49 protein-coding genes and 5 tRNA genes (1 of these 54 running past the window's edge) are annotated in these 57,671 nt (G+C 32.4%); 23 read left to right on the top strand and 31 right to left on the bottom strand.

The window, feature by feature from the left end; translation table 11 throughout:
- Nucleotides 1-682, top strand: partial view of a type II toxin-antitoxin system HipA family toxin gene (locus B4E59_RS09225; protein WP_291052604.1) — the 3' portion only. It extends 545 nt beyond the left edge of the window; the window shows 682 of its 1,227 coding nt (coding positions 546-1,227); its start codon lies beyond the left edge, outside the window; the stop codon is at nt 680-682.
- A 194-nt stretch (nt 683-876) separates the two neighbouring features.
- On the opposite strand, the gene B4E59_RS09220 is transcribed toward B4E59_RS09225, so the two are convergent.
- The 3 genes from B4E59_RS09220 to B4E59_RS09210 form a co-directional block, all read right to left on the bottom strand.
- Nucleotides 877-1,176 carry a hypothetical protein gene (locus B4E59_RS09220; protein ID WP_280051716.1) on the bottom strand — a complete coding sequence of 100 codons (300 nt, stop codon included), beginning with the start codon at nt 1,174-1,176 and terminating at the stop codon, nt 877-879.
- A 161-nt stretch (nt 1,177-1,337) separates the two neighbouring features.
- Nucleotides 1,338-1,418: transfer RNA gene (locus B4E59_RS09215), tRNA-Leu, on the bottom strand.
- Nucleotides 1,419-1,478: 60 nt separating this feature from the next.
- Nucleotides 1,479-2,261 (bottom strand): MBL fold metallo-hydrolase, encoded by a 783-nt coding sequence (locus tag B4E59_RS09210; protein WP_291046347.1) that lies wholly within the window; start codon nt 2,259-2,261, stop codon nt 1,479-1,481.
- Nucleotides 2,262-2,303: 42 nt separating this feature from the next.
- Here B4E59_RS09210 and B4E59_RS09205 point away from each other — a divergent pair, with 42 nt between their 5' ends.
- Nucleotides 2,304-3,746: a TonB-dependent receptor gene (locus B4E59_RS09205; RefSeq protein WP_219034246.1), complete on the top strand. Its 1,443-nt coding sequence runs from the start codon at nt 2,304-2,306 to the stop codon at nt 3,744-3,746.
- Between the two features lie 243 nt (nt 3,747-3,989).
- Here B4E59_RS09205 and B4E59_RS09200 read toward each other — a convergent pair whose 3' ends face one another.
- The 3 genes from B4E59_RS09200 to scpA form a co-directional block, all read right to left on the bottom strand.
- A complete protein-coding gene (locus B4E59_RS09200) occupies nt 3,990-6,725 on the bottom strand; it encodes an outer membrane beta-barrel protein (protein WP_291052598.1) in 2,736 nt (911 codons plus the stop codon).
- A gap of 59 nt (nt 6,726-6,784) precedes the next feature.
- A complete protein-coding gene (locus tag B4E59_RS09195) occupies nt 6,785-7,294 on the bottom strand; it encodes a hypothetical protein (RefSeq protein WP_038334805.1) in 510 nt (169 codons plus the stop codon).
- 76 nt (nt 7,295-7,370) lie between these two features.
- Nucleotides 7,371-9,503, bottom strand: a complete 2,133-nt coding sequence (scpA, locus tag B4E59_RS09190; RefSeq protein WP_125350662.1) for a methylmalonyl-CoA mutase — start codon at nt 9,501-9,503, stop codon at nt 7,371-7,373.
- 173 nt (nt 9,504-9,676) lie between these two features.
- On the opposite strand from scpA, the gene B4E59_RS09185 reads away from it, so the two are divergent.
- Entirely contained in the window at nt 9,677-10,720 is a 1,044-nt protein-coding gene (locus tag B4E59_RS09185; RefSeq protein WP_291052595.1) for a hypothetical protein, read from the top strand.
- Between the two features lie 58 nt (nt 10,721-10,778).
- On the opposite strand, the gene B4E59_RS09180 is transcribed toward B4E59_RS09185, so the two are convergent.
- Nucleotides 10,779-11,048, bottom strand: coding sequence for a hypothetical protein (locus B4E59_RS09180; protein WP_038334819.1), 270 nt, complete (start codon nt 11,046-11,048; stop codon nt 10,779-10,781).
- A gap of 222 nt (nt 11,049-11,270) precedes the next feature.
- On the opposite strand from B4E59_RS09180, the gene era reads away from it, so the two are divergent.
- The 3 genes from era to B4E59_RS09165 all read left to right on the top strand — a co-directional run bounded on the left by era (nt 11,271) and on the right by B4E59_RS09165 (nt 14,383).
- Nucleotides 11,271-12,158, top strand: coding sequence for a GTPase Era (era, locus tag B4E59_RS09175; RefSeq protein ID WP_038334822.1), 888 nt, complete (start codon nt 11,271-11,273; stop codon nt 12,156-12,158).
- A 108-nt stretch (nt 12,159-12,266) separates the two neighbouring features.
- Entirely contained in the window at nt 12,267-13,055 is a 789-nt protein-coding gene (locus B4E59_RS09170; protein ID WP_125350660.1) for a universal stress protein, read from the top strand.
- 83 nt (nt 13,056-13,138) lie between these two features.
- Nucleotides 13,139-14,383, top strand: a complete 1,245-nt coding sequence (locus B4E59_RS09165; protein ID WP_286496155.1) for a DUF445 domain-containing protein — start codon at nt 13,139-13,141, stop codon at nt 14,381-14,383.
- A 52-nt stretch (nt 14,384-14,435) separates the two neighbouring features.
- Here B4E59_RS09165 and B4E59_RS09160 read toward each other — a convergent pair whose 3' ends face one another.
- The 5 genes from B4E59_RS09160 to B4E59_RS09140 form a co-directional block, all read right to left on the bottom strand.
- Nucleotides 14,436-14,906 carry an ecotin family protein gene (locus tag B4E59_RS09160; protein WP_280045405.1) on the bottom strand — a complete coding sequence of 157 codons (471 nt, stop codon included), beginning with the start codon at nt 14,904-14,906 and terminating at the stop codon, nt 14,436-14,438.
- A 121-nt stretch (nt 14,907-15,027) separates the two neighbouring features.
- Nucleotides 15,028-15,101 (bottom strand) — tRNA-Asn (locus tag B4E59_RS09155).
- A gap of 137 nt (nt 15,102-15,238) precedes the next feature.
- Nucleotides 15,239-15,913 (bottom strand): TIGR02117 family protein, encoded by a 675-nt coding sequence (locus B4E59_RS09150; RefSeq protein ID WP_286496157.1) that lies wholly within the window; start codon nt 15,911-15,913, stop codon nt 15,239-15,241.
- Between the two features lie 57 nt (nt 15,914-15,970).
- Nucleotides 15,971-17,542 carry an Rne/Rng family ribonuclease gene (locus tag B4E59_RS09145; RefSeq protein ID WP_221854427.1) on the bottom strand — a complete coding sequence of 524 codons (1,572 nt, stop codon included), beginning with the start codon at nt 17,540-17,542 and terminating at the stop codon, nt 15,971-15,973.
- A gap of 213 nt (nt 17,543-17,755) precedes the next feature.
- Nucleotides 17,756-18,052, bottom strand: a complete 297-nt coding sequence (locus B4E59_RS09140) for an HU family DNA-binding protein (protein WP_019975652.1) — start codon at nt 18,050-18,052, stop codon at nt 17,756-17,758.
- 104 nt (nt 18,053-18,156) lie between these two features.
- Between B4E59_RS09140 and mutY the strand changes: the two genes are divergently transcribed.
- The 7 genes from mutY to B4E59_RS09105 all read left to right on the top strand — a co-directional run bounded on the left by mutY (nt 18,157) and on the right by B4E59_RS09105 (nt 22,607).
- Entirely contained in the window at nt 18,157-19,176 is a 1,020-nt protein-coding gene (mutY, locus tag B4E59_RS09135) for an A/G-specific adenine glycosylase (protein WP_291046325.1), read from the top strand.
- A gap of 38 nt (nt 19,177-19,214) precedes the next feature.
- Nucleotides 19,215-19,667, top strand: coding sequence for a single-stranded DNA-binding protein (locus tag B4E59_RS09130; RefSeq protein WP_038334855.1), 453 nt, complete (start codon nt 19,215-19,217; stop codon nt 19,665-19,667).
- 15 nt (nt 19,668-19,682) lie between these two features.
- On the top strand, nt 19,683-20,291 hold the full coding sequence (gene gldD / locus B4E59_RS09125) for a gliding motility lipoprotein GldD (protein WP_260391997.1): 609 nt from the start codon (nt 19,683-19,685) through the stop codon (nt 20,289-20,291).
- Between the two features lie 75 nt (nt 20,292-20,366).
- Complete coding sequence (rseP, locus tag B4E59_RS09120) at nt 20,367-21,677, top strand: RIP metalloprotease RseP (RefSeq protein WP_221854425.1); 1,311 nt, start codon at nt 20,367-20,369, stop codon at nt 21,675-21,677.
- A gap of 65 nt (nt 21,678-21,742) precedes the next feature.
- Nucleotides 21,743-21,816, top strand: a tRNA-Asn gene (locus B4E59_RS09115).
- A 58-nt stretch (nt 21,817-21,874) separates the two neighbouring features.
- Nucleotides 21,875-21,948 (top strand) — tRNA-Asn (locus B4E59_RS09110).
- A gap of 233 nt (nt 21,949-22,181) precedes the next feature.
- The gene (locus B4E59_RS09105; protein WP_286496160.1) at nt 22,182-22,607 is read left to right on the top strand and encodes a lipocalin-like domain-containing protein; all 426 of its coding nucleotides are present in this window, start codon (nt 22,182-22,184) and stop codon (nt 22,605-22,607) included.
- Nucleotides 22,608-22,663: 56 nt separating this feature from the next.
- Here B4E59_RS09105 and recA read toward each other — a convergent pair whose 3' ends face one another.
- Complete coding sequence (gene recA, locus B4E59_RS09100; protein WP_038333157.1) at nt 22,664-23,725, bottom strand: recombinase RecA; 1,062 nt, start codon at nt 23,723-23,725, stop codon at nt 22,664-22,666.
- 11 nt (nt 23,726-23,736) lie between these two features.
- Nucleotides 23,737-24,192, bottom strand: coding sequence for a thioredoxin-dependent thiol peroxidase (bcp, locus tag B4E59_RS09095; RefSeq protein ID WP_291052633.1), 456 nt, complete (start codon nt 24,190-24,192; stop codon nt 23,737-23,739).
- A gap of 221 nt (nt 24,193-24,413) precedes the next feature.
- On the opposite strand from bcp, the gene nth reads away from it, so the two are divergent.
- Nucleotides 24,414-25,034, top strand: coding sequence for an endonuclease III (nth, locus tag B4E59_RS09090; RefSeq protein ID WP_038333161.1), 621 nt, complete (start codon nt 24,414-24,416; stop codon nt 25,032-25,034).
- A gap of 35 nt (nt 25,035-25,069) precedes the next feature.
- Here the strand turns inward: nth and B4E59_RS09085 are convergent, their stop codons facing one another.
- Entirely contained in the window at nt 25,070-25,522 is a 453-nt protein-coding gene (locus tag B4E59_RS09085) for a lipocalin family protein (RefSeq protein ID WP_291046313.1), read from the bottom strand.
- Between the two features lie 88 nt (nt 25,523-25,610).
- On the bottom strand, nt 25,611-26,057 hold the full coding sequence (locus B4E59_RS09080; RefSeq protein WP_291046310.1) for a lipocalin-like domain-containing protein: 447 nt from the start codon (nt 26,055-26,057) through the stop codon (nt 25,611-25,613).
- A gap of 52 nt (nt 26,058-26,109) precedes the next feature.
- Between B4E59_RS09080 and B4E59_RS09075 the strand changes: the two genes are divergently transcribed.
- Nucleotides 26,110-26,955 carry an alpha/beta hydrolase family protein gene (locus B4E59_RS09075; protein WP_291052592.1) on the top strand — a complete coding sequence of 282 codons (846 nt, stop codon included), beginning with the start codon at nt 26,110-26,112 and terminating at the stop codon, nt 26,953-26,955.
- 34 nt (nt 26,956-26,989) lie between these two features.
- Here B4E59_RS09075 and B4E59_RS09070 read toward each other — a convergent pair whose 3' ends face one another.
- Nucleotides 26,990-29,137: a TonB-dependent receptor gene (locus tag B4E59_RS09070; RefSeq protein WP_291046304.1), complete on the bottom strand. Its 2,148-nt coding sequence runs from the start codon at nt 29,135-29,137 to the stop codon at nt 26,990-26,992.
- Between the two features lie 208 nt (nt 29,138-29,345).
- On the bottom strand, nt 29,346-30,287 hold the full coding sequence (locus B4E59_RS09065) for an endonuclease/exonuclease/phosphatase family protein (protein ID WP_291046302.1): 942 nt from the start codon (nt 30,285-30,287) through the stop codon (nt 29,346-29,348).
- Nucleotides 30,288-30,349: 62 nt separating this feature from the next.
- Between B4E59_RS09065 and B4E59_RS09060 the strand changes: the two genes are divergently transcribed.
- On the top strand, nt 30,350-31,480 hold the full coding sequence (locus B4E59_RS09060; RefSeq protein WP_291046300.1) for a 5-(carboxyamino)imidazole ribonucleotide synthase: 1,131 nt from the start codon (nt 30,350-30,352) through the stop codon (nt 31,478-31,480).
- Between the two features lie 5 nt (nt 31,481-31,485).
- Nucleotides 31,486-31,989, top strand: coding sequence for a 5-(carboxyamino)imidazole ribonucleotide mutase (gene purE / locus B4E59_RS09055; protein WP_038333183.1), 504 nt, complete (start codon nt 31,486-31,488; stop codon nt 31,987-31,989).
- A 57-nt stretch (nt 31,990-32,046) separates the two neighbouring features.
- Here the strand turns inward: purE and B4E59_RS09050 are convergent, their stop codons facing one another.
- The 4 genes from B4E59_RS09050 to bamG all read right to left on the bottom strand — a co-directional run bounded on the left by B4E59_RS09050 (nt 32,047) and on the right by bamG (nt 36,941).
- Nucleotides 32,047-32,691, bottom strand: a complete 645-nt coding sequence (locus B4E59_RS09050; RefSeq protein WP_291046296.1) for a DUF4145 domain-containing protein — start codon at nt 32,689-32,691, stop codon at nt 32,047-32,049.
- A gap of 90 nt (nt 32,692-32,781) precedes the next feature.
- Nucleotides 32,782-34,941: a peptidylprolyl isomerase gene (locus B4E59_RS09045; protein ID WP_280050902.1), complete on the bottom strand. Its 2,160-nt coding sequence runs from the start codon at nt 34,939-34,941 to the stop codon at nt 32,782-32,784.
- A 114-nt stretch (nt 34,942-35,055) separates the two neighbouring features.
- Entirely contained in the window at nt 35,056-35,640 is a 585-nt protein-coding gene (gene lptC / locus B4E59_RS09040) for an LPS export ABC transporter periplasmic protein LptC (protein WP_291052589.1), read from the bottom strand.
- Between the two features lie 17 nt (nt 35,641-35,657).
- Nucleotides 35,658-36,941, bottom strand: a complete 1,284-nt coding sequence (gene bamG, locus B4E59_RS09035; RefSeq protein WP_291046288.1) for a beta-barrel assembly machine protein BamG — start codon at nt 36,939-36,941, stop codon at nt 35,658-35,660.
- A gap of 247 nt (nt 36,942-37,188) precedes the next feature.
- Here bamG and B4E59_RS09030 point away from each other — a divergent pair.
- A tRNA-Phe gene (locus tag B4E59_RS09030) sits at nt 37,189-37,261 on the top strand.
- Between the two features lie 143 nt (nt 37,262-37,404).
- Here the strand turns inward: B4E59_RS09030 and B4E59_RS09025 are convergent.
- Both B4E59_RS09025 and B4E59_RS09020 read right to left on the bottom strand, forming a co-directional pair.
- A complete protein-coding gene (locus tag B4E59_RS09025; protein WP_125349916.1) occupies nt 37,405-39,669 on the bottom strand; it encodes an aconitate hydratase in 2,265 nt (754 codons plus the stop codon).
- 204 nt (nt 39,670-39,873) lie between these two features.
- Complete coding sequence (locus B4E59_RS09020; protein WP_286495447.1) at nt 39,874-42,636, bottom strand: bifunctional aconitate hydratase 2/2-methylisocitrate dehydratase; 2,763 nt, start codon at nt 42,634-42,636, stop codon at nt 39,874-39,876.
- A gap of 718 nt (nt 42,637-43,354) precedes the next feature.
- Between B4E59_RS09020 and argH the strand changes: the two genes are divergently transcribed.
- Nucleotides 43,355-44,656, top strand: a complete 1,302-nt coding sequence (gene argH / locus B4E59_RS09015) for an argininosuccinate lyase (protein WP_219034266.1) — start codon at nt 43,355-43,357, stop codon at nt 44,654-44,656.
- 225 nt (nt 44,657-44,881) lie between these two features.
- A complete protein-coding gene (locus B4E59_RS09010; RefSeq protein ID WP_291052585.1) occupies nt 44,882-45,085 on the top strand; it encodes a hypothetical protein in 204 nt (67 codons plus the stop codon).
- A 76-nt stretch (nt 45,086-45,161) separates the two neighbouring features.
- Here B4E59_RS09010 and B4E59_RS09005 read toward each other — a convergent pair whose 3' ends face one another.
- On the bottom strand, nt 45,162-47,027 hold the full coding sequence (locus B4E59_RS09005) for a lysophospholipid acyltransferase family protein (RefSeq protein ID WP_219034268.1): 1,866 nt from the start codon (nt 47,025-47,027) through the stop codon (nt 45,162-45,164).
- Entirely contained in the window at nt 47,028-48,269 is a 1,242-nt protein-coding gene (locus B4E59_RS09000; protein WP_219034269.1) for an aspartate kinase, read from the bottom strand.
- A gap of 193 nt (nt 48,270-48,462) precedes the next feature.
- On the opposite strand from B4E59_RS09000, the gene fbp reads away from it, so the two are divergent.
- The gene (gene fbp / locus B4E59_RS08995; RefSeq protein ID WP_114998305.1) at nt 48,463-49,479 is read left to right on the top strand and encodes a class 1 fructose-bisphosphatase; all 1,017 of its coding nucleotides are present in this window, start codon (nt 48,463-48,465) and stop codon (nt 49,477-49,479) included.
- Nucleotides 49,480-49,549: 70 nt separating this feature from the next.
- Here fbp and B4E59_RS08990 read toward each other — a convergent pair whose 3' ends face one another.
- The 5 genes from B4E59_RS08990 to B4E59_RS08970 all read right to left on the bottom strand — a co-directional run bounded on the left by B4E59_RS08990 (nt 49,550) and on the right by B4E59_RS08970 (nt 55,552).
- On the bottom strand, nt 49,550-51,121 hold the full coding sequence (locus B4E59_RS08990; protein WP_286495448.1) for an SGNH/GDSL hydrolase family protein: 1,572 nt from the start codon (nt 51,119-51,121) through the stop codon (nt 49,550-49,552).
- A 7-nt stretch (nt 51,122-51,128) separates the two neighbouring features.
- Nucleotides 51,129-52,361 (bottom strand): OmpP1/FadL family transporter, encoded by a 1,233-nt coding sequence (locus tag B4E59_RS08985; protein WP_221854422.1) that lies wholly within the window; start codon nt 52,359-52,361, stop codon nt 51,129-51,131.
- A 138-nt stretch (nt 52,362-52,499) separates the two neighbouring features.
- Nucleotides 52,500-53,711 (bottom strand): BaiN/RdsA family NAD(P)/FAD-dependent oxidoreductase, encoded by a 1,212-nt coding sequence (locus B4E59_RS08980; RefSeq protein ID WP_286495449.1) that lies wholly within the window; start codon nt 53,709-53,711, stop codon nt 52,500-52,502.
- 69 nt (nt 53,712-53,780) lie between these two features.
- Entirely contained in the window at nt 53,781-54,617 is an 837-nt protein-coding gene (locus B4E59_RS08975) for a universal stress protein (protein WP_291046264.1), read from the bottom strand.
- Between the two features lie 107 nt (nt 54,618-54,724).
- Entirely contained in the window at nt 54,725-55,552 is an 828-nt protein-coding gene (locus B4E59_RS08970; RefSeq protein ID WP_114998314.1) for a universal stress protein, read from the bottom strand.
- Between the two features lie 165 nt (nt 55,553-55,717).
- Here B4E59_RS08970 and B4E59_RS08965 point away from each other — a divergent pair, with 165 nt between their 5' ends.
- The gene (locus B4E59_RS08965; RefSeq protein ID WP_114998316.1) at nt 55,718-56,224 is read left to right on the top strand and encodes an acyl-CoA thioesterase; all 507 of its coding nucleotides are present in this window, start codon (nt 55,718-55,720) and stop codon (nt 56,222-56,224) included.
- Between the two features lie 4 nt (nt 56,225-56,228).
- The gene (gene thiL / locus B4E59_RS08960) at nt 56,229-57,284 is read left to right on the top strand and encodes a thiamine-phosphate kinase (protein ID WP_125349928.1); all 1,056 of its coding nucleotides are present in this window, start codon (nt 56,229-56,231) and stop codon (nt 57,282-57,284) included.
- The last annotated feature ends 387 nt before the right edge of the window (nt 57,285-57,671 follow it).

Below are 57,671 nucleotides of genomic sequence, written 5' to 3'. Positions count from 1 at the left end.
TGGTGCAAATAATCTAAGTGATGATTATGAACATTGGATTGTTAAGTTCCCTAACTCACAAGACGGAAAAGATTCTGGTGCGATAGAATACGTTTACGCATTAATGGCTAAAGATGCAGGAATAGAGATACCTGAAGTTCATTTGTTTTCATCACAAAAGGGAAATGGTTATTTTGCGATAAAAAGATTTGATAGAGATAAAAATAAACGACTTCACATGCATACTGTTAGTGGATTGGTTCATAGTAATTTTAGATTACCATCTCATGATTATGAAGACTTACTATCATTAACAAGTGTTTTAACTAAAGATATCCGAGAGGTTGAAAAGATGTTTCGTTTAGCAGTTTTCAACGTGCTAGCACATAACAGGGACGATCACGCTAAGAATTTCACTTACCTGATGAATTCTCTTGGAGAATGGAAATTATCTCCAGCTTATGATCTTACTTTTTCTAACGGTCCTGGTGGTGAACAAAGCACAATGGTTATGGGAGAAGGGCGAAACATTACTGTTAACCATCTTATAAACTTAGGGTTGGGTACTAAACTACCAATACCTTTCATAGAAGAAGTTATTCAACAAACAAAATCTGCACTTAACCAATGGACAGATTTATCAAAAATGTATGGAATATCTACAACGAATATTGAATTAATCAATAGTGTTATTAAAAGCTAACAGAGGATATATATACCAGCTAATTTTAAATAATCAGAATACAACACATAAACAAAAAGCAGGTTCAAAAAACCTGCTTAATTTTTTATAAATCTTTTATAGAGTGACAAGAGAAAAACTTGGAGGATGTAAAGATATATGCTGTGAGAAATCTTAGAACTTCGATAACAGATTTCTGTTCGGATCATAATTTATTATTTATTGTCTAATAATTTATAAGCCTCTTCCTTGGAACAATATAAACGACCACCAACCATATTAAAAATCAACTTCTTTTTTTTATTCCAATTATACATCGTTCTCTCTGTATGTTTGAAAAAAATAGAAGCTTCTTTTACACTAAAATGATTGTCTGAAACATCTATAATTTTTTTTCCAATATCATCAACAACTCCATCGAAACCATTGTTAACAACACCCAAAACTCTCTTGATGGCTTCTTCTGCCACCAAATTTGCAAATTTCTCAAGCTCGCTAGCTTGAATTAAATACATATTCTTCACTATTATAAAGATTTAAATTATATCTTTACATTAGTTTCATATTATTTCATGACACATGAAAAACACATGACAATGGTAATAAATATGGTAATTTATTATTTTACCATATAACAAAAAAGGTTGAAAATCAAATAATTAACAACCTTTTATAGTACTCGGAGTGGGAATCGAACCCACACTCCAAAGGAACACGAGTTTGAGTCGTGCGCGTCTACCAATTCCGCCATCCGAGCCTTTATGGACTGCAAATATAATGTTAGTTTATTTATTTTTCCAACTATTTTTTAAACTTTTTACAGAATTATTTCTAACGTATCGTAAGCCAAATGTTTACCTTCTGGTAATTTTTCCTCTACTTCATCATGAAATCCCAAATGATGCGAAATATGTGTAAAATATGTCTGCTTTGCACCTATCAAATCCGAGTATCGTATGGCTTCATCTAATAATATATGCGAAAAATGTTCTTGTTCTACTCGTAGCGCACTAATGATTAAAACTTCTACTCCACGTAATTTCTCAAGCGATTCTGTCGGAATTGTTTTTACATCTGTCAAATAAGCAATTTTATCATCAATCAAATAACCCAAAATAGGCAAAGGTCCATGCAAAACTTTTATTGGTTCAATCGTAAATCCAACAACCAAAAATTTTTCATCTTCCACAACATTCTCTATCACCGTTGGCACTCCAGGATATTTATGTTCAGCAAACATATATGGAAATCGATTATGTAATTCATCCAACACTCGTTTCAAACCATAGACATTCATATCTTCTCCAGATTTGAAAACCAACGGGCGAATATCATCCAATCCTAAAACATGGTCATTATGCTCGTGTGTATACAGGATTCCGTCCAATCTATGCGCATTATAACGTAACATTTGTTGTCTAAAATCTGGTCCACTATCTATCGTAATAATCTTTCCATCCTTTTCTAACAACAAAGAAGAACGCAAACGTTTATCTTTTTGATTTGTTGACAAACATACCGGATGATCGCTACCAATAATCGGAATTCCTTGTGAAGTCCCTGTTCCTAAAAAATGTATTTTTATATTTGATTTAGCCATAATGATTTGGTAAATTTACCACAAACTATTTGAAATTAAAATATGGCATTAGAACAAGTTCTTACTCCTAAACAAAAAGCTTTAGAGATCAATTTGAATCCGAAAATATACGGTTCTTTTGCAGAAATTGGAGCAGGTCAAGAAACCGTTCGTTTTTTTTATCGCGCAGGTGCTGCTTCGGGTACTGTTGCAAAAGCGATGAGTGCTTATGACAAAGAAATGTCCGATTCTATATATGGTGTAGAAGAAAATCGTCGTTATGTGACACAAGCTCGCCTTAAAAAAATGTTGGATCATGAGATGGAATTGATGAAAGAGCGTCTAGTCCACGATCACTACAAAGAAAAAGCATTTTTCACCTACGCAAATACGGTAACAACAATTGATTATTCAAAGAAAAATGAAGGTCAAGGTTGGATAGGTTTACGTTTCAAGTTAAATGCAGAAGATGAAAAAGCAAACGAGATTATTTTTCATGTAAAATTCAAAGAAAATACGGCTCAATTGCAACAAGAAACTTTAGGTGTTTTGGGTGTTAATTTGATTTATGGCGCTTATTATTACTACGATAATCCCCGAAAATTAATAAAATCTTTATACGATACGTTGGATAAAGATCAATTAGAAATTGACATGATTAATTTCCGTGGACCACAATTCAAATATGTTGATAATCGTTTGATGTCGCTTCAATTGGTTAAAAATGGAATGACTGATGTTGCGGTTTTCAATCCACAAGGAAAAAATATTTTACCTGCCGATTTATTATACAAGAAAAATATCTTCGCTGTTCGTGGCTCTTTCCGTCCTTTTATGAATGTAAATATGGATATGTTCAAAGGTGGTTTAGAAATTTTCAAACAAGAAGATGATGTTAGAACAGATAATACCGAAATTTTATTTGAGATTACGCTTTCTAACTTGATTGCTTCTGGTTTTGAAGGCGAATTGAATGAACGAGATTTTTTAGATCGCGCTGATATTATTGGTAGTTTAGGTTACAATGTTATCATTTCTAACTTTTCTGAATATTATAAATTAGTTGATTATTTCTCGAAATTTACTCGAAATCAAACCAAAGTTGGTTTAGCGATGGGTGTTAATAATTTGGTCGAAATTTTCAATGAGCAATATTATGCCGATTTACCTGGCGGAATCATGGAAGCTTTCGGAAAATTATTCAAGAAAAATGTAAAAGTTTATTTGTATCCATATTTAGACAAAGAAAAAGATATTTTGTTGACGTCGAAAAATCTACAAGTAAGTGATAGCGTACACGAATTGTACAAATATTTCTTGTATAATGGAAGAATTCAAGATATTTTGAATTACAACAGAGGTTATTTAGATTCTTATTCGCGTCGAATTTTAGAAAAAATTGCAAATGCTGAGCAAGATTGGGAAAATGAATGTCCAGAAGGTGTTGCTGACATGATCAAAGATCGTGGAATGTTTGGCTATAAATTGAAATATATTTTAGAATAAATTATTCGTATATCAATCTGAATTCGTTTCACATTCTCATCATAAACAATATTCGATTTTGAAATAAATTCAACATGACAAAACAAAACCCACGAAAGGAAAAGTAATTTCGATATCAGAATTTGATAAAGTAGAAGAAGAATATTATCAAAAAATACAAGAAAAAAACAGGAGTTGATAAAGATAATTAACAAAAAAAACGGTTCAAAATTGAGCCGTTTTTTTGTTATTTTACTACTGCATTTACATTCTTCGCATTCCGCCTTCTCTTGGTCGGTCTCCGTCTCCACCTTTTGTAGATTTTCCACCAAACTGATTTAAGTTGAATGTTAACGAGAACATCACAAAACGAGTCAGAATATTATTGCGTTGATCGATTGTTGATTCCGCTGTAATTGTACGCGTATAACTGTTATTTTGATTCAATAAATCGTAAACTTTAACACCAGCCTCCAATTTATCATCGAAGAAACGATACATCAAACTTGTATTCCACAAAAAGAAATCACGCTTGAAACCTGCTGCCATTCTCGAGTTATAATTGTAACTGAAATCATTTGTCCAAGTCAAATTTTTAGGAAAAGTAGAAATAGTTTTAATTCCGAAATTGTGCGTAATATTATTTTGATTATCAATTGAGTAATTGACATATTTAGAATTTGTGAAGTTCAAACGATAAGAAGGTGAAATCGTTAAATAATCACCATAATCCCAGTTTAATCTCAATGTAGGTGATAAAGTTGTATTGTATTGCTCATATTTCACCGCATCTCTAAAACCTTGCGTTAAAGCATAACTCGCCGACATTCCTACATTTACTCTAAATTTATTGATCCCTTTTTGATATTGTTTATTAAAGAAAAAGTTACCATTCAGACGATAATTTCCTTTTACATTTTCATATGTTGTTGTTCGTTTATAAATCGAATAATCCATTTCTGTGTAATTCACAATATTTGATTCGTTGTACGTATAACCTAAGTTAGCATTAAATCCTTGACGAGTTTTACGATCGAAATTGCTAAACATCAAATTGATTCGATGTGCTTTATTGGGATCAAGATCTGGATTACCTTTGAAAACATCTAACGGATCAGTTTCGTCTAAAATTGGTAAAACTTGTGATGTCGAAGCCAAACTTGTCTGATAATTATACATTAAGGAAAGTGAGTTGTTTCCGTTTTGATAACGAATATTTCCCGAAATATCTGGTAAAGTTTTGTTCTGAGTTGAGCTGTAATCATCTGCTTTAAACGTTCCAAAATTTTGTTGATTGTAGATGTTTGCTCCAAAACGAACTGTTGCCGAAATTTTATTTTTGTTCAATAATAATTGAGCATACGGATTAAATTCATTCAATTTGGTTGAATAAAAACGCGTCAAATCATTGTTCAAATTGTCATATTCTCCCGTTACATCATTATAATTCCACGTTCTATTATTGGTTTCAGAATCGGTTAAATTATAAGCAGAACCAACGGCGATTTTCAAAGAATCTGTAATTGGATACGTATATTTTACATCAAAATTGTATTGATTATTTTTCGAAATATTTTTCTCATTGATGTTTCTATAAATATCCGCAATAGTATCATTTGTATATAAAGTTGTCGAATTGATGAACGAATTTCGATCTGTTTTACCAATCGAAATACTTGAATTAAAGTCTAAATAAGATTTATTTTTGAATTTCTGATTAAGTGATAATAATGTATTAAATGTATTCGAGCTTGATTTTCCATTTGAAGTTTGATTCATTTGATTTCTCAAATCACCCAAATCTGAATATGTTTTACTATCCGAAATTGATGAATTTGTAGACGAAGAATTACTAAACGATGGATAAAAATAAATTTTTGTATTGTTTTTCGTCCATTCTAAATTTGTTCCAAAATTATGACCATACGTTTCACTTTTAGTTTTAGAATTCGCATCAGAAGTATAAATATTTTTTGGAGAAAAGTTTTCTACATGTTGATATTGATCGTTTTTCGTAAAGGAATGATTCAAACGATAATCAGCTCCAATTTTCAAATTATCAGTTAATTGATCGTTATAATTCAATCCAATTGAAGTATTTGTTATTACACCATCAGAACCTCTTCTTCCCATTCCACCACGACCACGCGAACCTTCACCGCTTGTCATTCCAGAAGCTGCAATATCTGTCGAAGAACCAATCAAACTAATTTTCTTTTTATCTTTAAAATAGTTCGCCATCAAATTGCCTTCGTAATGATTATCCGTTCCATAACCCGCCGTGGCTTTGAGCATATAACCTTTTTTTTTATCTTCTTTCAAGGTAATATTTAGCGAAGACTTATTCGATTTCGAACGTTCCCCAGAGAATTTTTCATTTTTCGTTTTATAATCCGAAACCTGAATTTTTTTGATAATATCTACAGGTAAATTTTCTAACGCAACTTTTCCGTCCGTTCCAAAAAATGGTTCACCATCAATCAAAATCTCATTAACATCTTTTCCATTTACCGTAATATTTCCGCTGTCATCCATCTCAAAACCTGGTAATTCTCTCAACAAAGCTTCCAAATTTGCATTCGGTTTTACTTTGTAAGAATCAGCATTATACTCGATTGTATCTTGTTTTACAACAATAGGTTCCACATTTGTTACCACAACCTCATCTAAATCATAAATCATCGGATTAATGATAATTATTCCAAGATCAATATTGTTTTTGATGGATTCGAAACTTTGTTTGAAAACGCCTTCTAAAGGATCAATGATTAAATAAACAGGTTTATCTTGTAGATTAACTTCAATTTTGAACGTACCATCATCATTTGTAGATGTAGTAGAAATTTGTGCAGAATCGACTTTGTTGCCTAAAATAACTTCAGAATCAGTTAAAGGAAAATTAAGCACATCCGTTACTTTTCCCGTAATTGTGACTTTTTCTTGTCCAAAAGAAAAAATCGTAATCAAACTAAAAAGAAATGATAGAATATATTTTGTCATGAGATGAATTGGTTTCTTCATCTGTTAGACATCAAATTTTGAGCAAAGTTTAATTTTGATTAAAGTTTTTTCCAACTTTTATCCGAAATTTTATTTAGATCAATTTCAGAAGTTGTGATAAAAAGAGGTGTAATTTCTACAATTCGCTTTACCTGAGTTGTTTTTAGGTTAGATTCTGGACAAAAAGTTTCGATTAAAACAATTTTTTCTGAATCAGAAGAATTGGATTTATAAAGCGTTTTTTGAATTTTTTTATCAATTTTCCAATTTGTACAACTTCCAATACTATAATATTCGAAGGTTAGAAGTGGAAGAAATCCGAAGATAATTCCAAAGATAAACTTCATCACATTCATAAAACTCCATCCGTCTTTCTTTTTGATAGAAAGTAGAAAAAGCACATAAATACTAACTGCGGCAGCAAATGTTAAAAGCTTTGGAAATAGTTTCGCAAAGTCATGATTCGCAAATTCTAAACTGATAAAATCTCCAATCAGAAAGTATCCAATAAACCATATAATAAAAATTGTACAGATGATTAAGATAATATTTCGAAGAGTTTTATTCATTTCGCTTTAAGGTTTGTGTGGTATAAATATAAAAATATTCCTGTCAATAGACAGGAATACTCATACTAAAATAGATTTATTTATAAGATTTCAATAAATTCTCTAAAATTTCGCAGGCACATTCCGCCAAGTTTGTTCCTGGACCAAAGATTGCATCTGCACCATTTTGATAAAGATAATCATAATCTTGACGCGGAATAACACCTCCGACTACGATATAAACATCATCTCTACCTAATTCTTTCAATTGTTTTACAACTTCCGGAACCAACGTTTTGTGTCCTGCAGCCAAAGAAGAAATTCCTAAAATATGAACATCATTCTCTACAGCTTGTTTCGCAACTTCTGCTGGCGTCTGGAACAATGGAGAAATATCCACATCAAATCCCATATCCGCAAAAGATGTTGCAACGACTTTCGCACCACGATCGTGACCATCTTGTCCCATTTTTGCCACCATAATACGAGGACGGCGTCCGTCTTCTTCAGCAAACTCGTCAGCTAAATTACGAGCTTCCTCAAATTTATTCATTTTACCTGCTTCCATAGCATAAACTCCTTGAATTCCTCTTGTAATTGCTTTATGACGACCAAAAACAGCTTCTAATGCATCAGAAATTTCACCTAAAGTAACACGACGACGAGCCGCTTCGATAGATAATTCTAATAAATTTCCTTCGCCTGTTTCAGCAGCTTTTGTTAATTGTGCTAAAATATCTTTTACAGCTTCGCTGTTACGCTCCGCTTTAATTTGATTTAATCGATCAATTTGTTTTTGACGAACGGCAGTGTTGTCAACTTCTAAAATTTCGAACTCTTGTTGTTCTAATTTCGAGCGGTAAGCATTTACACCAACAATTGCGACTTCACCAGAGTCAATTTTGGCTTGTTTTTTTGCAGCAGCTTCTTCAATACGCATTTTTGGAATTCCAGCTTCTATGGCTTGCGTCATTCCACCTAATTCGCGAACTTCTTGAATATATTCCCACGCTTGATTTGCCATTTCATTTGTCAAAGATTCAATCATAAAACTTCCTCCAAAAGGATCAGCCGTTCTACAAATTTGAGTTTCTTCTTGTAAAATGATTTGTGTATTACGCGCAATACGAGCCGAGAAATCTGTTGGCAAAGCAATTGCTTCGTCCAACGCATTGGTATGCAAAGACTGCGTTCCTCCTAAAGCAGCAGCTAACGCTTCTATCGCTGTACGACCAATATTGTTATAAGGTTCTTGCTCTGTTAAACTCCAACCAGAAGTCTGACAGTGCGTTCTCAACATTAATGATTTTTTATTTTGAGGCTCAAATTCTTGCATCAATTTTGCCCATAACATACGAGCAGCTCTCATTTTTGCAATTTCTTGAGGGAAATTCATTCCAATCGCCCAGAAAAATGATAAACGAGGAGCAAAATCATCAACTTTCAATCCTGCTTCCAAACCAGTTTTTACATATTCGTAACCATCTGCAAGAGTATAAGCCATTTCCAAAACAGGCGTAGCTCCAGCTTCTTGCATGTGATAACCCGAAATAGAAATCGAATTGAAGCGAGGAATTTTTTGAGAAGTATATTCGAAAATATCTGCAATAATTTTCATTGAAGGAGTTGGCGGATAAATGTATGTATTACGCACCATGAACTCTTTCAAAATATCATTCTGAATTGTACCAGAAAGTTGATCTTGCGAAACACCTTGCTCTTCTGCAGCTACAATGTAAAAAGCTAAAATAGGAAGAACAGCTCCGTTCATTGTCATCGAAACCGAAATTTTATCCAATGGAATTTCATTGAACAAAATCTTCATATCTTCTACAGAATCTATCGCAACGCCAGCTTTACCTACATCTCCTACAACACGTTCATGATCTGAGTCGTAACCGCGGTGAGTAGCCAAATCAAAGGCAACAGAAAGCCCTTTCTGACCAGCAGCTAAATTTCTTTTATAAAAAGCATTCGATTCTTCTGCAGTAGAAAAACCTGCATATTGGCGAATTGTCCAAGGTTGACGAACATACATTGTCGTATAAGGACCGCGTAAATATGGGGCAACTCCGGGTAAAAAGTTAATCTGTTTCAGATTTTTTACATCATCGTAATTGTAATCACTTTTGACTTGTAAACTATCTAATTCAAATGACTCTATATGTGATGGATTAGAATTTAGATTTCGTTTAAATCTTAAATTCGAAAAATCTGTTTTGTGATTCATCTTGCTAAGATAAATAATTATCCATTAAATTTTATAAAATTACCAATTTTTGAAACTGCTTTTTTCAACTTTTTGTCAACAAAAGTTGAAAAAACATTTTAATCGAGTTTTTTGGTAAAATTATTGATTTAATTTGATTATCAGTAAATTAAAAACACACAAAAGTAATTATTATGAAGTTAGATTTTAACAATAAAAACATTCCAGAGATTTTAAGTGAATTTCAGGATAAAAATACCTTTCAATGGCAAAATGATATTTTTGATTTGATGAAAAAGATCGATTCAAAAGAAGAAAAAGTTAATTTTCATTATTCGAGAGAAGATAATGTTTATGTATCGAATTTTGATCCTCGATTTGTAAATGAAACGTTTCATTCGTTAAATAATTTTTTAGGATTGAAAAAAGGAGATTCTACACTTTTAAGTTCATCGGTTTTAGAAAATGAAGGAGAAATTTCATTGGTTCAAGCCATAGAAGGAGGTTTTGATTTGTATTGTCATGAAGATTCGGATAAAGTGAAGATTCCATTAACAGACGAAAGTCAAGACGAAATAGGATACGCATTAAATTATGCTTATTTGACAAAGAAACAGATTGAAAATTCTTTTGAAGATTTGGCTAGAATCGAAAAAATTGCAATCGAAAGTGATGATTTGTCAAATGATTTGAAAAGTAAATTGAATGATCAAACGAAAACCAGTTTTTATCAAGTTTTTACCGCGAATGGATTTCCAATTGCAGTAAAAAAAATAGATGAAACAGATTATACAGTTTTAGATAAAATAGAACTTTCGGAAGATGAAAAAGGTAATTTAGTCTTGAATTCGCCTTACGAAAAAGAATCACTAAATTTATATAGACAGGCTGTTGTTTCGGATGATCAGAAAAAGTTTAGATGGATTTCTGGAAATGAATGTAAGTTGAATAGGAAAGATGTGGTGAATTTAGAATTGATTGAAGAAAAATTAAAACCATATATCGATTATAACTTTATTGTGATTGCTTTTCCGAAAAAAGGATCTACAGAAGATGTAATTTCTTTGGTAATAGAAAGTCGATTTGCAGAACATGTTGATATTCTAAAAAGTGAATTAGAACCTTATGAAGTTCCGCAACAAACATTTTTTATCGGAGATTTTCCGAAAAGTAATGATAAAGCTGCTATACGTGCAGAGTTAATTAGATTGCTGAAAGAATCCAATAAAAATAATTAATTAAAAAAGGGATACGACATCGTCGTATCCCTTTTTTAATTTAAGCAATAAACAATTTTTAGTATTGAATATCAATTAAAGATTTTAACGGAATCAAAACTCCATTCTTAATTTGTAGAAATTTATCCGTAACAGACCAAACAGTTGTCTCAATTTTTTTAGGACCTTGATCTGTTTGAAATGTAATATATGCTTTCGATTTGAATTCGTTTCCTAATCTTACTGCGCCATTCAATTTGTTTGCCTCTACCGTTACTTCGTCTTTTGGCGCGTCTAAAAATTTATAGTTTCTTACTTCTTCTTTTTCGATAAGTTCTGCTTTCATCATTTTTTTAAATTTTGGTTAATTTAATCTTCCATAACACATGTATGAAATTAATCATATTTTTCAATAAACCATAACTTTCGTCATATTTTTTTGAACTTAATTAGAATTATTCAAAATACAGACCAAAATCAATTTTATGAAATTAAAATTTCATTAGAATATTAATCTTTTCTTCAACATATTAATCTGAAATAATATTATAAAAATCACTAAATTTGTAGAATGTCAGACGAAAAGAAATTTAAATCCGGTTTTGTAAATATCATAGGAAATCCAAATGTTGGAAAATCTACTTTGATGAATATGTTGATGAAAGAGCGTTTGGTTATCGCAACACACAAAGCGCAAACTACACGTCATCGTATCAAAGGTATTTTAACGGGAGAAGATTATCAGATTGTATTTTCGGATACGCCTGGTGTTTTGGATCCTGCTTATGAACTGCAAACAAAAATGATGGATGCAGTAAATGAATCGTTGGTGGATGCTGATGTGATTCTTTATGTTGTAGAAATTGGAGAAAAACGATTGAAAAATGAACAAGTTTTCGAACGTCTGCAAAAAACATCTACACCAATTATTTTATTATTGAATAAAATTGATACAGCTACGCCAGATCGATTAAATGAAGCAGTAGAATATTGGCACGAATTATTACCAAAAGCAGAGATTTTACCTATTTCGGCAAAAGAAAACGTGAATGTAGATTTGTTGATTAATAAGATCAAAGCAATTATTCCAGAAGGTCCGCAATATTATCCAGAAGATCAATTAACAGACCGTTCGGAGCGTTTTATTGTAAATGAAGTAATTCGCGAAAAGATTTTATTAAACTATCAAAAAGAGATTCCATATTCTGTTGAGGTAGTTACAGAACGTTTCAAAGAAGATTTGAATTTAATTTCTATCGAAGCTGAAATTTTTGTTGAGCGTGACTCTCAGAAAGGAATTATTATTGGACATAAAGGAGAGTCTTTATCGAAAGTAGGAAAAGAAGCAAGAGAAGAGTTAGAGAAATTCTTTGATAAAAAAGTATTCTTGAAACTTTTCGTGAAAGTGCGAAAAGACTGGAGAAGCAAAGAGAATGATTTGCGTCGTTTTGGTTATTAAAAACGGTTAAAAAATAGATAAGTCTTGAGAAATCAAGACTTTTTTTGTGGCTTTACCTAAATTTTAGTTGTAAATTTATAGAACAATCTATTCTAGAATTTAATTATTATGGCTAAAATATTATTTCCAACCGATTTTTCGGAAACAGCGAACAATGCTTTTTTGTATGCGTTAAACCTTGCAAAAGTTCTCAAAACTAATATTAAGTTAGTCTCGGTACAATCAAATCTTAAAAATTATCTTGAAGTTACAGAAGAAAATTTCGAAAATTATATCAATAAACTTAAGAATATTGCAAAAGAAAATAATCTTGAACACGTTAAAATAGAGAGTTCTTTGGTTGTTGGCGATTTGTTGTTGATGATTTTGGATATTATCAACAAAGAAGATATACAATACGTGGTGATGGGAACGAATGGACAAAATAGTTTAGGCAAAAAGTTTTTTGGTTCTAACACGGTAAATGTCATTAACAATTCGCCTGCACCTGTGTTGGTTGTTCCAAATAATGTAAAATTTAAAGAAGAAAGAAATTTTGCTTACGCTACATTGTTCAATCAAAAAGAAGCAAAAGCTTTATCGCAAATGGAAGAAGTGACAAAACGTTACGATAAATTGTTGAACATTGTACATGTTGATGATAAATCGATTACTCCACAAATGTTAAGCGTGAAAAAAGAATGGGAAGAAGAATATCCTGAAGCGATGATTACAATTGAACCGAGTAAAGATGTAGAAGATGGTTTAATCAATTATTGTACAAAAAACAACATCGATGTTTTAGGTGTTGTTCACCGTGAATTATCGTCTTTCGAAAGATTATTTACAATCAATCATAGCCAACGATTATTATCGAGTGCAAATGTTGCATTATTGGTTTTTCAGGAAAGTAAATAAATCAAAAACACAAAAATTTGAGCGGAGAATTCTCCGCTTTTTTGATTGGCTAAATTTTTGCAACAAATTTTCAAAACACTTTTATGACGGAACTTCAGAAAATACAAAACCTCAAAAAACATAAAGCTATTGCGACAGGATTATTCATTTTGATGGCTTTTATTTACTTTTTGATGGTTTATCTAAGTCAACATTCACCTGTGAAATGGATCGGATATGTGGAAGCATTTGCCGAAGCAGCGATGGTTGGTGCGCTTGCCGATTGGTTTGCGGTTACAGCTTTGTTCAAATATCCGCTTGGACTTAAAATTCCGCATACAAATCTGATCGAAAATAGTAAAAATGCAATCGGAGATAATTTAGGACAGTTTGTAACTGAGAATTTTTTGACGCCATCTACAATTCGTCCATATATCGAGAAATTAGAAGTTGTAAAATATGCAGCAGATTGGTTGAATAAACCTGCTAATCAAGAAATGTTGCAAGAAGAGTTGATTAATTTCTCCAAGAAAATTGTCAAAGACTTAGATGATAAAGATGTCGTTGATTTTATAACCTTGAAAGGTGATGAAATTTTAAAACAGTTTGATTTACCTGAATTAGTATCATCAAGTTTAGAGTATATTTTAGAAAAGGAAAAACACAACGAAATTTTAGAAGCAATTATTCCAAAAGCGAAAGAATATATCTTAGAAAGTGATTTGATTATTAAAGATAAATTAAACGAAAAACATCCTGTGATTTCATTTTTTGCTGGTAAAAAAATATCGAAAGGAGTAGTAGAAGGCGTGGTGAGTTTTTTGGATGAGGTTGAAGAAGATAAAGAACATCCAGTTCGTCATAATATCGAACGAATTATCCGAGAAAATATTCAGAATATAAAAGAATCTCCCGATTGGAAATTTAGGTTAGAATCGCTTCGAGATGATTTTATCACAAAAGAACGATTGAATGATTATGCTTTGGATTTGTGGTTGGCGATTAAACAAAATCTGACCGAAAGTTTTGATGATGAAAATTCTGCAATGCAAGTTTACATTAAGAAAAACATTAAAAAGTTAACCGAAAATTTGAACGATAACCAAGAAATGATTGATAAAATTAATGGTTGGGTGCGTCATTTTATTTACCGTATGATTTTACGAAATGTCAAAGAAATGGAAAGCTTGATTAGTAATACGGTTGATAAATGGGAAGGAAAAGAATTGAGCGAAAAGCTAGAATTGGAAGTTGGAAAAGATTTGCAATTTATTCGGATTAACGGGACGCTGGTTGGTGGACTTGTTGGTTTGGTTATTTACACGATTACGCAATTGGTATTTCATTAAAATATAAAAGCTCGAGAATTTCTCGAGCTTTTTCAATTAACAACTATAAATATTACTTAACTATGTTAAGTTTTTCATCTGCTTTCCAAATTCTATATTCTAAAGTATAGCCTTTTGGTACGTAAACTACGATTGGTAATTTGCTATTGTAACGCGTCTGCAAAGATTGAGCATGTACAATTTTTTCGACAGATTTATTGTCAAAACATCCCATTAAAGTTCCTGCTATATTTCCATCAGTTTCGAAATTAAAATAATCATAACCCCAACCATCAACAGTTTTTTGATCAAAATTTCCACTTAAGAAAAATTGATTACAAGAATCAACCTTTGTTTTTTTCCCAGCAAATATTTCAACTAAATAGTTTTCTTCATTGGCTTGTGGTTTTAAAGTGATAATTTTCTGTTCATATCCATCTTTTGCTTTTGGATACATTGAATAATCTATTTTCATATTTTTTTGTGCGAATGTTACCATAACCATTAATAATGCTAAAACGCTAAATACTTTTCTAAATTTCATACTAATCTGATTTTATTTGTTTTTCTATTAGTAAGATGCAAAAGTTAGGTGAATGGTTGTGTGAGGAAATGTTAAATATTTGTGAAATAAAAAAAGACAATCAAATTGATTGTCTTTTTTGCTCCTCCTCTTGGGCTCGAACCAAGGACCCTCTGATTAACAGTCAGATGCTCTAACCAACTGAGCTAAGGAGGAGTATCGTTATCGATATTGTGTTGCAAATATAGAGCAAATTTTATTACTTCCAAATCTTAAAAGTATTTTTTTTTCGTTCTACAAGTCGCATTAATAGGCAACTCTTTGAAAATGAATTAGAAATAATTTAAAAAAATTTATTCATAATGACGAAAAATTCCTTGTTGTGTTGCCGTCCACAATGATCCTTCTTTATTTGCTGCTTTTAACGCGCTTGCAGCCCACGTATTACACGTAAAAAATAAGCTATAACTTCTTTTTGCTTCGTAAAACGAATCACTATCTCCATAAACAGCATCTGTTTTTATTAATTCGACTTTGTTATTTTGATCCAAATCAAATGATTGCTTGATGTAAACAATTAATTTTTGATACTCTTCTACACTCAAATCAACTCTTTTACAATCGTCATCTATCGTCATATTATCATAAAAAGTAGTATGCATCGCCGAATCTCCTAACCAAAATGCAGCGTTGAAAGCTGTAGAAAATTTAAGATCTTTCCATTCTGGTGTATCCAAATAAAAGCCTTTATCTCCCCAACCAAAGGCAATATATTTGTATTCTTTTTTCGATTTTGTATGCGAAAAAGGCACAAAAGTAGACCAATCAATCGTTTCAGATTTTACTGGAACCACAATATCCGTATGTACGCCATTTGTCAAAATATACGCTGTGATTTGATCATTAGACTTCTCTTTTTGTTTGTTTACTGGAATTAATGGCAGCAAAACTACTGCAAGTAAATACACCACAATTAGTAAAACTAAAGCTTCTAAAGTTTTGAGAAGAATTCGGAATATTTTTTTCATAGTATTTTGTTGTGTAACGAATATAAAACAAAAAACCTCGCAATTGCGAGGTTTTTCTTAATTTGATTCGTTGTAAAGTGTATTATGATCTTTGTCCAAGAAATTAAATTGTAAGTATTTGTACGCATCTCTTGGTACAATCTTAATCCACTTTTTATGCTTAAAAAACCATTTCATCTGAATGCTTGGCAATCCATGTTGTAAATAAGCAGCTACGAAAGGATGCACGTGCAACGACATTTTTCGTAAATCCTTATCTTTTCTATCAAGGATATTCAAGAGCACTTGTTCAATTTTATCAATTGTAACGATAGGTGCTTCAACTTCATTCGATTCTTGGTTCGGATTTTCTTCAGTTGTTATAAAGTTCACTTCTGGGCGAACACGTTGTCTTGTTATCTGAATCAATCCAAATTTACTTGGTGGCAAAATCTTATGTTTTGCTTTATCTTTCGCCATTTCAGCTCGCAAATGCTCAAACAATTCTTTTTTATGTTCTGCATCTGTCATGTCAATAAAATCGACCACAACAATTCCTCCCATATCACGTAAACGCAACTGACGTGCAATCTCAGAAGCAGCAATTTTGTTAACCGCAAAAGCTGAATCTTCTTGATTTTTAGAATTTCGCGAAATATTCCCCGAATTCACATCAATTACATGTAACGCTTCTGTATGTTCAATCACAAGGTAAGCGCCTTTAGATTGTGGAATAGTTACCGTTTTACCAAAAGCTTGTTTTATTTGTCTTTCGACATTAAACTTTTCAAAAATCGGAACAAATGGATCGTCATATTCTTTTACCAAATTAATTTTATCTGGTGCAATAACTTCCAAATACTCACGCATTTCATCTGCTAATTGGTCATCATCAACAGAGATTTTAACAAAATCATTGTTAAAATTATCTCTCAAAATAGAAGAAGCTCTGTCCATCTCGCTAAGTATTTTAGCTGGGGCTTTCTTTTTCTGAAGATTCTTGAAGATTTGCGTCCATTTATTCAATAAATAAGCTAAATCTGCTTGTAATTCTTCAGCATTTTTGTCTTCTGCTACAGTTCTGATGATTACACCAAAGCCTTCTGGTGTTAATCCATCTAAAATTTTAATTAAACGATCGCGTTCTGGTTTTTGTTTGATTTTTTGAGAAATCGAAACTCGCTCCGAAAACGGAACTAAAACTAAATAACGACCTGCAATTGAAATTTCGGATGTAATTCTTGGTCCTTTCGTATGGATTGGCTCTTTTGTTATCTGAACCAACACAGAATCACCAGGTGCAAAAATATCAGTAATCTGACCATCTTTATCAATTGGTGCTTCCATACGGAAGTTTTTCAATTTTTCGGTTTTGTACGTTCCGTTCGCTACAATTTTATTGTAAGAGTTAGAAGAACGTATTTGTGGACCTAAGTCATGATAATGTAAAAATGCATCTTTCGAATAACCAATGTCAACAAAGGTTGCATTTAAACTAGGAGCTAATTTTTTGATTTTTCCCAAGTAAATATCGCCAACTGCAAACCCATCATTTGCAGTATCTTGATGAAATTCCATCAATCGGCCTTCATCTAAAACTGCGATGCGTACTTGATCAGCTAAGGCTGAAATTACTAATTCTTTACTCATCAAAAAATTATGTTTTTAAAAATGATAAAAGCACTTTCCAAAATTTCCATTGAAAAGTGCTATCTTGTAAAAAGACTAAATTATTAATAGCTTAGCTACTAATTATTTTTTCTTTTTGTGTCTGTTAAGACGACGACGTTTTTTGCGTTTGTGCGTCGCTACCTTATGTCTTTTACGTTTTTTTCCGCTTGGCATGATACAATTATTTTATTGTTATTTGATTACGTTTGCTTCGCTAGTCTTTACATCTTCGATGAAAGTTTTAGCTGGTTTAAATGTAGGAACGTTGTGTGCTGGGATAATGATAGAAGTACCTTTTGTAATGTTTCTACCTGTTTTTTCAGCTCTAGTTTTAATAGTAAAAGAACCAAATCCTCTTAAGTATACATTTTCTCCTTCTACTAATGATTTAATCACCTCCTCCATAAACGATTCTACCACCCTTTGAGTATCGCTCTTTTCAAGTCCTAATTTACCTGAAATGTTATTTACTATTTCTGCCTTTGTCATAATTCCTCTTATTATTCTTAAATTTGAAAGCGGGTGCAAATATAACGATAGTATCCCAACAAAAAAAGATTTTTTCAGTTTTTATGAACTTCAACTATCTGATTTTGTCATATTTTGACAAAAATAAACGAGATTTACCTTGGCGTCATACAAAAGACCCATTTCACATTTGGTTGTCGGAAATTATTCTCCAACAAACAAGGGTTGACCAAGGTATGAAATTTTACAATAATTTCATACAAGAATTTGAGACTATTTTCGATTTGGCAAACGCCGACGAACAAAAAGTCCTAAAACTCTGGCAAGGACTGGGTTATTATTCCCGTGCCAGAAATTTACACTTCACGGCAAAGACGATTGCTGATGAGTTAAATGGACAATTTCCGAATAATTTCAAAGATTTAAAAAAGCTAAAAGGCGTAGGAGATTACACTGCAGCTGCAATTGCATCTATTGTATATAATGAAAATGTACCTGCTGTAGACGGAAATATGTTTCGAGTTTTTGCGCGATATTTTAATATTACAGATGATATAAGTTCGCCAAAAACAAAGAAGATTTTCTGGGATTTGGGTTTAGAAATCATTGATAAAAAACGTCCAGGTGATTTTAATCAGGCGGTAATGGATTTGGGTGCAACAATTTGTACACCAAAACAGCCAAAGTGTGAAATTTGTCCACTTAATGAGTCTTGTGAAGCGCTTCGATTAAATAAAGTCAACGAATTGCCTATAAAATTGAAAAAGACAAAAGTTTCGAATCGTTTTTTACATTTTATTCTCATCGAAAATGAAGATAAAATTGCCTTGTCTAAACGAATTGGAAATGATGTTTGGAAAAATTTATTCACTTTTCCAAAAATAGAAACCGAAACTGACTTGTTGGATAAAGGTTGGATTTTAGATCAAAATCTTGAAAATAATCTAACTTTTATCGAAGAGGAGAAACATATTTTGTCGCATCAAAATTTATTTATAAAATATTGGAAATTAAATGTATCTTTAATAGATATAACAAATTTGAAAGCCGAAAATGATTTTGAAATGATTGCTTTAAATGATCTCGAACATTATCCGCTGCCAAAACCAATAGAAAAATTTATAAATAAACATTATTTGGATTAACTTTGTAAGTAACAAGCCACTAAAAACCTATTACAACTATGAATGGAACAACGAATAAAGTACTTTTGATCGGAAATTTGGGTGATGATGTAAAATTGCATCATTTCGATGAACAAAATTGTATTGGACGATTTCCTATTGCAACGACAGAATCTTACATTTCGAGAACAGGAGAACGAATTACAGAAACAGAATGGCACAATATTGTGACACGCAATAAATTGGCAGAATTATGTGATCGTTATCTGAAAAAAGGAGATAAAGTTTTTGTTGAAGGACGCATCAAAACACGCAAATGGGACGATAACGGACAAACGCGTTATACAACAGAGATCGTAGCAAATTCAATCGAGTTTTTGACACCAAAAATTGACAATGAACAACGTCAAGCCATGCAAAATGATCAGAACAAAGTTCAGCAAAGTCAACAAAACACAACAGTTGTCGAGCCACCTTTTATAGATGAAGGAGAAGACGATTTGCCTTTTTAGAAATTAAAAAATTAAATGAATTTTACAAAATTTAACGTTTTACGTTATACAATGAATTTTAAAACTATAATAGCATTATGTAGTAGTGCTATTTTTTTTGTGTCGTGCAATAAAAGCGAGGAAGTTGCCAAACCTTTAGGACAAGTTCGCCTCGAATATCCGCAACAAACTTATCTGTCTTTCAAAGAAAATGTACCTTATACTTTCCAATATTCAAACTTTGGAAAGGTCGTAGTGGGCAAAAAACCAAACTCTTTCAATATTGTTTATCCACGAATGAAAGCGACAATTTACCTGACATATTTTCCAGTTCAGTCTCCACAAGATTTAATCGTTCAAATAAAAGAAAGTGAGAGTTTTGTGCAAGAACAGACGGTTAAAGCCAGTTTTATCTCGCCACAAGAATTTTCTTTTCCAGAAAAAAAGGTTTTTGGTACTATGTATGAATTAGGAGGAGAATCAGCGATTAATATTCAGTTTCATGCGACGGATAGTGTAAAGAATTTTTTAGCAGGTTCGGTTTATTTCAAAACTCAACCAAAACCCGATTCTTTAGCTCCAGCAGTTGATTACATCAAAAAAGATGTAAAAAAATTGTTAGAAACCTTAGAATGGAAAAAATAAACCGCTTTGATAAATAAATTCGATTAATTTTGTAATCGTTTAATAAAATTAGAACATAAATAAATTTAAAACAATATGTTAATACAGATAGCTACCTTAATGCTTAGTTTGATGCTTTTAGTAATGTTGCACGAACTAGGACATTATGTAACAGCGCGATGGTTTGGCGTTCGTGTTGAACGTTTCTTTTGTTTTTTCGATGTGAAATTTGCCATTTGGAAAAAGAAAATTGGTGATACTGTTTACGGTATCGGTTGGTTGCCTCTTGGAGGATACGTAAAACTTTCGGGAATGATTGACGAAAGCATGGATTTGGAACAAATGAAACAAGAGCCAAAACCGTGGGAATTCCGTGTAAAACCAGCTTGGCAACGATTAATCATCATGTTAGGAGGTATTATTGTAAATATCATTTTAGCGATGATTATTTATACTATTTTATTCATTTCTCAAGGAAAAAGCTTTGTTGATGTAAACAAAATGCAATATGGAATCGAAGCGAATGCAACGCAAACTAAATTCGGCTTGCAAAAAGGTGATATTCCAGTTGGTGTAAATGGTGTTAAATATCAAGCATTAAATGAAATAGGAAAAGAAGCCTTGTTGGGTGGTGAAACTTTAGATGTAAAACGTCAAGGAAAAGAAGTTTCTTTACCAATTACAGAAGATTTCAGAACTGAAATTTTAAACGCTAAAGGCGCTTTCTTTATTCCTCAAATGCCAACCGTTGTGGATTCTGTTGTTGAGAATAGTGCAGCACAAAAAGCAGGTTTATTAAAAGATGATAAAGTAATTGCTATTGATGGTTTCACAACACCTCTATTTTCAGATTTAACAAATAAATTAAAAGAATACAAAGGAAAAACAGTTTCTTTAAGTGTTGAAAGAAAAGGCGAGCCTGTAGAGTTGATGGTAAATGTAGATAAAGATGGAAGCATTGGATTCCTAAGATCAACAGCATATTTAGATTCATTAATTTCTAAGGAAGATTATACAATTGGTGAAGGAATCGCAAAAGGAATTGTAGAGCCATTTGAAGCGATTGCAACGCAAGTTCGTGGAATTGGGACATTGTTCCAAGTAAAAGACGGTCGTAAGCAAGTTGCTGGACCAATTGGAATGGTAAAACAAATGCCAAAAGAATGGAACTGGTTATTTTTCTGGTCATTTACGGCAATGATTTCTGCTTGGTTAGCATTTATTAACTTATTACCAATTCCAGGTTTGGACGGTGGACATGCTGTTTTTGCCATCTATGAAATGATCACAGGTAAAAAACCAAGTGAAAAAGTTTTAGAAAAAGCACAAATGGTTGGCGTTGTAATTATCTTAGGATTAATGGTATTCATCTTCGGAAACGATATTGTGAATATGATTTTTAAATAAAATTTAAAATATTTTTTGTGGGTGTAAAAAATACTTCTATATTTGCACCCACAATTAAGCAACATTCCTCCTTAGCTCAGTTGGTTAGAGCATCTGACTGTTAATCAGAGGGTCCTTGGTTCGAGCCCAAGAGGAGGAGCTTTTTTAGTGAAATGTCAAACAAAGACTTAAAAATAAAATTTTAAAATATCGGATTTTCCTCCTTAGCTCAGTTGGTTAGAGCATCTGACTGTTAATCAGAGGGTCCTTGGTTCGAGCCCAAGAGGAGGAGCAAAAAAGATAATCAATTTGATTGTCTTTTTTTATTATTAAAAGTTTTACTATTTAAATAATAAATATGAATATTCTGAACTCGTTTCAGATTCTCATCATAAACAGTATACAATGTTGAAATAAATTCAACATGACAAACCACTTCTACAGAAGTGTTTTTTTTATTATAAATACTTAAAAACGTTTAATTAATATCATTTTTCATATTATTGCCAATCAAAAAAATAACTTATGAAAAAACTATTATTATTTGCTACACTTTCAGCGACTACATTTTTCGCATCTTGTAATAACGATGATGATTCTAATGTAGAATCGCATGAAGAATTATTAATTGGTAAATGGCAGATTAAAAACTCTGGATATTATTTGAATGGAAAAGAAATAATTGAAGAATACAATGAATGTGATTCTAAAACAAGTATAACTTTTAATAAAAATTTTACTTATTATAATGATTTTTATGAAGGAGGAGGAAATGACCCTTGTTATCATAGCCCGTCTGAAGGAAAATGGAGTTTAAAAAACAAACGAATTACCTTAACAGAAAATAACACTAATGATACTGAAATAGAAAATATCGAAATATTAACAAAAAATAGTTTAAGAATTTCATTTGGAGATGAGGACGCCTTTTTTATTAATTATACAAAATAACAAAAAAACCTCTCAAAATTAAGAGGTTTTTATCATTATATAAAAATTCTTTCGAATTAATCTTCAGCAAATAATTCTGCTTCGTCAGCTGGATTATCAACTGATGGTTTTCCATCTACTGGCTCACCTTTGATTAATGCGACAATTTTAGCTTCAATTTCTTCTGCCAATTCAGGATTATCTTTCAATACTTCTTTTACAGCATCGCGACCTTGTCCTAATTTGCTATCGTTGTATGAATACCAAGAACCAGATTTGTTTACAATTCCTTTCTCAACACCCATATCCAAAATTTCTCCAACTTTAGAAATTCCTTCACCATACATAATATCAAATTCTGCTTGACGGAATGGAGGAGCAACTTTATTTTTAACCACTTTTACTTTCGAGTGATTTCCGATTACCTCATCTCCATTTTTGATTTGAGTAGAACGACGGATATCCAAACGTACAGATGCATAGAATTTTAAGGCGTTACCACCAGTTGTTGTTTCTGGATTTCCGAACATTACCCCAATCTTTTCACGTAATTGATTAATGAAAATCGCTGTACATTTCGTTTTATTAATTGTTCCTGTCAATTTACGTAAAGCTTGAGACATCAAACGCGCTTGTAATCCCATACGAGAATCTCCCATTTCACCTTCAATCTCCGCTTTTGGAGTAAGTGCCGCAACAGAGTCAATTACGATAATATCTATCGCTCCCGAACGAATTAAGTTATCTGCAATTTCTAATGCTTGCTCACCATTATCTGGTTGAGAAATAATTAAGTTTTCTACATCAACACCCAATTTCGCTGCATAATAACGGTCAAATGCATGCTCAGCATCAATAAAAGCAGCGATACCACCAGCTTTTTGAGCTTCAGCAATAGCGTGTAATGTCAATGTTGTTTTACCAGAAGATTCTGGTCCATAGATTTCAATAACACGTCCACGAGGATAACCTCCTACTCCTAACGCTAAATCTAATCCCAAAGATCCAGAAGGAATTACTTCTATTTTATCATCAACAGCCGAATCTCCCATACGCATTACAGTCCCTTTCCCGTAAGCTTTGTCCATCTTATCTAAGATTAGCTGTAACGCTTTCTTTTTATTGTCTAAATCGCTCATTATATTATTTTTTATTTTTCTAAAATTTGTTTTGCGTGTTCTTTTGTTTTCACTTTTTCAATTACATCCGTAATCATTCCTTTTTCATCAATAATGAAAGTTGCACGATGAATTCCATCAAATTCGCGTCCCATAAATTTCTTTGGTCCCCAAACACCGAAAGCATTCAGAATTTCATGATTTTCATCTGCAAGCAAAGGAAAACGTAAATTGTTTTTCTCAGCAAAATTCTTTTGTCTTTTCACAGAATCTGCACTTACTCCAACCAAATGATAACCTTGTGTCTTCAACGCATTTTCGTTATCGCGTAAATCACATACTTCGGCTGTACAACCTGGCGTACTTGCTTTTGGATAAAAGAAAACGACTAATTTTTTTCCTGCAAAATCTTGGTATGAAACTTCGTTTCCATCTTGATCAATTCCTTTAAAATCTGGAACTTTATCTCCTATTTTTAACATCTTGATTTGTCTTTAGAACTTCTCGTAAAAATAATGATTAAATCTTGAATCGTAACTGATTTAACTAATTAATCTTTTATTTATACTACAAATGTAATGTTATATAACGCCAAAATAAGTCGCTAAATATTTACTTTTATTTTTTTGTAAGAACGCTTGTGGCTGATTATTTAAAACATAATTAAAGATGTTTCATTATTTTTACACAAAAAGTTTCAGAACTTATGATGTTAAAGAAAGAGCGTATCCAATTTGTGATTGATGAATTGGAAAAATTATATCCAGTTCCACCAATTCCATTAGACCATCAAGATGCTTTTACATTATTGATCGCCGTTTTATTATCTGCCCAAACAACAGATAAAAAAGTGAATCAAGTAACACCCGAATTATTTGCGAAAGCTGCTAACGCAAAAGCAATGTCGTTATTAGAAGTAGATGAAATAAAATATTATATCCGCGAAATTGGTTTATCAAACACAAAAGCCAAAAATATCAAACGGTTGTCCGAAATTTTAATCGAGAAATACGATGGCGAAGTTCCAGAAGGTTTTGAAGAATTAGAAGAATTACCTGGCGTTGGACACAAAACCGCTTCGGTAGTGATGTCTCAATGGTTTGGTCATCCTGCTTTTCCTGTCGACACACATATTCATCGTTTGATGAAATTATGGAAATTGACAAAAGGTAAAAATGTTGAGGAAACAGAAAAAGATGCGAAGAAAATCTTTCCAAAAGAGTTGTGGAACAAATTACATATTCAAATCATTTATTATGGACGTGAATATTCTCCTGCACGCGCTTGGAGTTTAGACAAAGATTTTATTACACGAAAAATGTTCGAATAAAAAATACCTTCCAAGATGGAAGGTATTTTTCTTTATTATTTTACAATTTCAAAAACTTGCAAACGAAGCTTTATCGTATCTATTTTACTCAACGTATCTTGCAAAATCAAATATTTTGGATCTAACTGCTTCACATAATAATTGTACGTTGTATCTTTTGTTTCCATTGTCAACAAACGTTTTGTTTTAGACGTATTATACACATACGTTCCTATCGTTTGTTCTTGTACACAATTTCCTTTTTCGGTCTTATACATGTTAGAATTATAATTCGTAACATCCGAAAAATCTAATGTAGATTGTCGTTCACAAGCCAACAACTTGTCTGTTTCCGTTATATTCCCTTTCGTTTTTCTAATTTCTTTCAATTGCCATTTTCCAGATCGCAACAATTGATCTTGCGATATTGCCAACGAATCGTCTTCTTTGCACGAAAAAGCTGAAAGCAATAAAATTGATGCTAAAAATAGGCTGAATATATTTTTCATTCGGTTCAATAATTATGTGGTAAAAATAAAGATTTTGAATGACGTAAAGTGAATATAAAAAATAAACCTGAAAACTTATTTTCTTTATTTATTGTTTACGTAAAATATCATAACTGATTGTATTTGCTATTTTCTCGAATTCCTTATCAGAATCTACAATTTTTTTATCAATATATGTTTCAAAAGTTATCGTTTTATCTTGATTAATTTTCACAATTCTATCCTCAAAAATATAATCATCAATGTAAAATTGAATTCTATTATCAACAATTCGCCACAATGTTAATCGAGGCTCACTAGGAAAACAATTGCCATTACTTCCTTCTACATAGTTATAAATAGCATATCCATTATCCCAAATTGTATAATTTCTCATTAACCGACAATCATCAAATTCTTTAGACACTTTTTTGCCATTTTCATAAAAGCCTGATTCTTGTAACTTCCAAAAACCAATCACATTATCAGGTTTTAATTGTTGAGAAAACATTTTTGAAGAGAATAAGATTAATAGAATTAAAATAATTTTTTTCATAAGATTGATTTACCTTGTAAAGGTATATTTTTTACCTTATCAAATAAAAAGAATGAAAAAATTCATACTAGAAACTTCCGACAAATATCCAATTGCCATAACCTCTTTTGGCGAAAACAATGCAACCAAAAAAATCATTGTCATTTCGTCTGCAATTGGTGTTAAACAAACTTTTTATGCCAAATATGCAACGTATTTAGCTAATAAGGGATATTTGGTTTTTACGTATGATTATCGCGGAATCGGCGATTCTAAACCCAAAAAATTAAAAGATTTTAAAGCGCATTTTACAGATTGGGCCGACAAAGATTTTTTAAGTTTAACACAATATATCGAAGAATTTTATCCCAATCACGAAAAATTCTTAATTGGTCATAGTATCGGTGGAATTATGATTGGTTTGACACGCGCTTACAAAGTTTATGATAAAATTGTAACGATTGGTTCTCAATATGGCTATATCAAAAATTTTCATCAAAAAGATAAAACTAAAGTGAATTTCTTTTTTCGCATTGCGATTCCTGTTTTATCTGCTTTTTACGGTTTTTTTCCTTCTCAAAAAGTTGGAGTGGGCGAACCAATTCCAATCGGGATCGCAAAAGATTGGCGAAAACTAATTCTGAATGAAACTTCAATTCTAGGTTACGCTGATGAAACGCAAAATTTGTATGATGAAATTACAAAACCTGTTTTAATCATTAGTTTGGATGATGATTTTATGGCAACACCAAAATCTGTAGATTTATTTGGGAAATTAGTTTTGAAAAATGCGAAGAAAAAACGTTTGAATATCGTTCCAAAAGAATATGGGTTGGATGAAATTGGACATTTGGATTTCTTTCGAGAAAAAAATAAAACCGAAATTTGGCATATTCCTCTTGATTATATTGAACAATAAAAAAAGCTCGAGAATTTCTCGAGCTTTTAGCTTTTTATAAACGAATTCCAACTCCACCCAAAACATTAATTCCGGCTTGTGGAAAATAATATCCTCCTCCATAATAATAACCGTTTGATTCGTATTCTACATCAAATAAATTATTAATCAAGAACGAAAATTCAAGGTTTTTAATTCCTTTTACTTTTGGCGAATATCGAATCAAAAGATCCGAAACTAAATAACTATCTAATTTTCCATCTGCTGGTTCTGTATTTGATAAATATTGTTCACCAACATATTTATTCGTCAAATTAATCAATACATTTTTGAAAGGAACAGCTTCAAAACCGAAAGCAGAAATCACATCTGGTGAAAGCGCAATTTTTGTCTTTCCGTATTCTTTTACAGAAGAACTTCCATCAACATCCCAAACTTCCTCTTTGTAATTATTATGTTTGTTTTCGCTAAACGTAATATTTCCAAAAACATTCAAACGATTTGGAATAATCTTATAGTTTGCATCAAATTCGACTCCTCGTCTAAAACTTTTTCCTGAATTAATTCTTTTTCGACTTCCTACATCATTCAATTCTCCAGTTGGCACCAATTGATCACGGTAATCCATATAATACAAATTCGCACTCAAAGCAAGACGACCACTTTTTCTGTAACCCAATTCGTAATCTTGTAAAAATTCGGCTTTTGGTTTTTTATCTTTATCATTCAAACCTGCATAATCAATACGCAAAGGTTCACGTTGAGAAATTCCGTACGAAGCATACAATACATTTGAAGAATTGATTTTAAAATTTATTCCAGCTTTTGGATTCACAAAATTGAATGTATCCGAAAATGGTCTGAAATCTTCCTCATCATTTTTTCCATTTGGTAAATATTTCGCATCATAATCAACATAACGATATTGCAAATCACCAAACAATTCAAATTTATTCAATTGATACAATACTTTCGCATAAGCAGCCAATTGCTTTTTCACAGAACGATTGTTGTAATATTTGAAATCTTTATCCTTAAAACCTGTGCCTTTTACCCATAAGACATTTCCATAATGATCGCCATCATATTCGTTTGCAGATAATCCGAAAAATACTTTAAAATCGTTTAATTTTTGATTTTCAACTTCAAGATTAAAACCATAAAAATCATTATCAAGATATTCACGATTAATTAAATTTCTTTTTTCTGAAGTTAAATAATCCAATTTATAACGTTTCAAACTGCGATTATTTTTATAGCTCTCGTAATAACCTTTACCTTTTGTGTAATGAACTGTTAAATTTGATTTCCAATTATTCCCAAAATCTTGTAACCACGAAAGAAAATAATGATTTTGACGGTAATTATCAGTGTGATTTTTATAAAAACCTTCAACCTTTCCATTTTCGTCTAAAATTTCTCCTTCAAAATTATATGTTCTATCATTTTTTAAAGTTTCAGCATCTACACCACTCCATGCCTGATACGTTTGTTCTTTTCCAAACATATTCTGAAATCTAAACTTTGTTTTTTCATTCAATTCATATAGAGCTGTAAAATCATAAGAGATTAAATCTGACCAAGATCTGTCTACATATCCATCCGAATTTATCTTAGAAAAACGTCCATCAATACTCAATTTATTATTTAGTATTTTTCCCGTACCAGCCTGAACTGTATATTTTTGTGTTTTATAATTTCCGAAAGAAACATTTGCTTCTGCAAAAGGAACGGTAGACGGATTTTGAGATTCGATATTAACACTTGCTCCAAAAGAAGCCATTCCGTTTGATGAAGTTCCAACTCCTCTCTGAATTATCATAGAGCTTGTAGATGAAGCCAAATCTGGCATATTCACCCAAAAAACACCTTGAGATTCAGGATTATTAAGCGGAATTCCATTTAATGTAACGTTGATTGATTGTTCATTAAGTCCACGAATTTTGATAGACGAATAACCAATTCCTGTTCCTGTATCAGAAGTTATAGAAACAGACGTAGCAGAATTTAACAAATTTGGAACATCTTGTCCCAAATTCTTCTTTTGTAACATTTTATCAGTTACCTTTTCAACTGTAATCGGAAGTTTTTCGACAATTGAAACTTCTCCTAATTGAATTTCTTCTTTTTGAATAGAATCTTTTTCTTGTGCATAAAGAATAGATGCACCAAATAATGACAATAAAAAAATCGACCTTTTCATAATTAATTTTAAAAAATATTATGAAAGGAGCCATCTTACACTTTTATAATTTACGCGCGAATGTAATTTGGTGAAGTACCAGTTCCCTTAGCAGCATTACCTGCCCAGGTTCTTTGGGTATAATCTCAGCCTCTTGTAAAGAAGCACCCCTTTCGATTGAACTTCAAAGGTAATCTTTTTTTTGAAATTTAAAAATTAACCCAAATTCTTAATCTATTTTCAGTTCTGCAACAATCGGAAAATGATCTGATTTTATATCATCTCCACGATAAAAATTGGTCACTTTTATTTTTTTCGAAACCCAACATTGGTCGATATTTGTGCGGAAAATTGGAATAAAAGCATTCCAAGAATTATTCAATCCAAAACCAGAACGAGCATCTTTCATTTTATCCGATTGCACCAATTTGAAGTTCGGAGAATAAACTGTTGAATTCAAATCGCCAACTAAAATGATATTTTCATTCGGTAAAGCATCTATTTCCTGCTTCATTAATTCGTATTGTTTATTTCGTCTTTCAAAACGAGCCTGATTTGGTAATGGCGGAACTGGATGTGTCGCTAAAATACTAACAGACTTACCGTCTACAGAAATTTCCGCTAAAATAGAGGGATGCATCTCATCAATGTAATTTTTTGTAGACACTTTTTTAAATGGTATTTTAGAATAAATGGCAATTCCGAAATTGTTACTTCTAACTTCTTCTTTATAATATGGATACTCTTTTCTTATAAATTCTACATTTTTTTGCCAAGATGGAGTTAGTTCTTGCAAAACGATAACATCAGCAGTTTCTGTACCTAAATATTTTTGTAGATGCTGAAATTCATCATTCTGAGAAAAAATATTAATCGAAATAATCTTGAAATTAGATTGCTCACCTCTCGCATTTTCTCCAAAATAGAAATTTCCTAAATTTTTGTACGTAATAATCGGAATAGCAACGAGTGGAATCAACCACAAAATATTTTTCTTTTCTTGTTTACGAATCGAATAATTGTAAATCAAACACAAGAAAAAAGCAATAATTAGTGCATAAACAGAATATTGCACCAACATATCAAATACAAAGTATTGGTAAAAACTTCTACTCGATAAATAAATTCCCAGAAATACTAAAAATAAAATTTTACTCCACTTTGTTAACATCTCGTCAATACTTTTTTTGATCTCGTAAAAATAGAAATTATATTATTCATTAACTTCGCAATATGATAAAAATCGGAATTTTAGGAGGAGGACAATTGGGATATATGTTTTTGCAAAATGCATTACAATACCCTTGCGAGATTAGTATTTTAGATCCGGCTGCTGATGCACCTTGTGCACCACATGCACATCATTTTATACAAGGCGATTTCAAAGATTATGAAACAGTTGTCGCTTTTGGAAAAGATCTAGATGCAATCGGGATTGAAATTGAGCATGTTAATGTTGATGCTTTGCGTTATCTAAAATCTATTGGAAAGCGAGTTGTTCCAGACCCTGAGGCTTTAGCGATTATTCAAGACAAAGGAGTTCAGAAAGAATTTTATGTCAACAACAATATTCCGACTGCGCCTTATTTTAGATTAGATAATTGGGAAGAGTTGAAATCAAAACAAGACATCAATTATCCAATTTTCCAAAAATCAAGAAAAGATGGTTATGATGGAAAAGGTGTACAATTCTTAAAATCTGAAGCTGATTTAGACAAAATGCTTCAAGCACCTTCTATTTTCGAAACACCTGCCGATTTAGATCGCGAAATTGCAGTGGTTACAGTTGCCGATCATTCAGGAAATATCGTGACTTATCCAACCGTAGAATTTGTTATCAACGAAGAATATAATTTATTAGATTATTTATTAATGCCTTCTACACTTCCGAAAGAAATCACTGAACGTGCGGAACAAATTGCTCGCGATGTTGTAAAAGCATTGAAATCTTCAGGAGTTTTCGCAGTAGAAATGTTTGTTAACAAAGACCAATCTATTTGGGTTAACGAAACAGCTTCTCGTGTTCACAATTCGGGACATTCGACAATCGAAGCAGCATATTCATCACAATTTGACCAAATGTTAAGAACCTTAATGCAATTACCACTTGGTTCTACAAAATTGTTTACAACTTCTGCTATGGTTAACTTAATTGGTGCTGAAGGAGAAACTGGATCAGCTGAAATAGAAAACATTGAAGAGTTATTAACAATACCAGGAACATTTTTACATTGGTACGCGAAAACAATCACAAAACCAGGTCGAAAAATGGGACACGTTACATTGGTTAACGATGATTTAAAACAATTAAAACAAAACATAAAACAAGTTAACGCAACGGTGAAAGTCGTAGCAAAAAAGTAACAACTATGGTAGGAATTATAATGGGAAGTGATAGCGATTTGCCTATCATGAAACAAGCTGCTGATCTATTAACAGAATTAAATATACCTTTCGAATTAACAATTGTTTCTGCGCATCGTACGCCACAACGTATGTTTGATTATGCAAAAACAGCGCACGAACGTGGAATAAATGTCATTATTGCTGGTGCAGGAGGCGCTGCACATTTGCCAGGAATGGTTGCATCAATTACGCCTCTTCCTGTAGTTGGTGTTCCAATTAAATCGTCTAATTCGATTGATGGTTGGGATTCTATTTTATCTATTTTGCAAATGCCAAATGGTATTCCAGTTGCTACAGTTGCAGTAAATGCAGCGAAGAATGCAGGAATTTTGGCTGCGCGTATTTTAGGAGCTACTAATCCAACTTTGCAAGAAAGGTTAATCCAATATCAAGAAGATTTACAAAAAGCCGTAGAAGCGAAAATAGAGCTTGTAAAAGGCGAATATCCGAATGGGTTTGATAAGTAAGATTTAAGAAATATTCTAATAGAAAAAGCATCAATTAAAAATTGATGCTTTTTTGCTTTATTCACCTATCTTTTTTAAACTTCTCAATTTACCAAGAAGAAATTCATATTGATATACTGCTTTCAAAATTTCTTTAGTAAATTCTATTGATATTTCCACTTCAAATTTACCTACCTCATTAAATGTATTTGATTCAATATGGGCGGCATCATTTCCAAGAAGTCTTAACTCTTGCATACCCTCAATTAATTCTTTTGGAATTAAAATTTTAGTTCCTAAATCTTGTAATTTTAAATATAAATTTTTTCCATCTACTTTTCTATCAAGACAAATCTCTTCTAAAGTTTTTCTAATCATTATAGCAGATGCTACAAAGCAATTATTTGAATGAGAAATAACTGCCTCTTGAAAAGCATTTATTACTTTTTCTGGAATATTTTCTTTATCAAAGGGTATTGTATCTGATGGATAAGTTAATATTATATCATTCATTGAATTATTATATACAAAGAATAAATGCCCTAAACAAGTTCTATTTGGACAACGTCGAAGTCCAAATGTTTTTGGATTTGAAAAAGTATCCTTTACATATACATCGGTACCTATAGACTCAAATGTTCCATTATGACCACAATGTGGGCATCTAATTGAAATTCTTGTTCCTTCCGAATTTTGAATATTTCCTTCTAATTTAAACTTCATTTATTTTAATATTAATAAAGATATCTATAAAACTAAAAACTCCCAAACTTATTAAGCTTGGGAGTTTTTTATTATAAGAAATTTTAAATCTTAACGTAAAGCTCTATCGCGGTTATCTACCACATCAGCAGCTTGAATCAATGATTGTAACAATGTTTGTTGGAAACGTCCTTGTAATTGACGGTTTAAATTATCCAAAATCATTGAACCTTTTTGATTCTTTTGAATTTGTTGATTTGAAGGAATAATGTAGAAAACTCCAGCATTACCTGCAATCGCTTTAGAAGATTGATTTGGTTTTACACCAAACGCAGCTCCTACAACTTTAGGCTCTAAACCAATTCCAGTTAAATTAGAATTAGAGAAGTTAACCGTAGCATTTCCTTTTTTCGCTCCAAATTTAGAAGCAAAAGCATTCAATCCACCATTCGCAACTTGCTCGTCAACCAATTTAGCAACTTTTTCGTGCATCAAAACTGGCTCTACATATTGACGAACAACACTTGGATGCGCCAAACCTTTGTCAAATTTTTCAACTAAATGAACAACGATGTAATCTCCTGTAGAAGATGTAAACAAGTTTGTTGCCCCTTTATCTGTTTTCTTGCCAAAAGCCCATTTTAAGATATCTCCGTCCTGATCGTTTGGAATATCTTGACCAATCGCAGCATAACGCTCAATACCTTCTGTTGTATTATTTAAATAACCACCTTTTTTCGCAGTATTTTTGAAATCATTCAATGATTTTCCTTCAACATTCTGAACATATGTTCTTGCATTTGTAAATGCTTTTTCTGTTGTCGCTTTAGAAGGCTCAATTGTTTTTACAATGTTTGCAACTTGATAAGCTGTTTTGTTTTTCGCATCATCAACTTTGATGATATGGAACCCAAATTGAGATTCTACCAAATCAACTGTTCCAACTGGTTTTGTAAAAATAAATCCATTGTAAGTTTGATCTAATTGATTGTTTTTTCCAACCCAACCAATGCTTCCTTTTTGTACAGCAGATGATTTATCATCAGATTTTGTTGAAGCTACTTCACCAAAAGAAGCTGGATTAGCTTTTACTTCAGCTAAAATTTGCTCAGCTAATTTTTTTGCTTCGTCTTTTGTACGTTTTACTCCGTTTCCAGCAGCACTTCCTGTATAAGAAACTAAGATGTGACTAGATTTTACAGAATCTTTTACTTCTTTCGATTTCGAAAGTTTGTATAATTGGTATGTATTTCCAATTTTGAAAGGTCCACCAATTTGTCCAACCGTAGCAGTTTTCAAGAAGTTTGTAGCTTCTGGTCCTAATTGAGCTTGTTCCAATTCTGCTTTTGTAAAATAATTTGGAATAAATGGTTTCTCAGAATTTTGAGTCACATAAACCGAATCACTTTTTGCAGAACCAAATGCTGCAATTGTATCTGTAACATTGTTTACTTCGTCATGAACAATTTGAGTTGACAGATACTTTTTGATGTTTGCTAAAGCAACAGCGTCATCAGCAGTCGAAGCTCCAGCAGGGAAATAAGTGTAACTTAATTTTACTAAACCTTCTGCTTTGAACAATTTTGGATATTTCGCTTCGTAAGCAGAAATTTCTTCGTCTGTTACTTTTACATTTAATTTTTTAGCCAAAGTTGCATAATCAACAAATGCATACTGAATATTTGCATTCGAAATATTGTATCCTTGTTGAATATCCGCTTCTTTACCTGTAACCGCTGTACCAGCCATTACATAACCAAAATATTTTTGAGATAAAATCTGTAATTTTATTTGTTCAGCAGTTTGCAACCAACCTCTATATTGTTGTTGCGCTTCTGGGCTTGATGCCGCATTCGCTTCTAATTGAGCAATCTGTTGTTGTGCTTCTGCACCAGATGCCATTCCGAAGTTTTGAGCTGTATAGCTCCAAAATTCATCATCAGAAACTTTTAAACCTAATTTTTCAGCATGTTGTTTCAACACTTTCTGACTAACTAAGCTGTTCCAAGTTTGTTGAGCAATTTGATTTGGAGTTGCAGTTTGACCTTGATTTTCGTACATCTTTTGTGTTTGATCGTACGCACTCTGATATTCTGCAATACCAATAGGTTCTCCGTTCACTGTACCAACTACAGACGGATCTCCAGTAAATAATTGTTTTATTTTTGAATTCTCTCCGAATAAATCTCCTGCAACGAAAGCTAACATTGCAACTCCGATTACCACGAAGATCAGCCAAGTTTTTTTACGAATTTCTCCTAAAACTGCCATTGTTTTATTTTAATGTTATTTCTATAATAGGTGGCGAAAATACGACAATACATTGAATAATAAAATAGAAGAAGCGACAAGTATGCGCTTTTTTGTTAATTTTTTTAACGCTCTTTAGAATTTTTGATTATCATCAACATACTTAAATCCTTGATTATTGAATAAAGTATAGGTTTCTAAATCGTCAGTAGCTTGCAAACCGTTTTTCGCTGTTAACGAATCGCCTTCCTTGCTAATTAAGTAAACTTCTTTCGATGTATAAACTGTTTTATTTTTCTTATTCCAAAATAATTGCTCGCTTTTCAACGAATCACCTTTCTCATTTACGATAATTACATTTCCTCTACCTTCGTAGATTCCTGTTACATCACTTAATCTTCCCCAATCTGCCTGAAAATAACCTGGTTTCACACTTCCTTTTTTATAAAAGTCAAGGTTTAAACCTTTTCTAAAAATCGTGTAAGGAGAATCTACGGTTGTATATTCTTCGATTAATGGTGAACGCAAATTACCCGAAATTCTTTCAGAATCTTTGTTGATAATATTTGCATTGATAAGTGTGCGTGTTGGGAATTCTACCTTCTTTTTACTGATAGGAGGAAGTTCTTTTTTACAAGAAAAAAGCAAAACGAAAACGCTAATCAGACCAAATACAATACTCGGTTTAATTAAAACTTTTTCGTTTGCTTTTTTATACAATTTTTGTTTGTCCAAAATTAGTCAATAACTCTTTTTCTAAACCAAATATCGTTAATATCAAATCCAACTTTAACTCCGAAATAATTTTCTTTGATTAAGTTGTTTGTTGTTTTTCCTTTTTGTCCGTACTCTAACGAAATATTCATCATAGAGCCATCATTTTGTTTTCCAATTGGAAATCCAAAACCTAAAGTTGCTCCATAAGCATCAATATCTGTTCCGTGAATAGAATACTGAGCTGATTGATAATACATCCCAGCGCGATACGTTACACGATTAAAATAACTTTTGTAACTGTTATAATCTGGAATCCAATATCCTCCAACTGCCAAACGTACATTGTTTTTGTAATCTACTGCAGAAGACATTGTAGTATTTTGACCTTCTAATGGTTGAGAGAAATCTTTCCAATTATTATATTTCGCTTCTACAGCTAACGACCACGTATTATCTTTAGAATATGATGCTCCTAAAGTAAATTGTTGTGGAATCTTAGTTTTTCCATTATCAATTCTAATAATAGAAATTGTATCTACAGAAGATTGTGTTGTTCCGATATATGTGTAAGAAGTTGTAAGATCTGTCACATCTGTTCTTAACTTAGTTCCTAATGTATAAGTAGCACCAATGTTTAAATTGTTATTTTTTCCAATTTTCTTCGTATACATAGATCCTAACGTAAATTGAGCACCACGATAGTTCGATTTATCGCTATAATCTACAGCTAAACTTGCTCCATCTACAGCTAAAATCTCGTTACGTTGCAACTCTCCGAAAAGATAATTAACACGCAAACCTAAAGAAAATCCTTTTGAAAGATTTCTTGAATAAAAAGCATGAAGACTATTTAACCCTCCATCACCTTTCATCTGTACAGTTTGTTTGATATTATTTTTCTCAGAAGTATTCATAATATCATATCCCAACGCTGTGTAAGGTTGAAAACCAACTCCGAAACTTCCTTTTTCACCAACTGGAAAAGCCAATGAAATATTAGAAACATTGAAACGACCTGCATTTTCTTTATCTGTTCCAGATTTGAAATTATAATTAGTTCCACTTCCACTTGCATTGAAAGTTGTCATACGCAAGTTTTGGTTTGCTGCAGGATTCGAAAAATTCGCACTTTGTCCAAAAGGATTCGTAGGAACCGTTGAGATACCGCCCATACCAGCTTGTTCAGTATTATTATCAAACAATTGCTCCCCTACTCCGTATGCCGAATAAGGTGAAACTGATATTGACTGAGCTTTTATTGTTACCACGCTAAATAGTGATAAACTACAAATAATCCACTTCATTATGAATGTATAATAGAATTCTAAGACGCAAATATGATGATTTGTTGCGAATTGTAAAAATTAGATTGCAAAAATGAGTTGTTAAATCTCTATTAAAATATTAAAACCACTCATTTTTTGCAAAGATAAAAATATTTTAAAATTTATTTCTCGGTAAATGAACAAGATAGCTTTTTCGTCTAAAAAATATTTTAAATAATGTTTGGTAGAACGGATTTTCGCTCTATATTTGCATCACAATTAAGGCGGTGCCTTAGCTCAGTTGGTAGAGCAAAGGACTGAAAATCCTTGTGTCCCTGGTTCGATTCCTGGAGGCACCACTGCTTAAAACCTCAATCAAATGATTGAGGTTTTTTTTGTTTTAGTATTTCAAATGTTAATAATATCTTAAAAAAAATATTTTCAATTAAAAAAAGCCGATGTAGAAATACATCGGCTTTTACTTTTTATGTTGAAATAATTATTACGCTTGTTGCGCTTTAATTAAATTTAATGCTGAACCAGCTTTGAACCATTCAATTTGTTGTGTATTGTATGTATGATTTGCTACAACTAAATCTTTAGATCCATCTGCATGAACAAACTCGATTGTTAAAGGTTTTTCTGGCGCAAATTCCGTTAAATCAATAAAGTTGATTGTATCATCTTCTTGTACTTTATCATAATCTGCTTTGTCAGCAAATGTCAACGCTAACATTCCTTGCTTTTTAAGATTTGTTTCGTGGATACGTGCAAAAGAACGTACTAAAACTGCAACAGCTCCTAAATGACGTGGTTGCATCGCCGCATGCTCACGAGAAGAACCTTCTCCATAGTTTTCGTCACCAACAATTACAGAAGGTACACCTGCCGCTTTATATGCACGTGCAGTATCTGGAACTGGTCCGTATTCTCCTGTTAATTGATTTTTAACTGAATTTGTTTCTTGGTTGAATGCATTTACGGCACCAATCAATGTATTATTCGAAATATTATCTAAGTGTCCACGGAAACGTAACCAAGGTCCAGCCATAGAAATATGGTCAGTTGTACATTTACCAAATGCTTTGATTAATAATTTAGCTCCAGTAATATTTTCACCATTCCAAGGTTTGAAACCTTCTAATAATTGTAAACGCTCAGAATTTGGATTTACGATCACTTCTACACGAGAACCATCTTCTACAGGTGCTTGATATCCATTATCTTCATAAGCATAACCTTTTGTTGGTAATTCCTCTCCTTTTGGAGCATCTAACATTACTTCTTCACCAAATTTATTGATTAATTTATCTGTTAATGGATTAAAATCTAAACGTCCAGAAATTGCAATCGCCGCAACCATTTCAGGCGATGTTACGAAAGCATATGTATTTGGATTTCCGTCCGCACGTTTTTTGAAATTACGGTTGAATGAATGAACGATTGTATTTTTTTCTTCTTTATCCGCACCTTCACGATCCCATTGACCAATACAAGGTCCACAAGCATTTGTAAAGATAACCGCATCTAAATCCTCGAAAGTTTTTAATAAACCATCACGATCCGCAGTATAACGAACTACCTCAGAACCAGGATTAATTCCAAAAGATGATTTCACTTCTAAACCTTTATCTAAAGCTTGTTGCGCAATCGAAGCTGCACGTGTTAAATCTTCGTAAGAAGAGTTTGTACAAGACCCTATTAATCCCCATTCTACATCTAAAGGCCAACCATTAGCTGCAGCAGTTTCTTTCATTTTAGAAACTGGTGTCATTAAATCTGGCGTAAAAGGACCATTCAAACGAGGCTCTAATTCAGATAAGTTAATTTCAATTAATTGATCATAGAAGTTTTCTGGATTTGCATAAACTTCATCATCAGAACGTAAATAAGATTTGTGAGCATTTGCAGCATCAGCAACATCATTACGATCAGTCGCTCTTAAATATCTTTCTGAAGCATCATCATAAGCGAAGATTGAAGTTGTTGCTCCAATTTCTGCACCCATATTACAAATTGTTCCTTTACCTGTTGCAGATAAAGACTCTGCTCCTTCTCCAAAATACTCTACAATTGCTCCTGTTCCACCTTTTACAGTTAAACGTCCAGCAACTTCTAAAATAACGTCTTTTGGAGCAGCCCAACCAGATAATTTACCCGTTAATTTAACTCCGATTAATTTTGGCATTTTTAATTCCCAAGCCATTCCAGACATTACATCAACAGCATCAGCACCACCAACACCAATTGCTACCATTCCTAATCCACCTGCATTTGGCGTGTGAGAATCGGTACCAATCATCATTCCTCCTGGAAATGCATAGTTTTCTAAAACTACTTGGTGAATAATTCCTGCTCCTGGTTTCCAGAATCCAATTCCATATTTATTAGAAACTGATTCTAAGAAATTAAATACTTCTGAAGATTTATTGATTGCCTCTTGTAGATCGGTTTTTGCACCAACTTTAGCTTGAATCAAGTGATCACAGTGAACCGTAGAAGGAACAGCCGTTTTGGTTTTTCCAGCTTGCATAAATTGCAACAAAGCCATTTGAGCAGTTGCATCTTGCATTGCTACACGATCTGGCGCAAAATCTACATAAGATTCTCCTCTTGTATACGCTTGTGTAGGTTTTCCGTCAAACAAGTGAGCATATAAAATTTTCTCTGAATAAGTCAAAGGGCGACCTACGATGGCTTTCGCAGCATCTACACGTTCTTGCATTTTTGCATAAACGCCTTTAATCATATTTATATCAAATGCCATAATAATTGATTTATTTAATTGGTTTTAATTTATCAAAAAACATACCCCAATATACTGAATTATTTGTAAACTACTAACTCTTTACCGTGCTAATAATCTTATTTAAAACAATTCTAACTTATTTATTTGCAATATTATATATTTATCACAAAAAAAGGCTAACACCGAAATGTTAGCCTTTATTATATCATTTTCTACAAACAATTAGTTCATTGAAATTGGTTTAAACTTTGTTAAGTTAATACCTTCAACTGCAGTTTTGTACTCTTCGATAGAAGGAATACGTCCTAAAATCGCTGATAAAACAACTACTGGAGTTGATGCTAATAAAGATTCTCCTTTTTTACCATCACGGTCCTCAACCACACGACCTTGGAATAAACGTGTAGATGTAGCCATTACTGTATCTCCTTTTTCTGCTTTTTCTTGGTTCCCCATACAAAGGTTACAACCAGGACGCTCTAAGTACATAATGTTTTCGTATTCTGTACGTGCAGTAGATTTTGGCAATAAGTCGCTAAACTCAAATCCTGAGTATTTTTGTAACATTTCCCAATCACCTTCTGCTTTTAATTCGTCGATGATGTTGTAAGTAGGTGCCGCAACAACTAAAGGAGCTTTAAACTCAACTTTACCATTTGCTTTTTCTACATTACGTAACATTTGAGAAACGATTTTTAAATCGTCTTTGTGTACCATACAAGACCCTACGAAACCTAAATCTACGTGTTTATCACCACCATAGTAAGTTAAATCGCGGATTGTATCGTGTGTATAACGTTTAGAAACATCAGCATTATTCACGTCTGGATCGGCAATCATTGGCTCTTCGATAATATCTAAGTCAATTACTACTTCAGCGTAATATTTAGCGTTAGCATCTGGTTGTAAAGCTGGTTTTTCACAAGATTTAATTTCCTCGATACGTTTGTTTGCTTTGTTGATTAAACCTTGTAAAACTGCATTTTTGTTATCCATACCTTTATCAATCATGATTTGGATACGAGATTTAGCAATTTCTAAAGATTCAATTAAGGTATCATCTTGAGAAATACAGATAGAAGCTTTCGCTTTCATTTCTGCAGTCCAGTCAGTAAATGTGAAGGCTTGGTCAGCTAATAAAGTTCCGATATGAACCTCGATTACACGTCCTTGGAATACGTTTTCACCGTCAAATTGTTTTAACATTTGAGCTTGAGTAGCGTGAACCACATCACGGAAATCCATAAATGGTTTCATTTCACCTTTGAATGTTACTTTAACAGATTCTGGAATTGGCATAGACGCTTCACCAGTTGCTAAAGCTAAAGCTACCGTACCTGAATCGGCACCGAAAGCAACACCTTTTGACATACGTGTGTGTGAGTCACCACCAATAATGATAGCCCATTCGTCAATCGTGATATCATTTAAAACTTTGTGAATAACGTCAGTCATTGCATGATATTCACCTTTAGGGTCACGTGCTGTGATTACCCCAAATTCGTTCATGAATTTCATTAATTTAGGGATGTTAGCTTGCGCTTTTTTATCCCATACAGAAGCAGTATGACAACCAGATTGGTAAGCACCATCAAGAATTGGAGAAATAACTGTAGCAGCCATAGACTCTAATTCTTGCACAGTCATTAAACCAGTTGTATCTTGAGAACCAACGATATTAACTTCAACACGAACGTCTGAACCTGCGTGTAATACTTTTCCATCTGCAACACCAACTGCATTTTTGTTGAAGATTTTTTCAACAGCAGTTAATCCTTGTCCTTCGATAGAAACTTCTTTTGAAGGAGCGAAAACTACAGGAGCTTCAATTCCTAAAGTTTTAGCTGCGAAAGTTTGGATTTTTTTACCAAATACGATAGCGTAAGAACCACCAGCCTTGATAAATTCCATTTTTTGTGGAGTTAAAGCTTTAGAGATATCAATTAATTCTTGATCTCCGTTGTATAACTTTTTCTCTCTTGTATTGATAGTTAATACAGTACCTGTTGCTACTGAATAAACTTCTTCTAAAATTGGGTCACCGTTTTCGTTACGAACAACTTCTCCGTTAGCGTCAACTTTTTTAGTCCAGTTTTTTAAATCGATACCGATACCACCAGTTACATCAACAGTAGTTAAGAAGATAGGAGAAATACCATTTGTACCCGCTACAATTGGAGCAATATTTACGAATGGAATATATGGAGATGCTTGTTTACCTGTCCATAAAGCCACGTTATTTACACCCGACATACGAGAAGACCCAACTCCCATTGTACCTTTTTCAGCGATTAACATTACTGAAGCGTCTGGATGTTTCGCTTGTAAAGCTTTAATTTCAGCTTGAGCTTCAGGAGTAATCATACATTTCCCGTGTAATTCTCTATCAGAACGAGAGTGTGCTTGGTTACCTGGAGATAATAAATCTGTAGAAATATCACCCTCAGCAGCAATGTAAGTCACAACTTTTATTTCTTCAGCAACAGCTGGCAATTCTGTAAAGAACTCTGCTTTTGCATAACTTTCTAAAATATCTTTTGCAATTGCATTTCCTGCTTTGTAAGCATCAGCTAAACGAGCTGTATCTGCATCGTATAAGAAAACTTGTGTTTTTAAAACTTCAGCAGCTTGTTTTGCAATTGCTTCATCATTTCCTAAAGCTAAGTCTAAAAGAACCTCAATAGATGGTCCTCCTTTCATGTGAGATAACAATTCGAATGCAAATGTTGGTGTAATTTCAGCAACTGTTGCTTCTCCTAAAATAATCTCTTTTAAAAATTTTGCTTTTACACCTGCAGCAGAAGTTGTTCCTGGCAACGTGTTATAGATAAAGAATTTAACAGAATCCTCGCGGTATTCGTTGTTAACATCTTTAATTTGATTAATGATTTCACTTAGTAATTCTGCACCATCAATTGGTTTTGGATGTAAACCTTGACCTTTTCTTTCTTCAATCTCGTTAAGATACTCTTGGTAAAGACTCATAATTATCTATCTTTTCTTTTTAATATTAAAGATTGTTTAAAACCAAGCTACTTACACCTGATTTCATCCAATCAAAATGAATTATATAATAACACTTCGCTGTATCGTCACATCTTATGCAAAAATTATTTTCAACAAAAATCATTTTTGGCATAGGTAACCACTGTTATCAGAATACAAACTAAGTATGTAATTTTTTCGAAGGGTAATTTTTAATAATTTAACTCACACAAACTCAACACTCATAAGCATTTGAGTCAGAGTTTTATTCTAAAACTTACATTAACAATCATCTAAACAAATACGCGTTTAGCTATAAATTGGTACACAAAATTACGTTTATAGTAAAGATTTTTCATCAAAGAATGATATATTTTAGTTATATTTCAATAATTTAGAATTATTATAAAAAAGGTCTAAATTTCACTTTAACAATGTTTTAAACGTAAATAAATAGAAGTTATAAATTAAAAGGTTCTTAAAATATCAACTCCATAATTTTTGGGTCATTTTTTTACGAAATTGAATTATTTCGAAATATTAATAAACATTCAATAATCAATCTTTCAAAATGCTATCAATCGTCTAAACATTCTCAAAAAACAATCAAAAATATTCAATATGAATAAATATTTATGATTATTAATAATTATACAAGTTTAATGAGATATTATGCAACTTTTTACTAACTTTGCGCCCTTAATTCATTATTATAGATATGAAACTTTGGGATAAAGGTTTTACCATTAATGATAAAATCGAAAAATTTACTGTTGGAAAAGACAGAGAATTAGATGCTCATCTTGCGAAATACGATGCATTAGCGTCGAAAGCGCAGGCAAATATGCTGGCAAAAACAGGTTTGATTACCAATGAAGAAAATGATGCGTTGCAAATTGCTTTGGATGAAGTTTTGGTTCTGATTGCGGAAAATAATTTCGAAGTCGACGAAAATTTCGAAGATATACATTCAAAAATTGAAGCTTATTTAATTGAAAAAACTGGCGATGCTGGAAAAAAAATTCACGTTGCACGTTCTCGAAATGATCAAGTTTTGGTTGCAATTCAACTTTTTAAGAAAGAGTATTTAAAACATACAACTGAAAAAATTGTCAATTTAATTGAGATTTTCTTACAAAAAGCAGACGAATTCAAGAATCATCAATTACCAGGATACACACATTTTCAGGCGGCAATGCCAAGTAGTTTTGGAATGTGGTTTTCGGCATATGCAGAAAGTTTGTTGACGGATTTATACTTTTTTGAGGCTGCATATAAAATTTCTGATCAAAATCCTTTGGGTTCTGGTGCAGGTTTCGGAACAAGTTTCCCAATTGATCGTTTGCAAACAACACAAGAATTAGGTTTTTCAGAAATCTTAGTTTCTTCTGTTGGTGCACAAATGCTTCGTGGAAAAACAGAAAAATCTGTCGCAACAGCTTTGGCAATGATTTGTGGAACGTTGTCTAAAATGTCGTACGATTTGGTTTTATACAATTCACAAGATTTAGCTTTTGTGAAGTTGCCAAACGAAATGACAACAGGTTCATCGATTATGCCGCACAAGAAAAACCCAGATGTGTTTGAGTTAACTCGTGCGCATTGCAATAGAATTCAGGCGTTGCCGAATGATATTATGATGACGATCAATAATCTTCCAAGTGGATATCACCGTGATTATCAAATATTGAAAGAAATATTATTCGAACCAATGATGCAATTTGATAATATTATTGACATCTTAACATTTGCGATTCCTCAACTTCAGATTAAAGATAACTATATGAATCAGGATAAATATGATCCGATTTATACCGTTGAAAATATTAATGAAGCGATTAAGAATGGAACACCTTTCCGTGATGCTTACAAAGAAGTTGGTTTATCTGTAGAAAATGGAACATATATACCACACAAAGAATTTCAGACTTCGCATATCGGAAGTATTCATAATTTGAGATTGGATTTAATTTCAAATAAAATCGAAAAATTCAAATTAGAAGCACAAGTTTTAAAATAAACACTTGTAATAAGTCAAAAATCATCCTCAAAATTATAGAATTTGAGGATTTTTTTGTCTTATAAATTTTATAATTTCAGAAAATATAAACGTTTAAATAATTGTAATTCTATATTTTGTAAAATAAAAAATGTTTTACAAAATAATTACAATCATTTTTTATTATATCAGGTCAAAATCATTCTAACTTTGACATATCAAATTAATCGATTAAAATTTAAAAAGATGAAAAAATTTTTCGCAGTAGTTGCAGTAGCAGCTTTATCATTAGGAGCAGTATCTTGTGGAGAGAAAACTGAAGAAGCACCAGTAGAAGAAGCACCAGCAGTTGATTCTTTAGCTACAGCAGCTAACGATTCTACAGCAGTTGCTCCAACTGATTCTACAGCAGTTGCTCCAGTAGCTGATTCTACAGCAGTTGCTAAATAATTTATAGCGAAGCTAAAATATAAATGCGCTCAACTAGGTTGAGCGCATTTTTTATGTTATAAATTCATCATGAATCTTAAAGTAGATTTCCGTCAAATTTTCCTGATTGTATTTTTTTATCAAGTTCTGCTTGAATATCCTCTAAAACAGGGCGAACAGTAGATTCTGGAATATCAGAAACTCTAATATACATTAAGCCATCAATTGCATCATTAAATTTTGGATCAACATTGAAAGCAATCACTTTTGCGTTTTGTTTGATGTATTTCTTAATCAAAACAGGTAATCTCAACATATTTGGCTCAAGCTCATCAATTAACTTATCAAATTTATTCAAATCAGCTTCAGATTCATCGAAAATAAATTCTTTATCTTCCTCTTTCAGCTTAACCTTAAACTCATTTTTTGCTCTCACATACTGCGCTACAGTAGAATCGTAATAATGAGATTTCATAAATTCGATCATCAAAGATTTTGAGAAATCAGAAAACTGATTACTAATACTCACTCCTCCAATAATAAATTTCTGATTTGGATTTCTCAACGTTACATGCACAATTCCTCTCCATAATAAGAACAATGGCATCGGCTTTTGTTGATATTCAGCTGAAACGAAAGCACGTCCCATTTCGATACATTTCTTGAAAAATGGATGAATTTCTGGATCAAAATTGAATAATTCATGAACATAAAATCCATTAATTCCATATTTTTCATACACTTCCGAACCAATCGCCATACGATATGCTCCAACAATTTTATTCGTATCCTTATCCCACAAAAATAAATGGTGATAATGATTATCAAATCGATCAAGGTCAATTTCATCATTTGTACCTTCACCTATCGCACGGAATGTTATCTCGCGTAAACGACCAATTTCCCTTAATATATTTGGAATTTGTTGAGCTGTAGAAAAGAAACATTCGTAATTATTATTTGTAAACAATAATGCTTGTTCATCTTTTCGTAAAGTTTCAATATCTTGAATTAATAAGTCTAAAGCTGTTTCCGAAATAATCGGCTTAACCTTTTTACTAGAAGAAGATAAGCTTGGTAAATTCGGCATTTTCAACTCAATATTCGAAGGGTTTTTCAATACTTGAGTTAAACTTCTTTTTTGTTTGTAATAAGACGAAAGCATGTATGTTTTCTTTCTCAAAAACTCAGAATAATCTTCTATAGACACATGCTCGTCTTGTTGTTTTTGTAAAATTGGTTTTCCAATACGAATCTGAATTGGTCGTGTTCTTTTCTTCATCATTTCAGCTGGCAACATTGCCGTTTGAAAATCTGGATGAATCTTCGCTACACGGTAAAAAATATTACTATTTCGCGCTCTAAAAAACATTGGAACAACAGGAACTTTCGCTTTTTTGATCAACTTCATCGCTGATTCTTGCCATTCTCTGTCAATAATTCTACTTTCGTCATCTCGATAAGAAACTTCTCCCGCAGGAAAAATCCCTAAACAACCTCCAGCTCTTAACAATTTTAATGCATCGCGCATTCCTGAAAGGCTACTGTATGCATCTTTACGTGTTTCGAAAGGATTAACTGGAATAATCATAGGTTCTAATGGTTTAATTTTTTGCAATAAAAAATTACCCATTACCTTGAAATCAGGACGAATTTTTGACATAAAATGCATCAAAATAATTCCATCCAACGCTCCAAGCGGATGATTAGAAATAATAATAAAAGGTCCTTCTTTTGGAATACGTTTTAAATCTTCTTCATGGATTTCGTAATCCATTCCCAAATCATCAATCAAATAATCCAAAAAAGGTTCGCATTGCAAATGCTTTCCACGATTGTACAAATCGTTTAACTGATCTATACTGAAAATTTTTTTCAATGCCCAAGCCACAGGTTTTCCTAAAACACCAATTTTAGAAAGACCCGAAGCTGAATAGATATCTTGTGTCGTGATTAAACTCATTTAAGCTTTAACAACTATTTGTAATGTTTCGCGCACTGTTTGTCGCAATAATTCTTTTTCTTTTGAAACAACTTTGTCAGAATCTGCATCGAAATGGCGAATTGTGTACAATAAAACATTGTTTTCTTCCTGCACTTTATACTCTTCGTTCATATCTGCAACAAACTTTTCTAAGTTGTCATATTTATCCTCCAAACATAAAGATAATGAAATTGCTGAATTTTGCATCAAATTTACTTTGATTTGATAATCATATAGTTTATTGAAAATTCCGCTCAATTTATCTTCTGTAATAAAAGAGAAATCTTTACTTGATAAACGAATCAAATGTTGCTCTCTTTTTAGGATAAAACAAGGTACTTTTGGATCTAATGGTTGACCTTTCGCTACCTCTGTTCCTGCTTCTGTAGGATTAATAAATGATTTTACGAAGAAAGGAATTTCTTTTTGTTGAAGCGGCTGTAACGTTTTCGGGTGAATAACAGATGCACCATAATACGCCAACTCTATTGCTTCTTCATATGAAATATGATTTAACAGCTCAGCATTATCAAAATAACGTGGATCAGCATTCAAAACTCCAGGAACATCTTTCCAAATCGTCATGTTATCCGCATTTAAACAATAAGCAAAAATCGCCGCAGAATAATCTGAACCTTCACGCCCTAAAGTTGTTGTGAAAAAGTTAGGATCAGAACCTAAGAAACCTTGGGTAATAAACAAACCTGTGTTTGGTAAACGTTTAATACTTTCTTCTGTTAATGCCCAATTTACTTTTCCTTCACGATATGTATTATCTGTTTTGATATAATCGCGAACATCTAACCATTCGTTATTAATTTGTATCGAATTAAGATACATACTGATGATTTTTGTCGAAATTAATTCTCCACAACAAACCACTTGATCATACACATAGCTATAATTTGGTGATTTGTTACGTCTTAAAAACGAAACAATATCATCAAAAAATTGCGAAATTTCGTTAGAAACCTCAGCTGGATTATCAAATAATTCTGTCGCTAAAGCAATGTGCTGTTCTTTTACTTCGTTAATTGTTTTTTCGAAATCTTGTTTTTCAAAATAGCGTTTGACTACCTCTTCCAATGCATTTGTTGTCTTGCCCATAGCAGAAACAATGATACATGTATTTTCGTAACCAACAGATTGCAATAAACTCGCAACATTTCTAACGCCGGCTGCATCTTTCACCGAAGCACCACCGAATTTGAAAACTTTCATTTCTATAAAAACTTTTTTTTGTAAATATTTAACTTGCAAATATAACCAAACTACACTTTATATGTTGACCGATTTTAATTAAAATAAAAAATAAATTTGAATGATGATTTTCACGTATTTAGATTAATTTCAAACGTTTGAAATGATATAAAATTGAGTTATTATTCCGATATTTGACCAGCAAAACATAATTATGAATACTAATTCTCATCAAACTCTTGGAGAGTTTATCATAGAAAATCAAGCAGATTTTATTTACTCATCCGGAGAATTATCTAGATTACTGAGTTCTATTAAATTAGCTACAAAAGTTGTTAATTATAAAGTAAACAAAGCAGGACTTGTAAATATCTTAGGCGAATTCGGAAATGAAAATGTCCAAGGAGAAAAACAACAAAAATTAGATGTTTTCGCAAACGATACGTTTATCGAAACGTTGTCGCAACGCGAAGTTGTTTGTGGTATTGCTTCGGAAGAAAACGAAGATTTTATCGCGATTCAACCTTCAAAAAATTCAAAAAACAGTAAATATGTTGTGTTGATTGATCCACTTGATGGCTCATCAAACATCGACGTAAATGTTTCTGTTGGAACAATTTTCTCAATCTACCACCGTGTTTCTGAACCTGGAACACCTGTTACAAAAGCAGATTTCTTACAACCAGGAAATAAGCAAGTTGCTGCGGGATATGTAATTTATGGAACATCGACAATGTTAGTTTATACAACAGGAAATGGTGTAAATGGATTTACATTGAACCCAGGAATCGGAACGTTCTATTTATCTCATCCAAATATGTGTATTCCAGAAGATGGACACATTTATTCAGTTAACGAAGGTAATTATGTAAAATTCCCTCAAGGGGTTAAAAATTACATCAAATACTGTCAGGCAGATGAGGAAGATCGTCCGTACACTTCTCGTTACATTGGTTCTTTATGCTCAGATTTTCACCGAAACATGCTGAAAGGAGGAATTTATATTTATCCTTCTGGAACAAATAATCCGAACGGAAAATTACGTTTATTGTACGAATGCAACCCGATGGCTTTTATCGCGGAACAAGCAGGAGGAAAAGCTTCTGACGGTTTCCAACGCATTATGGATATTGAACCTACAGAATTACACCAACGTATTCCTTTCTTTTGCGGATCGAAAAATATGGTCGAAAAAGCAGAAGAATTTATGCGAAATGAAGAATTGAAATAATCATTTCAAAAAACATAAATAATAAAAAATCCGCTCGATGAGCGGATTTTTTTGTTATCTAAACATTCAATTAAGGAATTGCAATACCTGGATAATTTCCTGGGTAAACGTGTCTTAAAGTTGAATGATATTTTTGGTTGATTGCATCAGCAAACATATTTGCGACAATTGCATATCCAGTTCCAGTTAAGTGAACTCCATCTAATGAGAACGCTCCACCAGAAACGAAAGTTGTTGTATATGTTTGTCCGTAATATTTAATCCCTGATTGAGAACTTAATTTTTTCATTTCAGAATATGCATCAACTAAAGCTAAATTATAAGCAGTTGCTAACTCCGCAATTGCTGCATTGTATTTAACTACAGCTGCTTCTGCTTTCGCAGTTTCTTTTGCTGTTAATACATAATTATCTGTCATTGGATAACTAACACCTACTACTGATAATTTACCAGCTTTCTCTTGAGTTAACCCTAACTTCATTAATTCTGCAACTCTATTTGTGTCAACTTTTCCAATTACAGATGAAGAAGTCAAAACCAATAAATCTTTTGCTGTTGCTTGACGAGCTTGTCCATAAGTAATTCCAAACAAAGTTGCAGTACCAGTATCATATCCTGCTTTAATTAATGCAGCAGTAATCGTTGTTGATAAATCCGCTAAATCTTTATCTTTAATTACTACAGCACTTGCAGCAGTCTTAGAAAAAGAAATTTTTCTTTCTGAAGCACCAACTGCATCAAATACTTGATTTAATCCTGCATAAGTTGCATTCAATTCATCAATCATTGGTGCAAAACTTGGATTTGCTGGTGATAAAGGTGCGTATGGAACCGTTGTAAAATATGGAATAGATGTTACAGAAGGAATATTTGCAATAACTCCTTTTGCTCCTACCGATGTTAATGCTTTTAATCCATCATTAATTGTAGATTTTACCACATTTACATTAGAAATATCATTACTTCCATAAGTTCTTGGATCAACATTATTTGTTTCATTATGATCTACTCCAACTCCTCCAGATGTTGCATAACCTAATACATCATTGTTCCCAATCCAATAAGAGAAAAATGTTGGCTTTTGAGCAACTGCATCTGCAACTACAGAAGTTGTCGCACCACTTGCAAAACGTACAAAATAAGGATTCGCTGTTGCTGGATCAGTTTTTAAGCCTGCTGGATTTCCATAACCTGGCGCAACTAAATGATAAGACTTAGCACCTGGAACTCCCATATTTTGAAACTTTCCTTTATCTGCTAAGATATCTAAAGCTCCACCCGCAGCACTTGGAACTGGTGTTAAAGCTCCATTTACAATTTGTAAATTCAATTTACCTGGAAAACCTGGTAAATCAGTAAATCCACCTGTATCATTTGACATATATGGAATTTTAAATTCTCCTCCTCCTGCAGCTTTCATCAATCCAGCTAACATGTTTGGGTAAGAATTTTCTTGTCCAGATTTGTACAATGCATTATCTCTATAACCAGAAGTTAACGAGTTTCCTAATGCGATATATGTAGAAAAGTTTGCTTCACCAGCAGAAACTTGAATATCTTCAATTGGATGTTCGAAATCTTCGCTACAGTTAAACATCGTAGCAGCTAATGCAACTAATACTATTTTATTTAAGTGTTTCATTTTTGTCTTATTTTAAGTTGTACGATACGCCTAAACCAAAGTTTATAGCACGCATTTTAACATCTCCAGAGAAGTTTTGTTGAATATTATCAATATGTCTTTCGTCTCCTTTTACATATGATCCAAATAAATCAACATTAAATCCTGACTCGAATCTAAATCCTAATCCAGCTGAAACTGAATTTAAGTTAGAACTTGGTGTTTCTGATGACCAATAAGCTGATGGCACTGGTGATTTATCGTGATAATAACCAACACGTCCAACAATCATCTCGCTGAAAGTATACTCAGCTCCAAAACGGAATAATGTATTGTCTTTCCAGTTTTTCGTAGAAGATGATGTGTAGAAAGTATTAGAAGCATCATTATATAAATTGATATCTAAACTTTTGTAACGTGTCCAGTTTTGCCAAACTACATCTCCAAAAAGTTCTAATTGTGGTAAAACTTTGTATGACATCCCAAATGTAAACTCTGATGGTAATGGTAAAGTTGTATTCCATTTATCTGTATTAAAAGGTACATTAGATGCAATTCCAGAAGGAACATTCGACCATGTAACATCACCTTTGTTTGCAGAAACATCTACATTAGAACGGTACGCAATTCCAACTCCAAATTTATCTGTTGGCTTGAACATTGCTCCAACATTAAATCCTAAACCATGGGCATCTTTATCCTCTAATTTAAGTTTAATATCATTTCCAGCAACTGTTTGTACTTTCTCTAATTTAGCTGTTCCGTGTGTATAAATGAAACCTACACCCAAACTAAACCAGTCAGAAAAACGATATGCAACCGTTGGCTGAATATTGAATGCTTTCAAGTCAATATGTGTAATATTTGCTTTGTTTTGCCAATCTTCTGGCCACGTAACCGAACTACCAAAAGGCGTCGTAACACTCAATCCAATTGCTAAATCATCTACAGGCTTGTAACTAACTGCCAAATACATTGGTGTTCCTAATTTACTATCTGTTTCTGCTTTTTGTAACGTCATTGGATCTTGCCATTTTACGTCAGTTTTTACACCAAAACCTCCGACAGCAATACTCAATTTACTATCAACAAAAGCTAAACCTGCAGGATTATAAAACGCAACACTCGCATCGTGAGTTTGTGTTGCAGAAGTTCCCCCCAATGCTGCTTGGCGAACTCCTTGTAAAGCAACTCGGTATCCACCTGCAAATGCAGAAGAAGATAAGCCGATTAATGCTAAGGTTAAGAAAATTTTCTTCATATTTTTTGTTCGTTTTTAATAATTCCTTTAAACAAAAATAACATAATTTTATAATAACGTTATGTTAACATAATAAATTTTGAAAAAATCTTTACTATTAAGGCTTTCAGCCAGAATAACATTCGTGTAAAATATACACTATTGATAAATTTCTTTGATTTTTTCAGATATAATATAACCTTCAGACCAACATGCCTGAAAATTGAATCCACCTGTTATAGCATCAATATTTAAAACCTCTCCAGCCATAAACAATTGTGGGATTTTTTTTGCTTGCATCGAATGAAAATCAATTTCTTTCAAATCGACACCGCCTGCCGTTACAAACTCATCTTTGAACGTACTTTTTCCATTAATTTGGTATTTTCCTTGCGTCAATTCTATTGCAATTGCTTCGATGTGTTTTTTCGATAAATCTGCATAAACCTTGTTTTCATCTATATTACAATAGCTCAGAATACTAAACCAAAAACGCTTCGGAAAATCGAATGGATTATTTTTATGCACATTTTTCTTAGCATCAACTTGTTTTTTATCATTCAAAAATGAAATGATTTCGTCTTTAGATTGATTTACAAAATTGATTTCAGTTTCGAATTTATAATTGCTTTCATTCAATTTTAAAGCACCCCAAGCCGATAATCTCAAAATCGCTGGTCCACTAAATCCCCAATGCGTAATTAGTAACGGACCTTCTTCTTCTAATTTTTGTTGATTGATTTTGACTTCAGCATTATCGAAAGAAATTCCCATCAATCCTTCAATTCGAGGATCTTTGCAATTAAACGTGAATAAAGAAGGAACTGGTTGAACGATTTTCAAACCTATATTTTTCAAACTTTTCCAAAATTTAGGCGTACTTCCTGTTGTCACAATCACCGTTTCGAAAAAATGTTTTCCTGATTTTGTTATCAATTCATAACCACCATCAACTTTATTAATTTCTTGCACACCGTCTGAGAAATTAAGCTGAACTTTATTTTTATCAACCGCTTTTGTCAAAGCCTCTATAATCGAAAGTGAAGAATCGCTAACTGGAAAAATACGGTTATCGTCTTCTATTTTCAATTCTACTCCGCGCTCATCAAACCAAGCCATTGTATCACCCGGTTGAAACGTGTAAAAAACACTTAATAATTCCTTTCTTCCACGCGGATAAAACTCGACCAAATCAAGCGGATCAAAACATGCATGCGTAACATTACATCTTCCTCCGCCCGAAATGCGTACTTTTTGAAGCGGTAAATTTGCTTGTTCAAACAATATAGTTTGTTGTCCTACAGTTTTTCCAAGGTTTGCAGCAACAAAATATCCTGCGGCACCACCTCCTACTATGGCTATTCTTTTCACGAGACAAAGGTAAAGTTTTATTTTTAACAGAATTTTTGATAAAAAAAGGAAATGTTTTCACATCTCCTTCTAAACTTTTTGTTCATGAAAAACGAACAAAGGTGTAATATTTTTATTTGCAATTTTCTTTGTAAATCCTGGTGAAAAAATCTTATCAAAAAACCCTTTATTGCGGCTTACAACCGTCAACAAATCTATTTGTTTTTCCTTGATAAAATCCAACACCGCATTTACAGGATCTGCATCATGATAAACTTCAAATACAATTGGATCTCCAGCAAACTGATCTTGCCAATCTTTCATCGCTTGTTGATTAAATTTTCCGTCTTTCGAAACGTGCATGCAATGAATTTTTGCATGATGACGATTTGCAATTTCGATCAAATACTTCAATGCATCTTTATCTTTTTGATCAAAAACAGTAGTAAAACCAATATTCTTAAATCCTTTGAAAGACATTCCATGCGGAATACTAAGAATTGGAACTTTCATCGACGTAATCGCATTTATCGTATTCGAACCGAAAAGCATTTTTTCTATTCCTGAATTTCCGTCTGTTCCCATCACTACAAAATCAACGCTTTCTTCTCCAATAATTTCACGTAAAATATATAAGAAATTTCCTTCTTCTAAGATAAATTTGATTGGAATTTCATTCAAATCATTTTCAACAGCTATTTGTCTTAATTGCGGAATATTATCTTTGAAGTTGTCAAAACTTCCTAATTCTACCGTTTCATATACATTCTGAATCAATCCAGCACTCAAACTTCCTGTAATCATTGGCAATTCGTAAACATGCAACACATAAACTTGTGCATCGATACTTTTTGCAAGATTTAGTGCATATAAAAAGGCGTTATTAGCTGTTTCTGAGAAATCTGTCGGGAACAATATTTTTTTCATCTTTTCGTGTTTTGTACTCAAAAGTTACGAATAATTTTATTTCAACACGAAAAAAGCTCAATCTATTTCTACAGATTAAGCTTTTTGTATATTCAGTATAAATTATCTTATTCGTGGAAAACAAACAAAGGCACGTTGTGTTGTGTCAAAATTTTCTTTGTAAAACTTGGTGAAAATAATTTCTCGAAGAAGCCTTTGTTACGGCTAACTACTGTCAACAAATCAATTTTTTCTTCTTTAATAAATTCCAAAACTGCATCTACAGATTCATCCGCAGTATAAATAAAAAAATCTACAGGTTCATCTTTATAATATTCTTTCCAATGATTAAGCGTCGGAATATCGTAATTTCCATCTTTCGAAACGTGTAAGCAATGCACTTTTGCTTTATAGCGATAAGCAATTTCGGTTAAATAATCTAAGGCTTTGCGGTCTTTATCTTGGAAAATTGTCGTAAATCCAATATTATTTATTCCTTTGAATTCGTAACCATTTGGCACGCTCAATACCGGAATTTTAAGATGTTTTATTGCATTCATCGTATTCGAACCAAAAAGGACTTTATCAAATCCTGTATTTCCAGTCGTTCCCATTACTACAAAATCCACTTTTTCATCTTCGATAAATGTTGGCAATACAAACGAAAGCATTCCTTCTTTTACGAAAAATTTCAAATCAACATTTGCAAAACCATTATCCTCAGCCATTTTTCTCAAGAACGGAATATGATCTTTTAAATTCTCGAAATTATTTAATTCAATTGTATTATAAACATCTTGCAAAATACCAGCATCGATTCCTCCACTTACCATTGGATACTGAAAAGCATGCAAAACATATAATTCTGCATTTTGATTTTCGGCTAAATTTAACGCATACAAAAACGCATTATTTGCTGTTTCTGAAAAATCTGTTGGAAATAATATTTTTTTCATAATCTGTCTGTTTAATAGCTTTTTAAAGATACAAATTATTAAATATCTATATTTTAATTTGATGTTAAATCTTATTGTTTTTTATTATTTACGATGATTAAAAATATTATCATTTTCGTATAAATAGTAATCCGTAACTTTGTACCTTAAATAATTTTTCAATTCATGAATAATAAATATTTTCAAAAAACCATTATTCGATGGTCAGATTTGGATGCTAATCGCCATTTAGCGAACGCTTCGTATATGAATTTTACAAGTTTTGCACGTATTGCTTTTTTGAGAGATTATGGCATTTCGATGAAAAATTTGGAGGAATATGGAATTGGACCAGCTATTTTGCACGAACAATTTTCTTTTTTTAAGGAAGCTATGGAAGGTGAAGAAATTTATATTTCGGTAGAAATTGGTGGAATGTCGGAAGATGGAATGATTTATCAATTTATTCATAATTTATATAACCAAGATGGTGTACATCTTTGCCATTCTGAATTGACAGGTGTTTGGTTTTCGATGTCGAAAAGAAAAATGCAAGCACCACCAACAGAAATGTTAGAAAATATTAAAAAATCATTTGAAGGACAAACCGTCAAAACAATGTCGAAACAGGACATTATCAATTTACCTTTTCGTTCAGAAAATATAGATCCTTCAATCTTTACTCAAAAATAAAATCATGTTAGAAGATAAAAACGTTTCAAAAACAAGTTTAGCCGAAATTGGAGAATTTGGTTTAATTAACCAAATCAAAGAAGGTTTTCCAATCAAATTAGAAAGTTCTATCAAAGGAATTGGTGACGATGCGGCTGTTCTTGATTATAAAAAAGAGAAAATTGTGGTTTCTACTGATATGTTAGTAGAAGGCGTAAATTTTAGCTGGTCGTATATGCCTTTACGTCACTTGGGGTACAAAGCGGTTGTGACGGCAATTAGTGATATTTTGGCGATGAATGCTATTCCAAAACAATTGTTGATTTCGATGGCAATTTCGAATCGTTTTACGATAGAAGCTGTGGACGAAATTTACAACGGAATGAAATACGCTTGCGATAAATACAATATCGATATTGTTGGAGGCGATACAACTTCTTCTGTTAGCGGACTTGTTTTGAGTATGACTGCAATTGGCTCGGCTCCAGAAAAAGATTTGACTTATAGAAATGGTGCGAAGGAAAATGATTTGGTTGTTCTTTCTGGAGATTTAGGTGCTTCTTTTCTTGGTTTGCAAGTTTTGGAACGCGAAGCGCAAGTTTCAAAAGTGAATCCTAATAATCAACCAGATTTCGAAAATTATTCATATTTAATTGAACGTCAATTAAAACCTGAAGCGCGTTTGGATATTATCAATCTTTTGAAAGAGTTGAAAGTTAAACCAACTTCTATGATTGATATTTCGGACGGATTATCTTCTGAAATTATTCATATCTCAAAAGAAAGTGGTGTTGGAATTAATATATACGAAGAAAAAATCCCGTTAGATTCTGTTGTTATTCGCACAGCCGAAGAATTCAAAATCAATCCAATCACATGTGCTTTAAGCGGTGGAGAAGATTACGAATTATTGTTTACAATTGATCAAAAAGATTTTGAAAAAATCAAAGGAAATCCACATTTAACGGTAATTGGTCATGTAACTGGTAAAAACGAAGAAAACTATTTGATTACTCGTGGAAGTGAGCAAATGGTTCCATTAACTGCACAAGGTTGGGGAGTTGAAACGGAAGAAGAATAGGTTAATGAGATAATTCGCTAATTAAAAAATGTGATCCTTAAACGAGTTCAGATGACTTAACGAATTATCAAAACAAAACGTGTCAAGCTGATTTCATTTCAGCTTCTCTTCAAAATAATAAAATCAAAAAGCATTCAAGAAATTGGATGCTTTTTTAGTTGAAATAAGTTGTAATTTAGTTCTATTAATTAACCACTTATGAAATACTTTTTACTTTCATTTATTCTATTTTTTTGTTCATGTTCATCAACATTCAATTCTACTTATAAGAGCAAACAACTAAAAAAAACAGTTGATACTTTTATTGAATTAGGAGAAAAACATAATGAACGTATTAATCCTAATAATTCTTATTTAATTCTAGGTTTTGTAACGTCCTGAAAAAAT

This window comes from Empedobacter sp. UBA2044 (assembly GCF_002333005.1).
GTDB classification, from domain to species: domain Bacteria; phylum Bacteroidota; class Bacteroidia; order Flavobacteriales; family Weeksellaceae; genus Empedobacter; species Empedobacter falsenii_B.
This window is presented reverse-complemented; position numbering and strand designations above follow the sequence as displayed.

Excerpts from the sequence above, each read along its gene's own strand:
- scpA (WP_125350662.1), bottom strand. The coding sequence starts at position 9,503 with ATGAATCACAAAACAGATTTTTCGAATTTAAGATTTAAACGAAATCTA.
- B4E59_RS09050 (WP_291046296.1), bottom strand. The coding sequence starts at position 32,691 with ATGAAGTTTAAATTAGAAGGAAATATTCAAAATTCGGAAGGAACAAGA.
- B4E59_RS09075 (WP_291052592.1), top strand. The coding sequence starts at position 26,110 with ATGAAAAAATTCATACTAGAAACTTCCGACAAATATCCAATTGCCATA.
- B4E59_RS09020 (WP_286495447.1), bottom strand. The coding sequence starts at position 42,636 with ATGAGTCTTTACCAAGAGTATCTTAACGAGATTGAAGAAAGAAAAGGT.
- B4E59_RS09025 (WP_125349916.1), bottom strand. The coding sequence starts at position 39,669 with ATGGCATTTGATATAAATATGATTAAAGGCGTTTATGCAAAAATGCAA.
- B4E59_RS09200 (WP_291052598.1), bottom strand. The coding sequence starts at position 6,725 with ATGACAAAATATATTCTATCATTTCTTTTTAGTTTGATTACGATTTTT.
- nth (WP_038333161.1), top strand. The coding sequence starts at position 24,414 with ATGTTAAAGAAAGAGCGTATCCAATTTGTGATTGATGAATTGGAAAAA.
- B4E59_RS09085 (WP_291046313.1), bottom strand. The coding sequence starts at position 25,522 with ATGAAAAATATATTCAGCCTATTTTTAGCATCAATTTTATTGCTTTCA.
- argH (WP_219034266.1), top strand. The coding sequence starts at position 43,355 with ATGAAACTTTGGGATAAAGGTTTTACCATTAATGATAAAATCGAAAAA.
- B4E59_RS09045 (WP_280050902.1), bottom strand. The coding sequence starts at position 34,941 with ATGGCAGTTTTAGGAGAAATTCGTAAAAAAACTTGGCTGATCTTCGTG.
- B4E59_RS09000 (WP_219034269.1), bottom strand. The coding sequence starts at position 48,269 with ATGAAAGTTTTCAAATTCGGTGGTGCTTCGGTGAAAGATGCAGCCGGC.
- B4E59_RS09070 (WP_291046304.1), bottom strand. The coding sequence starts at position 29,137 with ATGAAAAGGTCGATTTTTTTATTGTCATTATTTGGTGCATCTATTCTT.
- B4E59_RS09065 (WP_291046302.1), bottom strand. The coding sequence starts at position 30,287 with ATGTTAACAAAGTGGAGTAAAATTTTATTTTTAGTATTTCTGGGAATT.
- B4E59_RS09180 (WP_038334819.1), bottom strand. The coding sequence starts at position 11,048 with ATGATGAAAGCAGAACTTATCGAAAAAGAAGAAGTAAGAAACTATAAA.
- B4E59_RS09205 (WP_219034246.1), top strand. The coding sequence starts at position 2,304 with ATGGCATTAGAACAAGTTCTTACTCCTAAACAAAAAGCTTTAGAGATC.
- B4E59_RS09060 (WP_291046300.1), top strand. The coding sequence starts at position 30,350 with ATGATAAAAATCGGAATTTTAGGAGGAGGACAATTGGGATATATGTTT.
- B4E59_RS09005 (WP_219034268.1), bottom strand. The coding sequence starts at position 47,027 with ATGAGTTTAATCACGACACAAGATATCTATTCAGCTTCGGGTCTTTCT.
- B4E59_RS08965 (WP_114998316.1), top strand. The coding sequence starts at position 55,718 with ATGAATAATAAATATTTTCAAAAAACCATTATTCGATGGTCAGATTTG.
- bamG (WP_291046288.1), bottom strand. The coding sequence starts at position 36,941 with ATGAAGTGGATTATTTGTAGTTTATCACTATTTAGCGTGGTAACAATA.
- B4E59_RS09220 (WP_280051716.1), bottom strand. The coding sequence starts at position 1,176 with ATGTATTTAATTCAAGCTAGCGAGCTTGAGAAATTTGCAAATTTGGTG.
- thiL (WP_125349928.1), top strand. The coding sequence starts at position 56,229 with ATGTTAGAAGATAAAAACGTTTCAAAAACAAGTTTAGCCGAAATTGGA.
- B4E59_RS08985 (WP_221854422.1), bottom strand. The coding sequence starts at position 52,361 with ATGAAGAAAATTTTCTTAACCTTAGCATTAATCGGCTTATCTTCTTCT.
- gldD (WP_260391997.1), top strand. The coding sequence starts at position 19,683 with ATGAATTTTACAAAATTTAACGTTTTACGTTATACAATGAATTTTAAA.
- B4E59_RS08975 (WP_291046264.1), bottom strand. The coding sequence starts at position 54,617 with ATGAAAAAAATATTGTTCCCGACAGATTTCTCAGAAACAGCTAATAAC.
- B4E59_RS09010 (WP_291052585.1), top strand. The coding sequence starts at position 44,882 with ATGAAAAAATTTTTCGCAGTAGTTGCAGTAGCAGCTTTATCATTAGGA.
- B4E59_RS09165 (WP_286496155.1), top strand. The coding sequence starts at position 13,139 with ATGACGGAACTTCAGAAAATACAAAACCTCAAAAAACATAAAGCTATT.
- B4E59_RS09130 (WP_038334855.1), top strand. The coding sequence starts at position 19,215 with ATGAATGGAACAACGAATAAAGTACTTTTGATCGGAAATTTGGGTGAT.
- era (WP_038334822.1), top strand. The coding sequence starts at position 11,271 with ATGTCAGACGAAAAGAAATTTAAATCCGGTTTTGTAAATATCATAGGA.
- B4E59_RS09080 (WP_291046310.1), bottom strand. The coding sequence starts at position 26,057 with ATGAAAAAAATTATTTTAATTCTATTAATCTTATTCTCTTCAAAAATG.
- purE (WP_038333183.1), top strand. The coding sequence starts at position 31,486 with ATGGTAGGAATTATAATGGGAAGTGATAGCGATTTGCCTATCATGAAA.
- B4E59_RS08990 (WP_286495448.1), bottom strand. The coding sequence starts at position 51,121 with ATGAAACACTTAAATAAAATAGTATTAGTTGCATTAGCTGCTACGATG.
- B4E59_RS09210 (WP_291046347.1), bottom strand. The coding sequence starts at position 2,261 with ATGGCTAAATCAAATATAAAAATACATTTTTTAGGAACAGGGACTTCA.
- B4E59_RS09105 (WP_286496160.1), top strand. The coding sequence starts at position 22,182 with ATGAAAAAACTATTATTATTTGCTACACTTTCAGCGACTACATTTTTC.
- B4E59_RS09195 (WP_038334805.1), bottom strand. The coding sequence starts at position 7,294 with ATGAATAAAACTCTTCGAAATATTATCTTAATCATCTGTACAATTTTT.
- rseP (WP_221854425.1), top strand. The coding sequence starts at position 20,367 with ATGTTAATACAGATAGCTACCTTAATGCTTAGTTTGATGCTTTTAGTA.
- B4E59_RS09160 (WP_280045405.1), bottom strand. The coding sequence starts at position 14,906 with ATGAAATTTAGAAAAGTATTTAGCGTTTTAGCATTATTAATGGTTATG.
- B4E59_RS09145 (WP_221854427.1), bottom strand. The coding sequence starts at position 17,542 with ATGAGTAAAGAATTAGTAATTTCAGCCTTAGCTGATCAAGTACGCATC.
- fbp (WP_114998305.1), top strand. The coding sequence starts at position 48,463 with ATGAATACTAATTCTCATCAAACTCTTGGAGAGTTTATCATAGAAAAT.
- B4E59_RS09185 (WP_291052595.1), top strand. The coding sequence starts at position 9,677 with ATGAAGTTAGATTTTAACAATAAAAACATTCCAGAGATTTTAAGTGAA.
- B4E59_RS09150 (WP_286496157.1), bottom strand. The coding sequence starts at position 15,913 with ATGAAAAAAATATTCCGAATTCTTCTCAAAACTTTAGAAGCTTTAGTT.
- B4E59_RS09140 (WP_019975652.1), bottom strand. The coding sequence starts at position 18,052 with ATGACAAAGGCAGAAATAGTAAATAACATTTCAGGTAAATTAGGACTT.
- B4E59_RS08970 (WP_114998314.1), bottom strand. The coding sequence starts at position 55,552 with ATGAAAAAAATATTATTTCCAACAGATTTTTCAGAAACAGCAAATAAT.
- recA (WP_038333157.1), bottom strand. The coding sequence starts at position 23,725 with ATGAGCGATTTAGACAATAAAAAGAAAGCGTTACAGCTAATCTTAGAT.
- B4E59_RS09170 (WP_125350660.1), top strand. The coding sequence starts at position 12,267 with ATGGCTAAAATATTATTTCCAACCGATTTTTCGGAAACAGCGAACAAT.